Origin of the sequence: Pseudomonas sp. IT-P260, assembly GCF_949768395.1 — a bacterium.
In the GTDB taxonomy this organism is placed as follows: Bacteria; Pseudomonadota; Gammaproteobacteria; order Pseudomonadales; family Pseudomonadaceae; genus Aquipseudomonas; species Aquipseudomonas parakoreensis.
In genome coordinates this window covers 1-55,339 of sequence record NZ_CATKPO010000009.1, presented here as the reverse complement: position 1 = coordinate 55,339, position 55,339 = coordinate 1, and the positions used below count along the sequence as shown (strand labels likewise).

Below are 55,339 nucleotides of genomic sequence, written 5' to 3'. Positions count from 1 at the left end.
CGTCTTTGTCGCGGGTCTGGCTGGCGGCCAGCACGTAGAGGTTTTCCAGGCGCTTGTCTTTGATCAGGGCCTGCTGCAGGTTGGCTTCGCCGTTGACCACGTTGACGAAGTCATACACCACGCGACGCTCGCAACCCATGATCAGGTCGAGGTTACGCAGGCCCACGTCGAAGTCGACGATCACTGTTTTGTGGCCGCGCAGAGCGAGGCCGGTACCGATAGCGGCGCTGGTGGTGGTCTTACCCACACCACCCTTGCCGGATGTAACCACGAGAATCTTGGCCAAGGTGTTTCACCCCTAAGGAAGAAGGACTGTTTAGCCCCTGAAAAACATCTCTTGAAAACTACTGCAGTCGGACAGCCTTGGCTGGAATTCGGCGCAAGTCGCACTTGCCGGGGGCAAACGCTCCTTGATCCTTTTTCCTACTTCGTTTGAGCCGTTTTCGCTACGTTTTAGAGATGCTTGGAAAATGCGGCAGTATCCGTTAAAGCCGAATGATGTTCAACACGTCGGCCGACAGGCTGACCTGTACACCGGAGCCCCACAGTGGATCGCGGCGCAAATCTTCGGAAACCTTGTAATGCCCGGCGATGGAGATCAGTTCAGCGCTCAATTGCTGACAGAAAATCCGCGCCTTGGTGTCGCCTTTGACGCCGGCCAGGGCGCGACCGCGCATCGGGCCGTATACATGGATGTTGCCATCGGCCAGAAGTTCCGCCCCCGGACTGACCGAGGAAACCACCACCAGATCGCCACCCTGGGCGTATATCTGTTGGCCACCACGTACTGGCGTGGTGATGACGCGGGTCGGTTTGACCGTCGGCTCCGGCGGCTTTTCCGGCTTCTTTTTGACTTCCGGTTCCGGCGCTTCCAGCGGTCGCTCACGGGCGCCGGACGGCGGCAGCACCGGGATGTCGATGGCGATGGCGGCAGCGATATCTTCGATACGGCTGGCGCGGATCGCCAGGGTGCGCAGACCATGCTGGCGGCATACGCGCATCAGACCGGGCAGATCGACCGCGCCTTCGCCGGGCGGCAGTTTGTCCAGCGCCAGGACCAGCGGCGCATTGCTGAAGAAGTTCGGCGCCTGGGCGACTTTGGCGGCCAGTTGCCGATCAAGGCTGTCGAGGTCGTTGCGGGACAGTTCCAGCACCGTAATGGCCAGCATGCTGCCCTTCAACTGGAACACGGGATCTCGGTCTGGCGATTCGTTTTGGCTCATATCGGCATACAACGGCTTGTCACTAAAAGTGCCGAGACTTATAACGAGAACGCCCGCGAGCCGCAAGCCGGGTCGAACGATGTAGAATGCGCGGCCACTGAATTTACGGAAGCTTTAATGGATCGCCCGCGTTTTCGAAGAGCCTTTCTTTCTCCCCGCTTCTGGCCGCTCTGGTGCGGTCTGGGGCTGTTGTGGCTGGTCGTGCAGTTGCCCTATGCGGTTTTACTGACGATCGGTCGTGTTTTGGGCGCATTGATGTATCGCGTGGCCGGCGACCGGCGGCGCATCGCCAAGCGCAATCTCGAGCTGTGCTTCCCGGAAAAATCCGCTGCCGAGCGCAAACGCCTGCTCAAGGAAAACTTCGCCTCCACCGGCATCGCCTTCTTTGAAATGGCGATGAGCTGGTGGTGGTCCCGTGAGCGTCTGGCCAAATTGGCCCACGTCGAAGGCCTGGAGCATCTGCAAAAAGCCCAGCGCGAAGGCAAGGGCGTGATCCTCATGGCCGCGCACTTCACCACCCTGGAAATCGGCGCGGCGCTGCTCGGCCAGCAGCACACCATCGATGGCATGTACCGCGAGCACAAAAACCCGTTATTCGACTTCGTCCAGCGTCGGGGCCGCGAGCGGCACAACCTCGATTCGCTGGCGGTGGAGCGTGACGACGTGCGCGGCATGCTCAAGCTGCTGCGTTCAGGCCGGGCGATCTGGTACGCACCAGATCAGGACTACGGCGCCAAGCAAAGCATCTTCGTGCCGCTGTTCGGCATTCAGGCTGCGACCGTGACCGCGACCACCAAATTCGCCCGCTTGGGTAAAGCGCTGGTGGTGCCGTTTACTCAGGAGCGTCTAGCGGATGGCAGCGGTTACAAACTGGTGATCCACCCGCCGCTGGAAGACTTCCCGGGTGAAACCGAAGAGGCCGACTGCATCCGCATCAACCAGTGGGTGGAAAGTGCGCTGCGCGCCTGCCCTGAGCAATACTTGTGGGCGCACCGCCGCTTCAAGAGCCGTCCACCGGGCGAGCCGAAGCTTTACCCGAAACGGCGCGGCTGATTCACTCACCCTTTCAAGCACCACGGAGCGTTGCGATGAGCCCAGCTGAACCGGTCACAGGTTTGATTCTTTCCGGCGGCGGGGCTCGGGCGGCGTATCAGGTGGGGGTGCTGGCGGCGATTGCCGAATTGCTGCCGCTGGGCGCGGACAATCCGTTTCCGGTGATCGTCGGCACTTCGGCCGGGGCGATCAATGCGGTCAGCCTGGCCAGCGGCGCCACCGATTTTCGCGCGGCCATCGAACGCCTCACACTGTTCTGGCAGGGCTTTCGCAGCCATCGGGTGCTGCGCAGCGACTGGCCCGGGGTGATTCGTCAGGCCAGCCGCTTTGTCAGTCACAGCCTGCTCGGCATCGGTCGGCAACTGCCGGTGGCGCTGCTCAACAGTTCGCCGCTGCGCGACCTGCTCAATGAAAAACTGCACATGCCCGGCATCGCCGAATCCATCGCCCGCAAGCAATTGCATGCGGTGGCGGTGACCGCGTTCGGCTACGAGTCGGGGCAGGCGGTGACCTTTTATCAGGGCGGCGGCAAGATCGATGCGTGGTTGCGCCATCGGCGGATCGGCGTGCCGGCGCAATTGTCGGTGGACCATTTACTGGCCAGTTCGGCGATCCCGTTGCTGTTTGCCCCGGTAAAAATCGGTGAGGAATATTTCGGTGACGGCGCAGTGCGCCAATCGGCACCGATCAGTCCGGCGCTGCACCTAGGCGCGAGTCGGGTGCTGGTGGTGGGTGTGAGTGGCAACCCGCGCGGTTTTGATCCGCAGCAGCCGCTGGAGCGCGCCTACACCGGGCAGCAGCCGACGCTGGCGCAGATCGGCGGGCACATGCTCAACAGCACGTTCATTGACAGTCTGGAAAGCGACATCGAGTTGCTCCAGCGTCTGAACCAGTTCAGTCGACTGATGCCCGATGGCGTGCCGACTCGCGAACTGGGGGTAGCGCCAGTGGACGTGCTGGTGATTGCGCCGAGTCAGCCGATCGACGAGATCGCCGCGCGGCATCGCCAGGAATTGCCGGCGGCGTTGCGCCTGTTCCTGCGCGGCCCGGGGGCGACGAAAACGAGTGGGGCAGGGGTGCTGAGTTATCTGCTGTTCGAGGCGGGGTATTGCAGCGAGCTGATCGACCTGGGACGGCGCGATGCGTTGGCCAAGCGTGAGGAGTTGTGCCGGTTTCTGGGGATCACCGAGGCGGTGGTTTCGGCCTGAGAGGTGTGCTGAAGCCATTCGCGAGCAAGCTCGCTCCCACAGGAAATGTGTCGTTCACAAAATCCATGTGGGAGCGAGCTTGCTCGCGAAGGCGTCCTTGCGGACGCCGCTGGATCAGAAGTGGAACTTCACCAGGAAGCTTGTGGTGCTCTGATTGGTCTTGAACGCACCGGTGTCGTCGATCCCGTACTTGTCTTTCCAGTAGTCGTATTCAACACCGACATACAACTGCTTCTCGCCAAAACTCAACGCCTTGCCCAGGTCGTATTTGATCTGCGGGTTGAAGTGCAGGTTGGCGTGGTACTCGCCCTTCTTGTTGACGTCGTTGTCGGTGACCCAGTCCATGAAGCCGTCGATCAGGATGTCCGACTTGCCGACCGGGATGGTGTAAGACCAGACCGGGGTGATCTGCCAGACGTTGTCACCGGCGCGAGCGCCTTGGGTGTGGCGCTGGTAGAAGTTCAACTGGAAGTAGTCGAAGCCCGGGATCGCGAGGTCGAAGCCTGGGCCGATCAGGTACGACTCGGTGTCACCTTCGCCGAACTCGTAAGTCATCGCCAACAGCACGTCTTTGATCGGGCCGAACTCAATCTTCTGGTCGAGCACCTTGCCCAGCGAGATGCGCGGGCTGAACTCACCGTAGTAGGTGTTCGGGCCGTTGCTGAAGTCCTTGCCACCGTTGTAGAAGATCTTGTCGAGGAAGAAGAAGTTATCCCCGTACTTCCACGCATCGGCGTGCTCGAAGGTGACGGTCTGCTGAATGCGCGGGTTGACCTGGAAGTCCTTGCCATACAGGTAGGTCAGGCTGTTGTTCTGCCATTGCAGCAGGCCGTCGGCCATGGCCTGGCCGCCGGCCAGCATCGATCCCGCGAGCATCAGGCTGGTGCACATACGTTTCATTCGGTTGCTCCCAAAGTAGGTGTTCCACGTTTATTTTTTTAAGATCGGCGCTCTGGTGTGGCGCCTTTTTTCGTTGCTGCAAAAGTCATCCGATCGGTCAGCTTCGCTGGTGATAGCAAGAGCCGGGCCAAGGCTTTCGAAAAGCAAAAAAACGCCCGTTCGGCTGCTGAAAAACAGTCGATTGCGCGTGTTTTCGGGATGCCTCGGTACTGACCGGGGCCGGGATAAGTTGGCCCGTCGGTCAGGAATTAAATCCGGGCTTTTTTTTAGACCGAATTCAAGAGGCCGCGGAGAATACTGACTCCTCGGCCAGCTCTCAAGTGCCCCGCAACAGAGCACCGACGACAGGTATGGGGCACGGTTGCGGGCCATCTCAGAAGTGCACCTTCACCAGCAGGCTGGCGGTGTTCTGGTTGGTGTCGAGGTTGTGGCTGCTTTCGACGCCATATTTGTTCTTCCAGTAGCTGTATTCGGTGCCGACGTACAGCTGCTTCTGGCTCCAGCCCAAGGCTTTGCCGAGGTCGTATTTGATCTGCGGATTGATGTGCAGATTGGCGTGGTAAGTGCCGCGCGAGTTCTGATCGTTGTCGACCACCCAGTCCAGATAGCCATCGATCAGCAGGTCGGAATTGCCCAGCGGCACGCTGTACGACCAGCCCGGAGTGATCTGCCACACGCCGTCGCCGGGGCGCGGGCCTTCGGTCTGGCGGCGGAAAATGTTCAGGGTCACGTAGTTGAAGCCGGGCACTTTCAGGTCGAAGCCGGGGCCGATCAGGTAGGCCTCGCTGTCGCCTTCGCCGTACTCGTAGGTCATCGCCAGCAGCACGTCCTTGATCGGCCCGAACTCGATTTTCTGGTCGAAGATCTTGCCAAACGAGAAGCGCGGGGTGAATTCGCCGTAGAAGGTGTGCGGGCCTTTGTTGCGGTCTTCCTGGCCGTTGTAGAAGATCTTGTCGACGAACAGGAAGTTGTCGCCGTACTTCCACTTGTCGGCGTGCTCGAACGTCACCGTCTGCTGGATCGACGGGTTGATCGCGAAGTTCTTGCCGTACAGGTAGCTCAGGCTGTTGGTCTGCCACAGCAGTAAATCGCCGGCCATGGCCTGACTCGCGGCCAGCAGGCCGCCACTCAACAGAACGTTGGTTTGCGTGCGAATCATCGGTTGCTCCCTCTTGTTTTTATTGTTGAGGCAGGGTGTTGCACGTCCCCTGTGGGAGCGAGCCTGCTCGCGAAGAGGGCGTGTCAGTCGCCATCACTGTTGAATGACACAACGCTTTCGCGAGCAGGCTCGCTCCCACAAGGTTTTGTGGTGACTTGGTTAATGCTGATGTGCGTGGCAGTCGTTGATCGCCGCGCGTTCGGCGCCGCCGAGGATGTTGAACAGCAGGTTCAGGGTCAGCGCGCTGAGCGTGGCCATGGCGATGCCACTGTGGGTGATCGGGCTCATCCACAGCGGCAGATGCGCGAAGAACTCCGGACGCACCACCGGGATCAGGCCCATGCCGATGCTCACTGCCACCAGCAGTTGATTACGCCGGTCGCCGATGTCGGCTTCTTGCAGGATCTTGATCCCGGTGGCAGCAACCATGCCGAACATCGCGATCGCCGCACCGCCCAACACCGCCGGCGGAATCGACGCCACCAGGAATGCGGCTTTCGGCAGCAGGCTCAGCACGATCAGCAGGCCACCGGCGACGATGGTCACCGAACGGCAGCGCACGCCGGTCATCTGCACCAGGCCGATGTTCTGCGCGAACGAGGAGTGGGTGAAGGTGTTGAAGAAACCGGCGACGAACGAGGCGCCGGCATCGCACAGCAGGCCGCGACGCAGCATGCGTGGGCAGACTTCCTGACCGGTGATCTTGCCCAGCGCGAGGAACATCCCGGTGGACTCGACGAAGATGATCACCACCACCAGACACATCGACAGGATCGGCGCCAGTTCGAATTTCGGCATGCCGAAGTGCAGCGGGGTGACGAACTGAACCCATGGCGCGTTGGCCATGCCGCTCAGGTCGACCATGCCGATGGCGCCGCAGAGCACGTAGCCCAGGCACATGCCGATCAGCACGGAAATATTGACCCAGAAGCCGCGCATGAAGCGGTGGATCAGCAAAATGGTCGCCAGCACCAGCGCGGCGATGGCCAGATAAATCGGTGAACCGAATTGCGCCGCGGCGGCTCCGCCACCGGCCCAATTCACGGCCACGGGGAACAGCGACAGACCGATCGAAGTGATGACCGTGCCAGTCACCAGCGGCGGGAAGAAACGTACGACCTTGGACATGAACGGTGCGATGAGCATGCCGAAGAATCCGGCGGCGATGGTCGCGCCGAAGATCCCTTGCAGACCGATACCGGGCATGCCGGCCATGGCGACCATGCTGCCGACGGCCGCGAAACTGGCGCCCATCATCACCGGCATGCGGATGCCCATCGGGCCGATGCCGAGCGACTGGACGATGGTGGCGATACCGGCGACCAGCAGGTCGGCGTTGATCAGGAAGGCGATTTCTTCACGACTCAGGCCAGCGGCCTGTCCGATGATCAACGGCACCGCGATGGCACCGCCGTACATCAGCAGAACATGTTGCAAACCGACCAGGATCAGTTGCAAAAGGGGCAAACGCTGAATGGCGGGTGCGTCGGGGATGCGCGCTTTGGACAGCTCGGACATGCAACACCTCGGATCTTTTTATTCTTGTGATTAACAGCTGCCGGGTTGCTCACAGCTGTTTCTTTGCATCATTCATATGCCTGGCTGGAGGCATTTTGTGGCGAGGGGATTTATCCCCGATGGGCTACGAAGTAGCCCCAAAACCTGCAACCGCGTACATCAGGCAGATTGCGATTGCCAGGTTTGCGACGGCTGCGCCGCCGATCGGGGATAAATCCCCTCACCACAGGTAAATCCATCCACCTGAAAAGCCTGCTTTTACACAGACTTTTGTCTGGCTCAGTTGGTCTGGGCTCCCTGGGCGATCCATGCACCGATCAGGTCACGTTCCTGCTGGGTCATCTGCGTGATGTTGCCCAGTGGCATGATCTGCGTGGTGATGGCTTGCGCCTGGATCCGTGCCGCGTTCTGGCGGATCTGCTCGGGGGTGTCGAACATCACACCGGCCGGTGCCGCGCTGAACAACGGGCTGGTCGGTTTGGCCGAGTGGCAAACCGCGCAGCGTTCCTGGATCACGTTGTGCACCTTGTCGAAGGCAGGACCTGCGTTGGACGCTTGCGCCGGTGCCGCAGCCGGGGCTGCTGCTGGCGCTGCAGGTGCTGCCGCTTCAGTCGGTTTCGCGCCGCCGCCCAGTGCCGTTTCCGGCAGCGGTTGGTACTCGATTTTCGCGGGTGCCTTGGCCACGTCCGGTGCGGTCGGCATCGGCGCCGGGCCGGTGACGTACGCCAGGGTGATCATGCCCACCGCTGCCACGGGCAGGGTCCAGGCAAACTTGTGGCTGTCGTGACGGGTGTTGAAGTAGTGACGTACCAACACCGCCAACACCGCGATCCCGGCCAGGATCAACCAGTTGTACTGGCTGCCATAAGTGCTCGGGAAGTGGTTGCTGATCATGATGAACAGCACCGGCAGGGTGAAGTAGTTGTTGTGACGCGAACGCAGCAGGCCTTTGGCGGGTAGCGCCGGGTCCGGCGTGCGGTTCTCGGCAATCGCCGCCACCAGTGCACGCTGCGCCGGCATGATGATGCGGAACACGTTGCCGACCATGATGGTGCCGATGATCGCGCCGACGTGCAGATACGCACCACGACCGCTGAACACCTTGCTGAAGCCATACGCCGCGCCGATGATCAGCACGAACAGGATGAAGCCGAGCAGGGCCGGTTTCTTGCCAAGGGCCGAATCGCAGAGGAAGTCGTAGATGAACCAGCCGGCGATCAGCGAACCGATGCCGATGGCCACGCCTTCAGGGCCGGTCAGGCCGCTGCCGGGTGCCACGAGGTAGAGCACGGGGTTGGAGTAGAACACCACGCACAGCAGCGCGATCCCCGACATCCAGGTGAAGTAGGCTTCCCATTTGAACCAGTGCAGGTTCTCCGGCATCGACGGAGGGGCCAGTTTGTATTTTTCCAGGTGATAGATACCGCCGCCGTGGATCGCCCACAGATCGCCGGCCAGACCGGTTTTCGGGTTGACGCGGTTGAGGTTGTTCTCCAGCCAGACGAAGTAGAACGACGCGCCGATCCAGGCCACGCCAGTGATCATGTGAACCCAGCGCACGCTCAGGTTCAGCCATTCCAACAGATGTGCTTCCACAGTCTTTACCTCTCGCCTGTCACTCTTGTTGTCGAGTGATCAGACCTTCTCTTATTGGTGGGGGGCGAGGATCAACCGCTCATCCTCTTTGAAAAAATGCTCATCGCAGTTATTGCCTGTGCCACTGCGATCAACCACCAGGAAGTCATCCCGCTTTTCGATCGTCAGCACCGGGTGGTGCCAGACGCCGCGATGGTAATTGATGCCCTGCCTGCCGTTGGTGACGAAGGCGCGGACCAAGCCTGATACAGGTACATCGCCAAGTGGCGCGACCACGATCAGAAAGGGGTTGCCGAGCAGCGGAATGAAAGCCTGGCTGCCCAGCGGATGGCGTTCCAGCATGCTCACGGTCAACGGCATGTCCTGCGCGTCGGCGCGGAAGATGCTGATGATCGCGTTGTCCTCAGGCGTAGCGGTTTCGACCGTCGCCAGTTTGTGGAAGCGCATGGTCGAACCGTTGTTGATCATGAAGTGGTCACTGCCGTCGGTTTCGATCACGTCACCGAAGGGGGCGAAGGCTTCTTTGGTCAGCGGTTCAATCTGTAGTGTGCGCATGCTGTTCTTTTCCGAATTCTGTGTTGACTGTTCTGACGCCTTCGCGAGCAGGCTCGCTCCCACATTTGGAGTGCATCCCTTGTGGGAGCGAGCCTGCTCGCGAATGGCTTCACTGCTTATTTAGCGACCTTGCCGAGCACGCGCAGGCGGCTCACACCACCATCCGGGAACACATTGAGGCGGATGTGGGTGATCGGGCCCAGCGCCTTGATCTGCTCGACGAAGGTGTGTTCGGCGTGCATTTCCAGCTTCTGGCTCGGCAGCAGTTCGCGCCAGAACAGCGACTGGGTTTCGATCTGGCTGTCAGTGCCGCCCTTGACGAACGCGCCCTGGATCGAGCAGGTGTCCGGGTAGTTGCCCTTGAAGTGCAGGGTGTCGACGATGATTTTTTCGATCTCGCCCGGATGGCCCAGCGCGACGATCACCCAGTCATTGCCCGGCGTGCGACGACGTGCGGTTTCCCAGCCGTCGCCCATGTTGATGCCACGGCCCGGGTTGAGGATGTTGCTCATGCGGCCGAAGTGTTCGTCGGAGCAGGCGAGGGCGCGGCCACCGTTAAGGGCTGCGGCCAGATCGACTTGCTCGTTGTCGCCAACCGCGGACCAGTCGCGGAACGGAATGCCGTACACGCGCAGACGGGCGACACCGCCGTCCGGGTAGATGTTGAAGCGCAGGTGGCTGAACGCTTGGTCATTGCTGATTTCGTGGTAGTGGTGGCTGTTGCCCTGCAGCTCGACGGCCGACAGGACTTCAGTCCACTGGGTGTTTTCGTCCGGTTCGCCCGAGGCCAGGAAGCATGCTTCCAGCGAGGCCGATGGCGGGAAATTGCCGGTGAAGAATGAAGTGTCGATGTCCACGCCTTTGATCGAGCCCGGTACGCCCAGGCGGATTACCGCGCTGTCGTAGCCTTCGAAGCGCTTGCGACGCGATTCCCAGCCGTCCATCCACTTGCCGTTGTCGTCGAACACACCCTCCTTCCACACGGCCGGGGTCGGCTGAAACAGACGATTGGCGTCTGCGAACCAGTCATCGGTGACCGAGATGATTTTGGTGCCCAGACGGGCATCGGCCAGGTTGACGAACTTCTCGAAAGGTACGGCGTAAGCTTTCATTCTTCTTGTCTGCCTTTAATAAGTTGGCTGGGGATGCTTGCAAGGCCCTGGGTGCTCTCCGCGTTTGACGCACTCGGGCCAGGCTTCGCTAGAGAGTCAGTAAACGGAACAGGGCGATCTTGTTGATCTCCGCCAGCGCGCATTTGAATTCGGTGTCGACCGAGTTGTGAATGCGCGTTTCGAACGCCGCGAGGATCTTATGCCGGTTGCTGCCTTTTACCGCCATGATGAAGGGAAACTTGAACTTGGCCTTGTAGGCGTCGTTCAGCTCGGTGAAGCGCTGGAACTCTTCGGCCGTGCATTGGTGAATACCGGCGCCAGCCTGTTCATTGGTGCTGGCTTCGGTCAGTTGGCCCTGGACGGCGGCTTTGCCGGCCAGGTCCGGGTGAGCGTTGATCAGCGCAAGCTGGCTGGCGTGATCGGCGCTCAACAGGATGTCGCTCATGCGCTGGTGCAGGGTTTCGATCTCGTCGATCGAAGCGTCCACGCCCAGGTCGTAGGCCTTCTCGGCCACCCATGGCGAATGTTCGTAGATGTCGGCGAAGGCTTTGACGAAAGCGTCGCGGCTCAGGGTCGACGGTTGCAGGGTTTGAAAGCGGCTCATTTGGCGGCCCCTTGATACGGATGGGTTTCGTGCCAGTGGCGCGCGATATCGACGCGACGGCTGAACCACACCTGTTCATGACTTTTGGCGTATTCGATGAAGCGCTTGAGCGACGCCAGACGCGCTGGACGGCCGATCAGGCGGCAGTGCAGACCGATCGAAAGCATCTTCGGCGCTTCGGCACCCTCGGCGTAGAGCACGTCGAACGCGTCTTTGAGGTATTCGAAGAAATCGTCGCCCTTGTTGAAACCCTGTACCTGAGTGAAGCGCATGTCATTGGTGTCGAGGGTGTACGGGATCACCAGGTGCGGCTTGCCGGTCGGGTTATTCGGTTCCCAGTAGGGCAGGTCGTCGTCGTAGGTGTCGCAGTCGTAAAGGAAACCGCCTTCTTCCATCACCAGGCGCCGGGTGTTCGGGCCGGTGCGGCCGGTGTACCAGCCCAGTGGGCGTTCGCCGGTGAGTTCGGTGAGGATGCGGATCGCTTCGAGCATGTGCTCGCGCTCCTGCGCCTCATCCATGTACTGATAGTCGATCCAGCGGTAGCCGTGGCTGCAGATCTCGTGGCCGGCTTCGACCATCGCGCGGATCACATCCGGGTGGCGCTGGGCAGCCATGGCGACGGCGAAGATGGTCAGCGGAATGTCGAATTCCTTGAACAGTTTCAGGATCCGCCAGACGCCGGCGCGGCTGCCATACTCGTAAAGCGATTCCATGCTCATGTTGCGCGCGCCTTGCAGCGGCTGGGCAGCAACCATTTCCGAGAGGAAGGCTTCGGATTCTTTGTCGCCGTGCAGGATGTTGCGCTCGCCGCCTTCTTCGTAGTTGAGTACGAAGGACAGCGCGATGCGCGCGTTGCCCGGCCAGTGTGGGTGAGGAGGGTTACTGCCGTAACCGATCAGGTCGCGTGGGTAGTCAGCGCTCACTGCAGTCTTCCTTCTTATTCGTTGACAGGTTTGTGTAACGGCCTGCGCAGGCTGGCGTCACAGCGATGGGCTGATTGTATACAACTTTATTCGCAATTTGTAAGCCTGAATTTTTGCATTTTTCACCGACTGTCATCTTTTGCTGCTAATGGCGTAAGCCTGCAAGAAACCTGCCTGATCAGTCAGCTAATGGCTGTGAGGTTCAATACTCAGGCGCTTGAGGGGCAGATCAAGGTGAAACACCCGAATGGCGGGGGTGGTGCGAAAAATGTCGTTTTTATTGTGTACAATTTTTTTGAAAAGTGTCTTAATCAGTCGCTCGCCGCAGCTTTTCGTGCTCCGAATCGGTGCGGTCTCCTTTTACCTGACTTCGGGAGGCGCGAAGTCTGACTGCTCTTTGCGGCCAGGCGCGCAGAATCAATGGGACGTTTGACAACACACGTTTTGGACGCTGCACACGGTTGCCCGGGCAGCTCGATCAAGGTCGAGCTGTACCGCGTTGAAGGTTCGCACCTGGAATTGGTCGCCAGTGCGATAACCAACAGCGATGGTCGGGTCGATGCGCCGCTGCTGCAAGGCGATGACTACCGCACCGGGGTCTATCAGGTGCAGTTCCACGCCGGCGATTACTACCGCGCCCGTGGCGTGCAACTGCCGGAACCGGCGTTCCTCGACGTGGTGGTGCTGCGTTTCGGCATCTCCGCCGAGCAGGATCACTACCACGTGCCACTGCTGATCTCGCCTTACAGCTATTCCACCTACCGGGGCAGTTGACCCCCAAGCAGCTGCCCCCACCGGGAAGCGACTGCGCATATAGCTTCTTTGGTCTTTCGCCCGCTCACACTGCGGGCTTTTTTTCGCCTGCCTTAAAGTCAAAAGATCGCAGCCTGCGGCAGCTCCTACAGTTTGGAATGCAATCCCCTGTAGGAGCTGCCGCAGGCTGCGATCTTTTGCTCTTTAACGGCTCAACAGCGACGCAGCGCCCGCACCACTGAACAACCCGGCACTCACCCGGTTGAACCAGCTCTGCCCCTTGCCGCTACGCAGATAGCGCGCCGCGCCATGTGCACCCAGCCCGTAAGCCAGTTTGCAGCACAGATCCAGCACCACCCAGGTCGCGATCATGATCAGCAATTGCGGCAGGAACGGTTGTTGCGCGCTGAGGAACTGCGGCAGAAACGCGGCGAAAAACAGAATGTCCTTCGGATTGCTGGCGCCCAAGACGAAGGCCCGGCCAAACAGGGTGCGGAAACGTGGCACCGGTGCGGCCTGCGGCACTTCGGCGCCCACCGCTGGCTGACGCGATTGCTGCCAGCTCTGCCAGGCGAGGTAGAACAGGTACAGCGCGCCGACGATTTTCAGGGCGCTGAACAACTGTTCTGACGCCAGCAACAGGGCGCCCAACCCCAGCGCCGACGCACTGAGCAGGCATATCGAGGCGATCACACCACCCAAAAACGCCGGGTAAGAGCGGCGCAAGCCGTAGTTCAGACTGTTGCTGATCATCAGCAAAGACAGCGGCCCCGGAATCAGGATCACCACCAATGCAGCGCCGCTGAACAGCAGCCAGGTTTCCAGACTCATCACTTTGCTCCTTTTATTGTTGTACTCAAGAATGTGCAAAAGCCCCACCCGCGAGGGTGAGGCTGGTTTGACGCTTGAACCGCGTGACGCTTACAAGAAGATGAACTTGGCGATGAAGATCGCGCAGAGCACCCACAGGCTGACGGAAATTTCCTTGTACTTGCCGGTGCCGGCCTTCAACGCCACGTAGGTGATGAAGCCCAGCGCAATGCCGTCGGCAACCGAGAAGGTCAGCGGCATCATGATTGCGGTGACGATCGCCGGGATGGCGTCAGTGGCTTCATCCCATTCGATGTGGGCCATGCCGCCCATCATCAGCATCGCGACATAAATCAGCGCGCCGGCGGTGGCGTAAGCCGGAATCATCCCGGCCAGCGGTGCGAAAAACATCGCGGCTATAAATAGCACACCTACGGTGACTGCGGTAAGACCAGTCCGACCACCAGCCGCTACGCCAGCGGCACTTTCCACATAGCTGGTGACAGGAGGAACACCGACCACCGCGCCGAAAACACTGGAGGCACTGTCGGCTTTCATCGCGCGGGAGAGGTTTTCGATACGGCCGTCAGCGTTGACCAGATTGGCGCGTTGGGCGACGCCCATCAGCGTGCCGGCGGTGTCGAACATGTGTACGAAGAGGAAGGCCAGGACCACGCTGATCATGCTGACGTTGAACACGCCCGCGACGTTCATCGCCATGAAGGTCGGCGCCAGGCTTGGCGGGGTCGACATGATTCCTTCGTAGTGCACTATGCCCAGGCCCCAACCGGCCAGGGTCACGGTGATGATGCTGATGAGGATCGCGCCGAACACCTTGTGGTAGCTGAGGATCGCGATCATCAGGAAGCAGATCGCCGCCAGCAGCGGGGCGGGTTCACGCAGGGAGCCGAGCTTGATCAGCGTCGCCGGGCTGTCGACGACGATACCGGCGGTTTTCAGACCGATCAGCCCGAGGAACAGACCGACACCGGCGCCCATCGCAAAACGCAGGCTGACCGGGATGCTGTTGAGCAGCCATTCGCGAATCCGCGAGAAGGTCAGGATCATGAACAGCACACCGGAAACGAATACCGCACCGAGCGCGGTTTCCCAGTTGTAGCCCATGGTGCCGACGACGGTGTAAGTGAAGAAAGCGTTGAGGCCCATGCCCGGCGCCAGACCCACCGGCCAGTTGGCGTACAGGCCCATCAGCAGGCAGCCGAGTGCGGCGGCGATGCAGGTGGCGACGAAGGCTGCACCGTGATCGATCCCGGCATCGGCCATGATGTTCGGGTTGACGAAGATGATGTAAGCCATGGTGATGAAGGTTGTCAGACCGGCAATCAGCTCGGTCTTCACCGTGGTGCCATGCAAGCTGAGTTTGAAGATGCGCTCCAGCACGCCTGTGCGTAAGGGCGGCGAGAGTTCCAGCGTCGATGCTTCGGATTTGCGGCTTTCCACAGCGAGTACTCCTCAAGAGTTTTATTGTTATTTCCAGGGCCGGACCCATGAGGGGTGGCAGCAGCCCTTTGAGGCATACGCGAATTTGTTGACCATGCGGTCAGGAACTCGCACGCAGTGGATTATGCTTTTGTGTACAAATAAAGCAAATATTGTTTTTGGTTTTGTTTACGAAAGGTCAGGCGATAGGGATATATCGCCCTTGCGGGCCCCTTCGCGAGCAAGCTCGCTCCCACATTTGAAATGCGTTCCATTGTGGGAGCGAGCTTGCTCGCGAAGAGGCCGGTCCAGTCAATCGACGTGTGACTGAGTGCTCCCAAGCGCCATATTCACCGCCAACCACCCATTCACCGCCGCCTCCCCAGCCTCAGCAAACACCCGCTCGAGCAACTTCACCTGCTCACGCCGCAACGCCTGCTCAAACTTCTCACCTTCAGCAGTCAGCTCCAGCAAGCGCTTACGCTTGTCCGCCTCCGACGCCACGCTGTCCACCAAGTGCATTTCCTGCAGCTGGCGCAACGGCATGTTCAGCGCCTGTTTGCTCACGCCGAGCAATCCCAGCAATTCCTTCACACTCAAATTCGGATAACGCGCGATGAAAAACACAATCCGCTGATGCACCCGGGACAGGCCGCGACGTTCGAGCATTTCGTCGGCCTTGGCGGTGAACGCCTGATAGCCGAAGAAAAACGCTTCCATCGCCTGCTGCTGGCTGGCGGGGTCTTTAAGGTCAAGCATGTTGACGTACTCGCTCAAGCTGTCGTAGTTTCAGTCAACCAGTTTGACTCATTTTCTCCAGCCCTCGCTACCGGTGACTCCCATGGCTTTTTCCGAACGTGTTTCGCGCCTTAAAAGTTCTCTGATCCGTGAAATCCTCGCCGCCGCTCAGCGCCCGGAGGTGATGTCGTTTGCCGGTGGCCTGCCCGCCGAAGCCATGCTGCCGAAAGTCGAATGGGCCGACATGCCGCTGTCCCTCGGCCAATACGGCATGAGCGAAGGCGAGCCGGCGCTGCGTGAAGCGCTGGCGACGCAGGCGCGAGCGCTGGGTCTGGCGTGCACCGCGAGTCAGGTGCTGGTGGTCAGCGGTTCCCAACAGACCCTCGATCTGGCAGCCAAGTTGTACATCGACAAGGGCACCGAAATTCTTCTGGAAGCCCCGACCTACCTGGCCGCGTTGCAGATCTTCCAGCTGTTCGGCGCCGATTGCCTGACCGTGCCACAAGAGTCCGACGGCCCGAACCTGGCGCAGCTACGCAGTCGTCTTGAGCAACACCGCCCGGCATTCATCTACCTGATCCCGACGTTCCAGAATCCGTCCGCCGTGCGTTACAGCGAAGCCAAGCGCGCTGCGGTCGCCGCGCTGCTGGATGAATTCGGCGTGACCCTGATCGAAGACGAGCCGTATCGCGAACTGACTTTCGATGGCGGCAGCGCCAAACCGATTGCCGGGCGTTTGAAGAAAGCCAGCTGGATCTATACCGGCACCGTGTCGAAAACCTTGCTGCCGGGTTTGCGCGTCGGCTACCTGATCGCCAGCCCGGACCTGTTTCCGCACCTGCTCAAACTCAAGCAATCGGCGGATCTGCACACCAACCGCATCGGCCAGTGGCAGGCGCTTCAGTGGATCGGCAGTGAAAAATATCAGCAGCACCTGGGTGAGTTGCGCGGCTTCTACCGGCAGCGCCGCGATGCGTTTCAAGCGGCGCTGGAAACGCATTTCTCTGATCTGGCGGACTGGAACATGCCGCAGGGCGGGCTGTTTTTCTGGCTGACGCTCAAGCAACCGCTGGATACGCGAACGCTGCTCAACGAGGCGCTGGCCAATGACGTGGCGTTCATGCCGGGCGAGCCGTTTTTTCCCGAGCCGGATAAAAACCTCGGGCACCTGCGTTTGAATTTCAGCCACATCGACCCGGCGCGACTGGATGAAGGGCTCAAGCGACTGGCGGCGGTGGTGAAGCAGGCGCAACTAGACAAAGCAGCCTGAAAAAAATAAACCGGCTCGAGGGCCGGTTTATTTTTGACTGGAATTTGGGGTGGCTGAGTAGGCCTCTTCGCGAGCAGGCTCGCTCCCACAGTGGAAATGCATTTCAAAGGGTGGGAGCGAGCCTGCTCGCGAAGGCGTCAATCAACCCACCACATAATCATCAGACCGCAGCAAACCGCTTATCCAGATAATCAATAATCACCTTGGACTCATACATCCAGGTCGTCTGCCCATTCTCTTCAATGCGCAGGCACGGCACCTTGATCTTGCCGCCCTGGTCCAGCAGGGTCTGGCGATCCTGTGCGTTGTTCTTCGCGTCCTTCAGTGCGACCGGCACATTCAGGCGACGCAGGGTGCGGCGGGTTTTCACGCAGAACGGGCAGGCGTGGAACTGATACAGGGTCAGGCCTTTGGCGGCGGCGTTGACTTGCGCCTGTGCCTCGGCGGGGCGCTGTTTCTTGCCCGGGCGGGTGATGAAGTCAATGAAGATAATCAGTTGGCCAAGGCCGACACGAAGCGCTTTTACGAACACGTTGAAAGCCTCACGGTGCAAAGAGAGAAGGGCGCGCAGCTTACCCGATTTTTCACGGACGAAAAAAACCGGCGATCAACGCCGGTTTTTTTCTGCAGCCGATTACTTGATCAGGCTGAGGAACTCGCTGCGAGTCGCCGCGTTTTCGCGGAACTCACCGAGCATCACCGAAGTGATCATCGACGAATTCTGTTTCTCGACACCGCGCATCATCATGCACATGTGCTTGGCCTCGATCACCACGGCCACGCCCAGCGCACCGGTGACTTGCTGCACCGCGTCGGCGATCTGGCGGCTGAGGTTTTCCTGGATCTGCAGGCGGCGGGCGTACATGTCGACGATCCGCGCGACCTTCGACAGGCCCAGCACTTTGCCGCTCGGGATGTACGCGACGTGCGCCTTGCCGATGAACGGCAGCAGGTGGTGTTCGCACAACGAGTACAGCTCGATGTCCTTGACCAGCACCATTTCGCTGTTGTCGGAGCTGAACAGGGCACCGTTGGTGACCTCTTCGAGCGTCTGTTCATAACCGCGGCAGAGGTACTGCATGGCTTTGGCGGCACGCTTTGGCGTGTCGAGCAGGCCCTCGCGGGAGACGTCCTCGCCCAATTGGCCGAGAATCGCGGTGTAATTCTGTTCCAGTGTCACAGGGGCTGATTCCATAAGGGTTTCAGAGGGGGTACTGTTTCTGTCTGTACCAATTTTGTACCAATCAAGCTGTTTTCGAGCTTACCGAGTTTACCCCAGTCAGTGCTGGTGCTTTACCCATCACTGCCATTCATCAGTAGTGTGAGTGAGATTGGTAATAAATGCAGGAATTATACCCGACTCCTGTACATGGTAGCGTAAGTGTGTTGGGAGTTATATTGCTGACTTGTCTCCGTCCGTAATTTAATCAGTCAGGTTACAAGTTTTTTGATGAGTGGTGCTTGATGCCTGGTTGTATTTATGGTATGCAAGGTTCTCTGGTTTAAGCTAAGTCGTTCCAACTCCCCGCCCCCCCCCCCTCGTTTGCTGTGCAATTCTCAACGTTCGAATTACCTCTTTGAGTAATGCGTGATTACAAAAAAATAATTCTCCATAGTTGTGTTCGGAGGAGCGTAGTTCAATTAAGGCGATTATTATGTAGGTGGAGGTTTGCTGGAACTGCTTGTCAATATTGTTGGGTATAGGAAGGGTCTTGCTTGTTGCGAATTGTGAAGCGGTTCTCTCTCTGACGCAGAAAGTTCTTAAAAGTTTTCTGGCAGAGAGAGTGTTGTAAATTAGTGATGTAGAGGGTTAGGGTGAAAAGTGCTAGATGCTGAAATCGTATTTATTGCTTATTGCTATGACCCAGTGGGGAAATACACCATTTGTTTTTTTAAGATAAGTTTTTAATATGTCATGAAGTTGTTGGGGTGGCTCATTTTTTCTAGATAGGCTCATATATAATTTGACGAGTATGAAAAGCTTCGAAATTGCTGCTCGTTGTTGGCTGCTATTTAGTGAAGTGAAGAATTTTAGTGTACTCAGAATTGATTCTGTATCTTTCTTAAGGCAGGCGGCTAACCACATCTGATGAAACTCGACACTCTTTCGGCTGTTGATATTCTTGATATTTTGTAAATTAGATTGGATGTCTTCTACCTGGTAATCACGAGTGCTCAGCCAGCGCCAGAATAGCTTGTCCAAGCAGCGGTGTTCTAACTCAGCTAAGTAATAGCCTGGGTTTATTTTTACTAGCTCATCTAGTGAATCGATGGCTTCCTCTATATTGTAAATTGCTTCATTGTAAGTCCCGATATTAGCTAGGCCTTGAGCGTGCCAAATTAATGAGAATGTTAATTCCGCCTTCGATCTTATGGGGTTTGCATCCGCCAGATTACGACAAATATTAAGAGACTTTTTGAATTCGGCTAAGCTATCTTGAAATCGGCCGGCATCGTAAAGACGTTCACCATAGCCTCTAATTACTCTAGCTAAATTGGATTCAAAGCGATCTGGTCTTGCTTCTGCCAGGTCTCGATAAATCCTCAGCGCTTGCTCACAAGAGCTTATTGCTTCAGTGATTTTTCCTTGTGCTGATAAGTACTCTGAGTGGTTATAAAGTGTCATGGCATATTTGGCTTGAAAGCGATTTGGACTTGATGTTGCTAATTCCAAAGAGAGGTCCATGGTTTTTTTTGCTGTCTCGGCGGCTTCGTCAGTTCTTCCTTCGGAGTCTAAGTATGTGGCATAGTTGTTAAGTGCTGTTGCTATTCTATCCGTCAAGCCGTCATGCGATTCGTGATTTAATGATTGATAAATATCCAAAGATTCTTTGGCGGCAATGATGGCCTCATCATTTCTGCCTAAGCTACTGAGCGATTTGGCAAAACTAATTATGGCTGAGGCCAATTCAAAATTGTAAGGTTGAACTGGGGCTTTATTTAAATGTCGATAGATTTCAATGGATTCAGTTGCTGCCGTCAGAGCATCATCGCTTTGTCCTAGCTCTTCAAGTCGAATCGCAAAAGTAAGTAATGAGCTGGCGAGGCAGGATTTGAATGATAGTGTTTTTGGGTTTTTGAATTTTCGGTGAATTTCCACGGCTTGTCGAGCAGAGGCTAGCGCTTGATCACTTTTTCCATCTCGATATAAGGCGACCGATAGGTTATTTAGCGCGGTGGCGTAATTTACAATATCTTCTTCTCTATTTCGCTTTGCTTGATCTGATCTTTTGTCTGCTATTGTCTTTGATACAAGTACGTCCAAGCTGGTAAGCTGTAATACCTCGTGATGAAGTCTCTTGTCTAGAATTCCAGCAGCCTGAAGCTTTTCCGGTTTTTTTAGATTTTCATAGGCGCTTTGAAATAGCTCAGGCAAGGGGCTAGGTGTTTCAATGCAAACAGCAATAACTTCGTCAATGCAAATAACGAAGCGTCGGCTCAGCGCATCTTCGACTAGTGAAGCTAGATCTGCTCGGTTGCGTAATAGCCTTGCGAGAATTGTCAAGCTTGATCTTCGGAGTCGTTTGTCTCCGCTTAAAACGATATCTAAGATTCTTGGGCCGTTGCTCGTAAGCAAGCTTTGAGCAACCAAGGCCTCACCGATCAAGTCGGGGCGTAATCCTTGAAGACCTTGTCGGTCGGGATAAAGTGATGACAGGGACGTAAAAATTCTACGAAGTTGCGATTTGTTTTCTCCGGCAGCTTTCCATGCGTTTTCAATACTACGTTCAGTAGTGACACCATTAGCAAATGTCGCGAAAGTCATTAATAGGGCTGCTTGATGCTCATATTCAATGCTATCACTTGGATTGATTGATAGTATCTTCCCCCAGTAACGTTTTTCGTGATTTACAACTGCACGTTGAAGAGATTCTGCTGATCTTGGCCTTTCACCACGAAGAGCCATTAAGGCCGCCATTTGCACGTATAGAGGACGGGAAAAATATGCGTCGGCCATATTCGGTATATGCTGGTCTGGTGCTATTTTCAGCAAGTCTGAAAACGTATGTAAGGCTGTAAAGTAAGCCAGCTCTCGTTCTATTAGACTATCATGCAATTGCGGTAATATATAAGGACCGCTGCATGCATCTCCTTCTAGGAGGGCTTCACAACTTGCTTCTTTAGAGGGTAATGCTGTCCACCACTCCCCACCATCTCGCGCCAATAAAAGTATGCGTACGGGATTCGTAATGTTCGCTTTTAGTAATGCTGAAAGTATAACGAGCAAAACGGCTTGGCGAGTTTCTGCATAGTCAATTACTACGCAGCAGGGGCGGTTGACCGTTACTAGTTGTTGGGCAAATTGCTCGCCCTGCTCTATTCCACAATCGCTAAGTAAAAAACCCGCATGCCAGCCTTGACTAGTGAGTTGTAAACACATTTCCAACGCTAGTCGAGTTTTGCCAACGCCACCTGCACCAGTCAAAAGTCGTACTGCAATCGGATAGGCGGAAGCGGTCCAGTCGAGTTGGAGTTTTAAGAAGGGGGAGCGTTTTTGATCGAAAGGAATTATCGCTTCCTCCGGGCGTAGAAGTTGACTAATGCTCAGCCCAGCCGTTGCACTCCAGCGTGGAACAGGAAGGTCGAGAAAAATTATATTTGGTTCTTCAATCGACGGTCTTGAGTTGATGGTTGCTTCACTTGGATTTGTCAAGTGCTCAATGGTTTGCCATCCAAAATGATTTGCCATCTGTCTTGCACAATCTGCCCATGTAAATTTGCTGATAAAAGCTTCGCGTAAACGCGCCGCTTTTTGGCGTGCGGTTTGAGGGTCTTTTGCAACGCTAATCAGGGCTTGGGCTAATTCTGTTACATCTCTGGCTAGAAAGTACGGAGGACTACTACTTCCTGCTACATCTATCGGAATTACGCAGCTTGTGTAAAGGCCGTCATTGAAATTGCTCAATAGACGAAATACGCCGCTTTTTTTGCTAACAATAAGCGGTACGCCGGCAGCAATTGCTTCCCATGCAACTAATCCGAAGCCTTCGTGCCAAGAAGGCATCATGGCTACACTGGCTCTACTAAGATCCTCAAACAATTCCTTGCGATCGGTAGTAAAAGGGAGTGCTTGTAAATTGAACATGCGGCCAGCATATTCTTCGGCAAAGATTTTTAATTCATGCTCGACGTCTGAAAGGTTCTCAATATGGGTCTTTTCGAAATCTACCCCTCGCAGAATTAACGCCGGTTCATTTTCTCCTCGTAGAGAGCTTGGCAGGCCAGAGTTTTCATCCGATTGCCGTATTGAGTCAGCGAAGGATGCAACTCCAAGGTGAGCTTGCTTTATTTTGCTTGCATCTTCACTCAGTCTTCCACTGAGAAAACCCTTAAAGATTTTTGGTGAGTTTCTAACGGTTATATCTGGAAGTCCAGGTATTAATGTAATAATGTCCTGATTGTTTCGCATATCGGATAGCGAGTCACTTAGCAACGGACCAATAGCCATGACTAAATCTGCTGTATTGAATAGTTTGCGTTGTTCGTTTTCCTTATCTTTTGATGTCTTACTATTTTCAGCGAAAGACTCATAGCGGCTATAGCTCATGTGGTGAATTAAAGCTGATCGGCCTCCACGTTTTTTTGCGGACTCAATCGCGATTTCACCAGTGATTCTGTCGTGGCCCAACCAAACGGCATGATCACAATTTAAGTGCAGATCCAACTCTTGCAGCTTGCGCCAGACTAAGTCTTCTAATTCCTTCGAAAAGTTTTTTTGACTTGGAATATTTAGTGATACTAAATGAACTTGCTCGTTTAATGCGCTTTCATACTCATGTCTTTCCGCATTCAGTACTACGCATATTGTTTTAACCTTTTCATAACAAGCAGCGGCAAAAGCACTAATCATGTCAAGGTTGAAGCTATTTATACCGCCGAACTGGGCTCCCCATCGAGTAGCAAATGCGATCAGAGTTCTAGTGTTGGGCCTGATGCTGACTGCTCTGCTTTCGGTGCTCATAGAGAGTTTTCCTTATTTAATCTGTGCCCAAATGGAGCTTTTTAAGGTGCAGGTAGGCAATCTGCTGGCGTCTAATTTTGATTAGAGAGCAGCATAGCAAGCGAAAATACCGATTGGATGATGCCATCTTAGTAGTGAAAATACACTAAAGCACTAATATTTTGAATATTCCCATCACAACTTAAAAACTCGACAAAAAAGGCTAATCCACGTTGAAAAAGAATTGTGGCCGCAGGCGTGTGGTCAATCTGTATGACTCCAGTTGGTGCAGGGTAACGATAAAGCAGCCTTTTCTATAAGTTTTGCGTAGCGATCAGGTGATTACGAAGCTTTGGATGAGAGTGGCACCCGCACATCAGTTATTTCAACTCGATTAGCTACCTTACTCGTCGCGGCCTTCCATCATGGTGCGTTTGAGCATCACGTACACCGCACCGGCACCGCCGTGTTTTGCCTGACATGAGCAGAAACCGAGCACTTGCGGATGCTGGCGCAGCCACGTGTTGACGTGGCTTTTGATCATCGGCCGCTTGCCGTCCAGGCGCACGGCCTTGCCGTGGGTGACGCGCACGCAGCGGATTTCGAATTTGGTCGCTTCGGCGAGAAAGGCCCAGAGGGTCTCGCGGGCTTTTTCGACGTTCATGCCGTGCAGGTCGAGGCTGCCTTCGAACGGGATCTGCCCGATCTTGAGCTTGCGCATCTGGCTTTCCTGCACCCCGTCGCGGGCCCACATCAACTCGTCTTCGGGGCCGACGTCGATCACGAACTGATCGGACAGGCCATCCACGGTGGTGTTGTCGGTGCGCACAGTGGCGGACTGGCGCAGCTTGGCAATTTGCGCGCGGTCAGCCTTGGGTTTGCCGGTGTCGGCGCGGTCGTGCTTGATCGGCTTGACGCCTTGGATCGCACTTTTGAACAGGGAAAAATCGTCGTCTTGCATGTCAGCCTCCGCGAAGGGCGGCCAGTTTACCCAAGTCGAAACAAAACGGCCCGGCAAAAAGCCAGGCCGTGGAGTCAGTCGTGTTTTTTCATCAGGTGCGGGGACATGTTCAGTTCCCGCGATTGCCGGGCGCGACGCCGGCATCGACGCCACAGGGCCACGCCGAAGTACAGGAACAACAAGCCGACCGCGAGAATGATCGCCGAACCCATCGGCGTGGCATTCAAGTCGCCGAGCGCCGGCGGGCGTCCCAGCAGGCTGGCGGCACCGGCCATCGCCAGCAGCACACCGAACGTCGCCAGAATGGCGGCGATCGCTGCGCCGAATCGAAAACGCCAGTTACTTTGGCCTTTGGGCCGCAAGCGGCGTGCGTCAAATCCATCGGATAACTTCATTCCGACCTTCCTCAATGGGTATCGGCCCTTCGACCGGGAGTTGACCGGGTTGTTCCTGAGGCTAAGGCAATTGAAGCAAATGCGAGGCTTTTGCGGATGAGCGGCGTGCTGAGCCGCTCATCAGAGCAGATCAGATCAGATCCTGAGTCAGGGCGAGGGTGGCGAAGTTGTCGGCCATGATCGCCATTTCTGCTTCCTGTACCACGGCGGCGCTGAGCACGCGGCCCTTGAACGGCAGGTCGCGGGTGGCGCAGGCGTCTTCGACCAGCGTGCAACGGAAACCCAGGTTCTTCGCCGCACGCACGGTGGTGCTGACGCTGGAGTGGCTCATGAAGCCGCAGACGATCAGGTCCAGCGAGCCGAGGTTCTGCAGACGGTCCAGCAGTTCGGTGCCGTGAAACGCACTCGGCAGCAGTTTGCCGATGATGGTTTCGTCACCTTGTGGCTCAAGGCCGGGGATGAATTCGCCGCGTTCGCCCTGCGGGTCGAACAGGCCACCGACGGTGCCGAGATGACGCACGTGCACGATCGGCCGACCGGCTGCACGGGCCGCGGCGACCAGTTGTTTGATGTTCGCGACGGCCGCGTCCATGCCGCTCAGGGCCAGCGGGCCACTGAGGTACTCTTTCTGGGCATCGATGATGACCACGGTGGCATGGCTCAGTGTGGCCGCTGCGTAACCGCGGCCGCTGAGTTGAAACATCGTTTTTGGAACGGACATTCTGGGGCTCCTTGGGGTGGGGCTTTTGCGGCATTGTCCTCTGGCTGAGCGCTTCTGTGAACCGCTACCATCGTAGGCGCCGTCGTTATTGGCCTGCAGCCTTGTCAAGTTACACGTTCTGTTCAATAGCTGATGCAAAAATCAGAAAGGTCCTACAGTCGCTCCGCTGATTTTCCTGCGTCGTCGGCGCGCGTTTTGGCTGGTAGAATCGCCAGTCGTTTTTTCTGGAGTTCTGCCCCGTGATCACTTCCCGACTTCGTACCCTGCGCGACCACATCCGTTGGGCCGTCAGCCGCTTCCATGGGGAGGATCTGTTTTTCGGCCATGGCACCGACAATGCCTGGGATGAAGCCCGGCAGTTGGTCCTCGGTGCCTTGCACCTGCCGTGGGAGATCGCCGACAGCTACCTCGACTGCGCGCTGGAAGACGACGAGCTGGTCAACCTGCAACGCCTGCTCAAGCGGCGCATCGAAGAGCGCATTCCGACCGCTTACCTGCTGGGCGAAGCTTGGTTCTGTGGCATGTCGTTCATCGTCGATGAGCGCGTGCTGATCCCGCGTTCACCGATTGGCGAGCTGATCGAAAACCGTTTTGCCCCATGGATCGGTGACGAACCTGCGCGGATTCTCGACCTGTGCACCGGCTCCGGTTGCATCGGCATCGCCTGCGCCTACGAGTTCCAGAACGCTGAAGTGGTGCTGGCCGATCTGTCGTTCGAAGCGCTGGAGGTGGCCAACCAGAACATCGAGCGCCATGGCGTCGATGAGCGTGTGTACACCGTGCAGGGCGATGGGTTTGACGGGTTGCCAGGTCAGCGTTTCGATCTGATCGTCTCGAACCCGCCGTACGTTGATGCTGAAGATTTCGCCGACATGCCGGACGAATACCAGCACGAACCGGAGCTGGGTCTGGCCTGCGGAGATGACGGTCTGAACCTGGTACGTCGGATGCTCGCCGAAGCGGCGGATCATCTGACCGAGAAGGGTTTGCTGATCGTGGAAGTGGGCAACAGCCAGGTGCACGTCGAAGCGCTGTACCCGGAAGTCGACTTCGCCTGGCTCGATTTCGAGCGCGGCGGGCATGGCGTGTTCATGCTGACCGCAGAGCAGTGCCGCGCTCATCAGGCCTTGTTCGCTTCCCGCGTCTGACCTGACTGACTTCTGTGGCGAGGGAGCTTGCTCCCGCTGGTCTGCGAAGCAGACCCAAAATATGCAATGACGGTGCACCAGACATACCGCATGTGCATGTTTTACGACTGCTTCGCAGCCGAGCGGGAGCAAGCTCCCTCGCCACAGGTCATCGCTGATTTCAGCGGTGTGTGGCAATCCAGATCAACAACCCCGCCTGAAACACCGCAAATGCCACCAGGCAAGTAATGGTAAAACGCAAACCAGCATCTTCACGCTTGAACTTGCTGACCTTCTCTTCCTGCTTCTTCAGCTTCACTTCCTGCTCGGCCAGGTTCTGCTCGGCCTGCTGCAGCATCTGCGCCGCTTCGAGAATCTCGACGATCTGCAGCTTCTCGCTGTTCCAGTCGCCCAGCAAGTCACCGACCTGCACCTCTTTGACGCTGCCCTTCAAATGCTGGGCATCGGCGTAAACCACGTCAAAACCATGCACGCGCAAGAAGTGATCGCGACGCAGGCGGGTGTCTTCGTTCAGCGCGTCCTTGTTGTTCAAGTCCATGCCGTCGACGGTGTAGGCGGGCCAGCGTTTTTTCGCCCAATTGATGCCTTGCGCGGCCAGGAAGCGACCGATGCCACGGTTCAGCGGTTCGATCTGCAAGCCGCTGTCGGGGCCGAAATGCACACGCTTGCTGGTGTGATTGACCCACACATCGAGATGGTTCTGCTCTTTGCGCACGCGCTGGCCGGGCAGTTTGATCGCCATGCGCATCAGGCTGTGCTCTTTGCTGTTGCGCTCGGCATAGCCGAATTCGACAAAACGCAACGGCCGGCCACCGGTGTGACGGTCAGTCTGCAGCGGGGCCAGGCGGAGCATCTTGTGGTGCTCGACGCTGACGTCCGCCCATGGCAGCTCGACCGCTGGCGGTGCGTCTTTTTCAGCGGTGGTGTCGGGTGAAGTCGGGGTATCAGTCATAACGGCGAGATCCTGTCCAAGCCCTGCTTGTCGCCAGCCGGTTCGCTGGCGACAAAGGCTTATCGGCCGTTTTTTTCAGGACTGGAGGGTAAACACCGTTTAACGGCTGCGAAGTCCGTCAATAAATTCGATGAGTTTGCCGCCCAGCTCCGCCGCCAGTGGCAAATTCGGGTCCTTGTAGGAGGCCAATTGCCGCTTCACATCGGCAGCGACGATGCGCATGACGTGGTTCATGCCGTCGATCACCACCAATTCGGCATTGGGATTGGCCGCTTTGAGCGCCTGTGCATCGCCGACGCCGACCTGCATGTCGTTGCTGCCCTGAACGATCAGCGCCGGCATCTTCAACTGTGCAAACGCCTTGGCGGGATCCTGACGGAACAGCGAAATCAGGTACGGCTGCACGCTCGGGCGGAAAATCGGCTGTAGCGGCGCCGGCACGTTGGCGTCGGTGTGGCCGGCCTTGAGGCTGTCGAGCAGCTGATTGCTGCGCAGCATCAACGGTGGCGGCAGGTTGCGCGCCAGTTGTTCGCGAATCACTTGATCCACTGGCCTTGCGCTGCCGGACAGGGAAATCAGCGCAGCAGCCTCCGTGCGCGGGGCGGCGAGGGTGGCGATGAGGGCGCCTTCGCTGTGACCGAGCAGAATCAACGGGCCGAAACGCGGATCGCTTTTCAGCTTCTGGCTCCAGGCCACAGCATCGTTGACGTAGGCCTCCACCGACAGATTGCGCTCGTCAGGCGTGGCCGCGAAGCTCGCAGCGACACCGCGCTTGTCGTAGCGCACGCTGGCAATGTTGTGTTTGGCCAGCACCCAGGCCAGCCGTTTCAGGCTGTCATTACGCCCGCCATCGGGGTTGTTGCCGTCACGATCTGTAGGACCGGAGCCGGCAAGGATCAGGACAACCGGCACCGGGCTGTCGGATTTTGGCAGCAACAGCGAGCCGAAAAGTTCACCGTTGCCGGTGTCCAGAGAGATCGGGCGCTGCAGGACAGTCGCGTGGGCAAAGCCGGTAAACAGGGTAAGACTCAAGATCAGAACTCGCAGCATCATCACGCCATCATTCGCCAAGGTGCCGGTTGGACTCACCAACACCACTAAGGTTCGAGGATGAACTACTCGGTTAGCCTGCGTATACTGGCGCGCATCACGAATTCGGGTTTGATTTCACGGAGCGTCCTGCATGTCCGGCAATACCTACGGCAAGTTGTTCACTGTCACCACCGCTGGCGAGAGCCATGGTCCGGCGTTGGTCGCCATTGTCGACGGCTGCCCGCCGGGCCTGGAGATCTCCCTCGAAGACCTGCAGCGCGACCTCGATCGGCGCAAGCCGGGCACCAGCCGCCACACCACCCAGCGTCAGGAAGCCGACGAAGTCGAAATCCTCTCCGGCGTGTTCGAGGGCCGCACCACCGGTTGCTCGATCGGCCTGCTGATCCGCAACACCGACCAGAAGTCGAAGGACTACTCGGCGATCAAGGATCTGTTCCGCCCGGCGCACGCCGACTACACCTACCACCACAAATACGGTGAGCGCGATTATCGCGGCGGCGGTCGCAGCTCGGCCCGGGAAACCGCCATGCGTGTAGCGGCAGGGGCCATCGCGAAGAAATTCCTCGCCACCCAGGGCATCGTCATTCGCGGCTACATGAGCCAGCTCGGCCCGATTGAAATTCCGTTCAAGACCTGGGAATCGGTGGAACAGAACGCGTTCTTCAGCCCGGACCCGGACAAGGTCCCGGAGCTGGAAGCGTACATGGACCAGTTGCGCCGCGATCAGGACTCGGTCGGAGCGAAGATCACCGTGGTCGCCGAAGGGGTGATGCCGGGCCTGGGCGAGCCGATTTTCGATCGCCTCGACGCTGAACTGGCGCACGCGTTGATGAGCATCAACGCGGTGAAAGGCGTGGAAATCGGCGCCGGTTTCGCCTGCGTCGCTCAGCGCGGCACCGAGCATCGTGATGAACTGACCCCGGAAGGTTTCCTCAGCAACAACGCTGGCGGCATTCTTGGCGGGATCTCGTCCGGTCAGCCGATTGTTGCGCACCTGGCGTTGAAGCCAACGTCGAGCATCACCACCCCGGGCCGTTCGATCGACATTCACGGCAACCCGGTGGACGTGATCACCAAGGGCCGCCATGACCCGTGCGTCGGCATCCGCGCCACGCCGATTGCCGAAGCGATGATGGCGATCGTGCTGATGGACCACCTGCTGCGTCACCGTGGGCAGAACGCCGACGTGCGCGTCAGCACCCCGGTGCTGGGTCAGCTTTGATGGTTGATCGCCAAGCCGTCGCGGCCTGACCGTGGCGGCGCTCCCGTACTGGCGGCTGTCCAGTTTCTATCTGTTCTATTTCGCCTTGCTCGGTTCGACAGCGCCGTTTCTGGCGCTGTACTTCAATCACCTCGGCTTCAGCCCCGCGCGCATCGGCGAACTGGTGGCGATCCCGATGCTGATGCGCTGTGTGGCGCCGAACATCTGGGGCTGGCTCGGTGACTACACCGGCAAACGCCTGGCCATCGTACGCTTCGGCGCAGTGTGCACGCTGCTGACGTTCTCGCTGATTTTCGTCAGCAAGACCTACGCCTGGCTGGCGATGGTCATGGCGCTGCATGCGTTCTTCTGGCATGCGGTATTGCCGCAATTCGAAGTCATCACCCTCGCGCATTTGCAGGGACAAACCTCGCGCTACAGCCAGATTCGCCTGTGGGGTTCGATCGGTTTCATCATCACCGTGGTCGCGCTGGGGCGCTTGTTTGAATGGCTCAGTCTCGATATCTACCCGGCGGCGCTGGTGCTGATCATGGCCGGCATCGTCCTCAGCAGCCTGTGGGTGCCGAACGCGCAACCCCCGCAAGGTAACCGGCCAAGCGGCGAAGGTTTCCTCAAGCAGCTGCGCAGCCCCGGTGTGCTGGCGTTTTACGCTTGCGTTGCGCTGATGCAGATGAGCCACGGCCCGTATTACACGTTTCTGACTTTGCACCTTGAGCGACTCGGTTATAGCCGTGGTGTGATCGGCATGCTGTGGGCCGTCGGTGTAGTAGCGGAAGTGCTGATGTTCATGGCGATGAGCCGGATTCTCGTGCGCTTTTCATTGCGTCGGGTGCTGATGGCGAGTTTTCTGCTGGCGGCGCTGCGCTGGTTGCTGCTAGGTTCGTTCGCCGAATTCCTCTGGGTACTGTTGTTGGCCCAGGTGCTGCACGCGGCGACCTTCGGCAGCTTTCACGCGGCTGCCATCGCTTTCGTGCAACGTAGTTTCGGCGCGCGCCAGCAAGGTCAGGGCCAGGCGCTGTACGCGGCGCTGGCCGGCACCGGTGGCGCGCTGGGCGCGTTGTATTCCGGTTACAGCTGGAATGCCCTCGGCGCGACATTGACCTTTAGTATTGCCAGTCTCGCGGCGCTCGCTGCTGCCGTTATCATTGCCACACGTATGCAAGAGGACAGGCCATGAGCCTTACGCGTGAACAGCTCGCCCAGCAAATCGTCGACGCCGGGCGTTTTCTTTATGGTCGCGGCTGGTCGCCGGCCACCAGCAGCAATTACTCGACGCGCCTGTCGCCGAGCCAAGCGCTGCTGACCGTGTCCGGTAAACACAAGGGCCAGTTGGGTCTGGACGATGTGCTCGCCACGGATCTGTCCGGCAACAGCCTGGAACCGGGCAAAAAGCCCTCGGCCGAAACCCTGCTCCACACTCAGCTCTACAGCTGGCGCGCGGAAATCGGTGCGGTGCTGCACACCCACTCGGTGAACGCCACGGTGCTGTCGCGGCTGACACCGCAAGACTTTATCGAGTTCGAAGACTACGAACTGCAAAAAGCCTTCAGCGGCATCTCCACCCACGAATCGCGGGTGCGCGTGCCGATCTTCGACAACGATCAGGACATTGCGCGCCTCGCCGCCAAGGTGCAGCCTTGGCTCGACGCCCATCCCGATTGCGTCGGTTACCTGATTCGCGGCCACGGCCTCTACACTTGGGGTGCGCAGATGAGCGATGCCCTGCGGCAGATCGAGGCTTTTGAATTTCTGTTTGAATGCGAGTTGAAAACCCGCAGCGTCATGAACCGCCAAGGCTGACTTCACCCGAAGCCGCCCATTTGCCTGATGAAATGCACTGCCCGACCGGTCTGCAAGAACCGGAGGGCAAGGCCGTTACCGAGGAATTGCCCATGAGCAGCCTGTCCGTTTATCACGTATCCAGCCCCGAGATTCCGAACAAGGTGCTGACCCATTTCGAAGACATCGCCTCGACGCTCGCCGAGCAGGGCGTGCGCTTCGACCGCTGGCAAGCCGCGACGAAGATCCAGCCCGGCGCCAGCCAGGAGGAGGTGATCAGCGCCTATCAGGAGCAGATCGACAAACTGATGACCGAGCGCGGTTACATCACCGTCGATGTGATCAGCCTCAACAGCGACCACCCGCAAAAAGCCGAACTGCGCGCCAAGTTCCTTGAAGAACACCGCCATGGCGAAGACGAAGTACGCTTTTTCGTCGCCGGTCGTGGCCTGTTCACCCTGCACATCGACGATTACGTCTACGCGGTGTTGTGCGAGAAGAACGACCTGATCTCGGTGCCAGCCGGCACCAAGCACTGGTTCGACATGGGCGAGCACCCGCACTTCGTGGCGATCCGCCTGTTCAACAACCCGGAAGGCTGGGTTGCCAACTTCACCGGCGAAGACATCGCCGGGCGCTTCCCGCGTCTGGAGGACTGAGCCGATGTCGATCAAAGTCATCCTCACCGACATTGAAGGCACCACCAGCGCGGTGAGTTTCGTCTTCGACGTGCTGTTCCCGTATGCCGCCAAACACCTGCCGGACTTCGTGCGGCAGAATGCCGAGCGCGCCGATGTCGCCGAGCAGATCGCCGCCGTACGTCGCGACAGCAATGCACCGCAGGCCGATGTTGAACGGGTTGTTGAAATTCTCTTGAGCTGGATCGAGGAAGATCGCAAAGCCACGCCGCTCAAAGCGCTGCAAGGCATGGTCTGGGCGCAGGGCTATCAAGCCGGGCAGTTGAAAGGCCACGTTTACCCGGATGCCGTTGAAGCGCTCAAGCGCTGGCACCAGGCCGGTTATCAACTGTTTGTGTATTCGTCCGGTTCGATCCAGGCGCAGAAGCTGATCTTCGGCTGCTCCGAGGCGGGGGATCTGACACCGCTGTTCAGCGGGTATTTCGACACCACGTCGGGGCCTAAACGCGAAGAACAGTCCTATCGCAACATCCAACAGGCAATTGGCGTCGAGCCGGGGGAGATTCTGTTTCTGTCGGATATCGTCGAGGAACTGGATGCCGCGCAGGCTGCCGGTTTGCAGACCTGTGGCCTGGCCCGCGAGGGTGGAGAACTGGGAAGCCATATCACCGTCGACAGCTTCACCGGCATCGAACCCGAAGCCTTCTAACCACGCACAACCCCTGTAGGAGCTGCCGAAGGCTGCGATCTTTTGATCTTGATTTGGTATTAAAGATCAAGATCAAAAGATCGCAGCGTTCCGCAGCTCCTACATAAAAGCCGCGCACAAACAAAAGGCCGTAGAGCAGATGCTCCACGGCCTTTTTTGTTTAATGCGTTTACATTTTTACAGCGAGTGATACGTCGGCAGGGCAAAACGCTGCTGGCTTTGCAGCATTGCAATCTGCGGCAATTCACTGGCTTCTTCTGCCAGGTCACGACGGATGGCGCTGATTGCCCACGACAGTTGGTCGGCGTTGTGCATTTGCTGGTAGGTCAAGGCGCGCTTGAACACTTTGCCTTCGCTGCTGCGCAAGGTCAGCAAAATTCCGCCATCAGGACGCGGTGCAGTGGTGACGTTGAAGTTGGAGAACAGGGAGGTAAATTTTTCTTGAATCAGGCTCATGTCTTTCAGCTCCGTATGCACTTGAAGGGCAAGCATGCAGAGGAGGTTGCAGCGATTGTGCCAGCATTTGAAAAATAAAAAATCCTTTTAAATCAATTGGTTAATAATCATGAAATTTGCACGGGTCGTGCAAACTGCATGAATGGCCATCGTGCATCCTGCATTTTGCGGGATTCTCTTCACTTGAACGGAACCAAATCGCAAAGGCGCAATCTCCGCTGCCAGGCATGAGCGGGCGGATACAAAACATTGCAAAAACCGCGTGTACAGCTTGAGAAGCGCTGTCGTATTTTCGATCCCGACCTTGCCCGCAACGCAGGTCATGCCACGGCCCGAACAATAAGAAACCGGCCAGTCAGGTCGAACGGGGAACTGCCATGAGTCACGCGCCGAGCGACACGATTACCTGGAGCATGATGCTCCGCAAACTGCCGACAATCGCCAAAGCCATCCCGCGGGTGGTCAAGGGCATGAAAGTCGCCAACGTCACGGATCCGACCCAAACGTGTGGCCTCGGCTGGACCTTCGAGCAGGCAACCCTGCGTAACCCTGAAGGCCTGGCGATCCTGCAGGACAACGTCTTGCTGACTTACGCGCAGGTCAACCAATGGGCCAATCGCATCGCCCACTATTTGAGTGCGCAGGGCATCGGCAAGGGCGATGTGGTCGCGGTGTTCATTGAAAACCGCCCGGAACTGCTGGTGACCATTCTGGCGCTGGCCAAGCTCGGTGCCGTTAGCGCATTGCTCAACACCTCGCAGACTCGCGATACGCTGATTCACAGCATCAATCTGGTGGCGCCAGTGGCGATCGTGCTCGGTGAAGAACTGCAGCCGGCGTTTGCCGCGATCCGCGAGCAGGTATCGATCCCGGCGCAGCGCACCTGGTTTATCGCTGACCGCGACACCTACAGCCACCCGGGCATTGCGCCCGATGGCTACATCAACCTGATCAGTGCCAGTGCCGATGCGTCCGGTGACAACCCGCCCAGCAGCGGCGAAGTATTCTTCAACGATCCGTGTTTTTACATCTACACCTCCGGCACCACCGGCCTGCCCAAGGCCGGGGTGTTCAAGCACGGCCGCTGGATGCGCAGCTCGGCCAGCTTCGGCATGATCGCCCTGAACATGACGCCCGACGACGTCGTCTATTGCACCTTGCCGCTGTACCACGCCACCGGCCTCTGCGTGTGCTGGGGCTCGGCGATCAACGGTGCTTCCGGGTTCGCCATCCGCCGCAAGTTCAGCGCCAGCCAGTTCTGGCCGGACGTGCGTCGCTATAACGCGACCACCCTCGGGTATGTCGGCGAATTGTGCCGCTATCTGGTCGATCAACCGCCCAGCGCCGATGACAGCCGTCACGCCGTGCGCAAGATGATCGGTAACGGCTTGCGTCCCGGCGCCTGGGCCGAGTTCAAGACCCGGTTTGCCGTCGAGCACATCTGCGAGCTGTACGCGGCGAGTGACGGCAATATCGGCTTCAGCAACATTCTCAACTTCGACAACACCATTGGTTTCTCGCTGATGGCCTGGGAACTGGTGGCTTACGACTACGACAGCGGGCAGCCGTTGCGCAGCGCCGACGGCTTCATGCGCAAGGTCGGCAAGGGCGAGCAGGGCTTGCTGCTGGCACGGATCGACGAAAAGGCCCCGCTGGACGGCTACACCGACCCAGAGAAAACCGCCAAAGTGGTGCTGCACGATGTGTTCAGCAAGGGCGACCGCTTCTTCAATACCGGCGACTTGCTGCGCAATATCGGTTTCGGCCATGCGCAGTTTGTCGATCGCCTCGGCGATACCTACCGCTGGAAGGGCGAAAACGTCTCGACCACGGAAGTGGAAAACCTGTTGTTGCAGCATCCGCACATTTCCGAGGCGGTGGCCTACGGTGTGGAAGTGCGCAACACCAACGGTCGCGCCGGGATGGCCGCCATTACGCCCGCCGAGTCACTGGCGACCCTGGATTTCACTGAATTGCTCGCATTCGCCCGTCAGCGTATGCCGGCGTATGCGGTGCCGCTGTTCCTGCGGGTGAAGGTGAAAATGGAAACCACCGGGACGTTCAAATACCAGAAGACCCGTTTGAAAAATGAGGGCTTCGACCCCGCCCAGACGGGGGATGACCCAATCTATGCCTGGTTGCCCGGCACTCAGACTTACGTGCAGGTGACGGATCAGGTGCTGACCGATATTCATCAGGGCAAGTACCGCTATTGAGATTGGCTATGGCAGGACTTGAGAAAAAGGGGGTGACAGCTATCGTCGCGCTCGGGAAACTGTCGGCTTTGCGAATAACCGAAAGTGGAGTTGCCCAATGTCTGACCAAAGCCGCCAGATGACCCCTGAAGAAGCTGCCGAATTCACCGAGCAGGTTTTCAACAAGGCGCGCGAAGGTGATGCGCTGATGCTTGATCGGCTGATCAGCGCCGGTTTACCGGTGAACCTGAAAAACAGCAAGGGCGACACGCTCTTGATGCTCGCCAGTTACTACGGCCACGTCGACGCGGTGCAGGTGCTGCTCAAGCACAAGGCCGACCCGGAAATGCGTAACGGCAACGGCCAGAGCCCGATCGCCGGTGCCGCGTTCAAAGGCGATCTGGCGGTGGTCAAGGCGCTGGTGGAAGCGGGGGCCGAGATCGAAGGTTCGTCCTTTGACGGGCGCACGGCGTTGATGATGGCGGCGATGTTCAACCGCGTTGAAATCGTCGATTACCTGATCGGCAAAGGTGCGGATCCGCAAGCCAAAGATGCCAATGGCATCACCGCGCTGGACGCGGCGCGGACCATGGGGGCGGTCGATACCACGGCGCAGCTGGAAAAGCTGCAGGCCTGATAAGGTCAAAAGATCGCAGCCTGCGGCAGCTCCTACAGGTCTCACATTCGTTCGCCAAATGGGTGCGGAACTTGTAGGAGCTGCCGCAGGCTGCGATCTTTTGCTTTGTGCGCTATCCTCCGCGCCCTCAAATTCAACCTTCCACAGGATCCGCCCTCATGAAAGCCGCACTCGTCGAACTCATCAGCAAAATCAGCTCCGGCTGCATGGGCGAGGACGAGATCCTGAACGTGGCGGACGAAGCGGCGCAGGCCTACGTCGATGCCGATGCCTTTCTGGCAGCCAACCCGGACATCAACTACGACGACTCTTTCCCGATTCCGCTGGGTGAGTGGGTGGTGGTCGGCAGCCTGCCGGACACCGTGCTGTTTCAGGCTGACACCTACGTTGACCTGTTCGCGCAGATCGTCGCCTCGTTTGGCCCGGGCGTCGAATTCAACCTCAAGCCCAAGCAACTGGCCAAGACCGAGGCACTGACCGCACTCAACCGCATTCAGGTGCAGATGAGCAGCCTGAACAAGGAAAACGGCGGTTACACGCTGATGAACTTCAGTCAGTTGCTCGATGACGAGCTGCAAGTGGTGCTGGTCTACGGCAACGACGTGCCACGAGTGCTGGAGCTGTGTGCCGAAGTCGGCATCGCGGCGGCGCCGTCGCTGGAAGCGCTGAAAGTCGCCGTTCACGTCTGAGCGCAATAAAAGGGAACCCTGCGCGCGACCGTCTATCCTAAAAGTGCATGCCACTAATCTGGAGTGACACCATGGGTTCCACGTTCAACGGGCTGATTGGCCTGATCATTCTTGCCCTCGACATCTGGGCCATTATCAACGTACTGAAAAGCGGTGCCGAGACCGGGATGAAAATCCTCTGGGTCCTGCTGATCATCCTCCTGCCAGTGCTGGGCCTGATCATCTGGGCGATTGCCGGGCCGCGGGGCAATGTGCGGGTCTGAAGAACACTGTAATACCCCTGTAGGAGCTGCCGAAGGCTGCGATCTTTTGACTTTGTTTTTTTTAAAACAGAGATCAAAAGATCGCAGCCTTCGGCAGCTCCTACATGGATTGTGGATTGTCGATGAACAGAGGTTCGACCTGTCATCTTCGGCAACGTAGAATGCGCGCCTTTCCCGGGCAATCATCCCCACGATCGACGCCCGCGCATTCATCGGAGCACTTGACCATGACCGTCACCAAGACCAGCGAGTACCTGGAAACCCTCTACGAAGGCTACGGCCAGCGTTTTCGCATGGAAAAACTGCTGCACGAAGTGCGCACCGAACATCAACACCTGGTGATCTTCCAGAACCCGCGCATGGGTCGGGTGATGGCGCTGGACGGCGTGATCCAGACCACCGAAGCCGACGAATTCATCTACCACGAAATGCTCACCCACGTGCCGATCCTCGCCCACGGCACCGCCAAGCGCGTGCTGATCATCGGCGGCGGTGACGGTGGCATGCTGCGCGAAGTGACCAAACACGCCAGCGTCGAGCACATCACCATGGTCGAGATCGACGGCACCGTGGTCGACATGTGCAAGGAATTTCTGCCGAACCACTCCAAGGGCGCCTATGACGATCCACGCCTGAATCTGGTGATCGACGACGGCATGCGTTTCGTCGCCACCACCACAGAAAAATTCGACGTGATCATCTCCGACTCCACCGACCCGATCGGTCCGGGCGAAGTGCTGTTCTCGGAGAACTTCTACCAGGCCTGTCACCGTTGCCTGAACGAAGGCGGGATCCTCGTGACCCAGAACGGCACGCCGTTCATGCAGATCGACGAAGTCAAAACCACCGCCGGTCGCCTGCGCAGCCTGTTCCCGGACTGGCACTTCTATCAAGCGGCCGTGCCGACCTACATTGGCGGTTCGATGACCTTCGCCTGGGGCTCGACCAACCCGGCCTATCGCAAGCTGAGCCGTGAAACCCTGCAGCAGCGCTTCATCGGCAGCGGCATCGTCACCCGCTACTACAACCCGGAAATCCACATCGGCGCGTTCGCGCTGCCACAGTACGTGCTGCAGGCGATCAACAAGCCAAGCAACGACTAAAAGCCCTGCAAAACCCCTGTAGGAGCTGCCGCAGGCTGCGATCTTTTGATCTTGCTTTTTAAACAATCAAAGTCAAAAGATCGCAGCCTGCGGCAGCTCCTACAGTGGATGTATTTTTTTTCATGTTCGTGCGCTGCAAACCTTTTGAACGATCAATCTCGCCAAAAGTCGAGATAGTAGTAAGCCCATTTGCGGGTTTGATCGAGGAGGCACCGATGCAAAAGTGGAAAGTCACTTTCGTGGACGATCATGGTGAAATTGTCGATGAGGTGTTCGAGCGCGCGGAATGCCCCAGTGATGACGAGGCTGCACGCCTGATCAAGGAACGGCTCCTGCCGGTGGCCGCCAAACTGGATCTGAACGATCTGGAAGGGCGAACCCCTGATGCTGGCGTCAAAAGCCTCGAAACCCAGAACAGCATCAAGATCCGCAGCATCACTCCAATCTGAAAATCTTCCTTTCATCCGCAACAACCAGGCCTTGGCAGCAGCTCTATCTTGGGGCTACTCTGCAAGCGAGATCAGCGAACGAATCGCTAAGGTCTGGTCTTGTCAGCTACATGCTTGTTTCCCGCCGGCAACCGGTTTGCCGATGTACTTCTGGCCTGTAAGGCCCGGGGCGGGAATACGGAAAGTCTATCCATCTATCCGAGGGGGACGTTTCATGAGCACAGCCTATCAAGAAGACATCAGCAGCAATGTACTGCGCCGCATGAAAGAAGGCGGTTTCGACTTTTCCCGGTTCCATCCCATCGAGTTCTACGCCATTTTCCCGGACGAGGAGCGGGCGCGCAGGGCGGCGGGCAAATTTCGTGGTGAATCCATCAATGCCCAGGTCAGTGCGCGCGAAGATGGCGCCTGGTCACTGGAACTGAGCAAAGTGATGCACGCGACCTATGACGACATTGGCGATTTCGAGCAGGGCTTTTCTGCCGTGGTCGAGCCGCTGGGCGGCATCATCGAAGGCTGGGGCGTCAAGCAGGAGGTGCGCAACCGCCATCGTCTGAACTGATCTCTGGTTTCAGGTATTGAGCAACGGCTGACCTTCGGGTTGGCCGTTGTCGTTTTCAAAGATCAAAAGATCGCAACCTCCGGCAGCTCCTGCACCAATCACCTGCAGGAGCTGCCGGAGGTTGCGATCTTTTGCTTTTTACTTTCAAAACATTTCAGAAAGGCAAAAAAAAGCCACCGGAGAGGGTGGCTAAAAGGGAAGACCGATAAGGAGAGGAAACCGGTCAGGGTTACGGCCTGCGGGGACTGCGCGGGCAGTCCGGATCAGTGGAGCTGAAGTCTTCAGTGGGGAAGTTTTCAGCGAATGCGCCGATTATCCGCAGCCCGGCGCAAGCAGTGAAATCAACTCTGACTATGCTGGTGATAGGCGATGCAGTGCGTCGCAATGAAGCGGGGGCAATCCTGTTGGAGCATTTGCCGCACAGGAATGGTGCGGTGTTTGCGGCTTGATTATCCAACCGATTGAAATCAAAGCGTTTATGCCGATGGCACGGGCCTTGCGAAGGCCTGTAGGTCCGGGTGACAAGGAGTACGGCATGATCCGCACCTATTTTGATGAAATGTACGATGCCGGCGGCCAGGTCCGCCCGCATTACCGGGAGTTCGCCCGCTGGCTTGCCGACACGCCTGACGAGTTGCTGGCGCAACGGCGGCGCGAGGCCGACCTGCTGTTCCACCGGGCCGGGATCACCTTCACGCTCTATGGCGACGAGCAGGGCACCGAGCGCCTGATTCCGTTCGACACCATTCCGCGCAGTATTCCCGCCAGCGAATGGCGGATCGTCGAGCGCGGCTGCATCCAGCGGGTCAAGGCGCTGAACATGTTCCTCGCCGACCTCTATCACGAGCAGCGCATCATCAAGGCCGGGATCATTCCCGCCGAACAGGTGCTGGCCAACGAGCAGTACCAGTTGGCGATGCAGGGCCTGGACCTGCACCGCGATATCTATTCGCATATTTCCGGCGTTGATCTGGTGCGCGACGGCGACGGCACCTACTACGTGCTCGAAGACAACCTGCGTACCCCGAGCGGCGTCAGCTACATGCTTGAAGACCGCAAGATGATGATGCGCCTGTTTCCGGAGCTGTTCGCCGCCCAGCGCATCGCGCCCATCGATCACTACCCGAACCTGTTGCTCGACACCCTGAAAAGCTCCAGCCCGATCGACGACCCGAGCGTGGTGGTACTGACGCCGGGGCGCTTCAACAGTGCGTTCTTCGAACACGCCTTTCTGGCCCGGGAAATGGGCGTCGAGCTGGTGGAGGGCGCGGATCTGTTCGTGCGTGACGACAAGGTCTTCATGCGCACCACCGACGGGCCGAAAGCGGTGGACGTGATCTACCGGCGTCTCGACGACGCTTTCCTCGACCCGCTGGCGTTCCGCCCGGACTCAATGCTCGGCGTGCCGGGACTGTTGTCTTCCTATCGCTCGGGCAACGTGGTGCTGGCCAACGCCATTGGCACCGGCGTGGCGGACGACAAGTCGGTGTACCCGTTTGTCACCGACATGATCCGCTTTTACCTCGACGAAGAGCCGATCCTGAAGAACGTTCCGACCTGGCAGTGCCGCAACCCCTCGGAACTTTCCCACGTCCTGGCCAATCTGCCGGATCTGGTGGTCAAGGAAACCCAAGGCTCCGGCGGGTACGGGATGCTGGTGGGGCCGGCGGCGACGGCGGCGGAAATCGATGCATTCCGCGAGCGGATCAAAGCCAAACCCCACGCGTACATCGCGCAGCCGACGTTGTCACTGTCGACCTGTCCGACCTTTGTCGAAAACGGCATTGCACCACGCCATATCGACCTGCGTCCGTTTGTACTGTCTGGCCGCGAAACCCGGGTCGTGCCCGGAGGTTTGACCCGTGTCGCCCTGCGTGAAGGCTCCCTGGTGGTGAATTCCTCCCAGGGTGGCGGAACCAAGGACACCTGGGTGGTCGAGGATTGAAGGAAGCTTGCCATGTTAAGTAGAACTGCCTCGGATCTGTACTGGATGTCGCGTTACCTGGAGCGGGCGGAAAACCTCGCGCGGATGCTCGATGTCAGTTATTCGCTGTCGCTGATGCCGCAGGACGGTCGCGGCGACGGTCTGCACGAGCTGGCCATGCCGCTGCTGATTACCGGCACCCTCGACGATTACCTTGAGCGTCACGGCGAACTCCATGCCGAACGCTTGCTGCATTTTTTCGCCCTCGATGCGGCCAACCCGGCGAGCATCTACAGCTGTCTCGGCGCGGCGCGGGCCAGTGCGCACGCGGTGCGTGGACGAATCACCGCAGACATGTGGGAGAACATCAACGCCACCTGGCTGGAGATTCGCGGCATTGCCGAGCAGGGCCTCAGCCGTTACGGCATGAGCCGTTTCTGCGAGTGGATCAAGGAGCGCTCGCACCTGTTCCGTGGCGCGTCCTACGGCACGATCATGCGCAACGATGCGTTCCGCTTCATTCGTCTGGGGACGTTCATCGAGCGTGCGGACAACACGCTGCGCCTGCTTGATGCGCGCTATGAAATGGCCGGCGATCAGGCCGAGGCCGTCAGTGACGGCACCGCCCACGCTTACTATCAATGGAGTGCGCTGCTGCGGGCGCTGTCGTCCTTCGAGGCCTACACCGAGATCTACCGCGACGCCCCCGGCGCCCGGCATGTCGCCGAGCTGCTGCTGTTGCGCGCCGACGTGCCGCGCTCGCTGCGTGCCTGCACCGAGGAAATCGACCAGATCCTCGCCCAGTTGCCAGGCGCCAACGGCCGTCCGGCGCAACGTCTGGCCGCTGAGATGGACGCGCGTCTGCGCTACACCGGCATCAACGAAATCCTTGCCGAAGGCCTGCACGCCTGGCTCACCGAATTCATCCCGCTGGTGCGCCAGTTGGGCAACGCGATTCACAGTTCATACCTGGAGGCTGCATGAGACTTTCCATTAGCCACGAGACCACCTATCACTATGAAGATCAGGTGCGGGCGAGCATCCAGTATCTGCGCCTGACCCCGCACGACAGCGAGCGTCAGCACGTATTGAGCTGGCAGCTTGACCTGCCGCGTCCGGTGCGCGCCCAGCTCGATCCGTTCGGCAATATCCTGCACGTGCTGACCATGGATGAGCCGCACGAAGCGATCATCATCGGCGCCCGTGGCCAGGTCGATATCGACGAATTGCGCGAGGCTGAGCATGAGAGCCAGTCGGCGCTGCCGTTCCTGCGCTTCACTCGCCTGACCGAGGCGGACGAAGCGTTGCGTACGTTTGCCGAAAAATCCTGCAAGCAGCGACGTGATCGCACCGCCCTGATCGATCTGATGCACGGCTTGAATCAGCACATGACCTACACGCCGGGCTCCACCGAAGTCGACACCAGTGCCGCCGAAGCCTTTGCCGGGCGCGCCGGGGTTTGCCAGGATCACACTCATGCCTTTCTCGCCTGTGCACGCAGCCTGGGGATCCCGTCACGCTACGTTTCCGGCTATCTGTACAGCGAGGACGCCGAGCATCTGGCCAGCCATGCCTGGGCCGAAGCATGGCTGGACGACGCCTGGTACAGCTTTGATGTGACCAACCAATTGGCCCGCCCGGAGCGCCATCTGAAACTGGCGGTGGGCCTGGATTATCTGGATGCCTGCCCGGTGCGCGGCATGCGCCGGGGCGGGGGGAGCGAGCAGATGCATGCGAAGGTGTTGGTGTCGCCGACGCCGACGCCGGTTATCTCCGTCCAGCAACAGTAATTGGCTGCACACAAAACCCTGTGGGAGCGAGCCTGCTCGCGAAAGCGGTTTATCAGTCAGCAATGAGATGTCTGAAACTCCGCTTTCGCGAGCAGGCTCGCTCCCACATACGGAGTGGCGTCAGGGGTTCACCTTGCGCCCAGCCATGTGCTGCAAATAGCCAATCAACAACTGCAAATCCCCCTCCGGCAACACCTCCGCCGAAAACCCCGGCATCTTCGCCTGCGGCCACTGGCGCAAACTCTGTGGATCACGAATGTAGCGCTTGAGGAAATCCGCGCCGAAATACTCGGTCGGGTTGTACGGAATGTTCAGGTCCGGCCCGAACTGCGCATCGCCCGCACCGTTCAAGCGGTGGCAGGCCAGGCAGTTCTTCTGGAACAGCGCAAAACCCTGATTCACCGGGTCATTCGCCTTCAGCGCGGGATCCGGCAACAGGGCAGGGAAGCGCTCGGCCACTGGCGCCATGCGCTTGATGCTTGCCACCTGGAACGGCCATTGTTCCGGGCTGATATTGCCGACTTGCGGGTCGGTCCATACCAGATAGAACGGCCCTGCGCTGTGCTTGCCTTCGGACAGCGGCGGCCACGGCTGCGCCGGGTCTTCGATCGCCAGCCAGGCCCGTGCGCCTTTGGTATTGAGCAACGGTGCAGCGCTCAGCTCGGCGGCAAAGCCGTCCAGCGCCACCGCTTGCAGATGATCGTCCGGTTTGATGCCCGTGAGCAGCGCCGCGACCGGGACGGCACGATAAGTCATGTCCTTCTTGTAAGACACATCATTTTTGATGGTCAGGGTTTGTACCTGAGGGTGCTTGAGCAATTCCTCGGTCTGCCAGGTGTGACGAGTTGCGCCCAGCTGCAGATCCAGCTGTGCCGCAGACAAGGGCATGCTCAGCAGCAAGGCCCAGAACACAATGAGCGTTTTCAAATGATCGCCGTCCATGTCGTGGAAGTGCGCAAAGGTTGGCACAGCCACGCTGGCCCGGGAAGCGGGCCAGTCACATTGTTGATGGCAATGAAATGCAACCCGCCGGCGAGTCAGCCGATGACCTTGGTCAGGTTCGGCAAAATCAGCAACAGCGTGGTGGCGAAAAGAATGAGCCCGGCTTGACGAACTTTCGGTTGTTTGAACATGGCTTGACCGCCTTTATTGTTATTTCCTGATGTTTGCCTGCATATCCATGACGGCAAACGCTGCACTTCCTGTAGAAGAACGTCGGCCCCGGCAAAACCCGACGACCCTGACGTACATGTACTACCTTAGAGCCCGCGTCACGCGCGGCTTAGATCCATTTCGTATGTATTTGCTGCTGCTGGCAATAAAAAAGACATGAGGCGTATTGCCAGCTTCTTCGCCGCCCGCTTGCTAGACAACTCGCTGACCTGAACCGGTTCACCTGAGGGTGGATGACCGTCCGTCTGAGCGTGCGCGTCAACATCATTGAGCGCTGTGGTCATTGAATCCTCGACGGCGCGGGACAACAGTGAGACCACGAAATTCACTCACCGCACAGGTTCGAGGACGTCATGACCCAAGCTTTGATTTTCGATGCGCTACGTACGCCCCGCGGCAAAGGCAAGGCCGATGGCGCGCTGCACAGCGTCAAACCGGTGAATCTGGTCGCGGGGCTGTTGACCGCGCTGCAGAGCCGTACCGCGCTGGACACCAGCCAGGTCGATGACGTGGTACTCGGTTGCGTCACGCCGATTGGCGATCAAGGTTCCGATATCGCCAAAACCTCGGTGCAGGTGGCGGATTGGGACGTCAGCGTCGCCGGTGTGCAGATCAACCGCTTCTGCGCCTCCGGTCTGGAAGCGGTAAATCTCGGCGCGATGAAAGTCCGCTCCGGTTTCGAAGACCTGGTGGTGGTCGGTGGCGTCGAGTCGATGTCGCGGGTACCGATGGGCAGTGACGGCGGCGCCTGGGCGCTGGACCCGCAGACCAATCTGCACAGCCACTTCACCCCGCAGGGCGTTGGCGCGGATCTGATCGCTACCCTTGAGGGCTTCAGCCGTGAGGATGTCGATGCCTATGCGTTGCACTCGCAGCAAAAAGCTGCGCGGGCACGGGCCGACGGTTCGTTCAACAAGTCGTTGGTGCCGGTGCAGGACCAGAACGGCATTATCCTGCTCGACCACGACGAATTCATTCGCGCCGAATCGACGATGGAAGGCCTGGGCAAACTCAAGCCGAGTTTCGAAATGATCGGCCAGATGGGGTTTGATGCCACGGCGCTGCGGGTTTACAGCCACGTCGAGCGAATCAACCACGTACACACGCCGGGCAACAGCTCCGGGATCGTCGACGGTGCGGCGCTGATGTTGATCGGCTCCGAAGCCAAGGGCCGTGCGCTGGGTTTGCAGCCTCGGGCGCGCATTGTCGCCACGGCGGTGACCAGTACTGACCCGACGATCATGCTCACCGGCCCGGCGCCGGCCACCCGCAAGGCGCTGGCCAAGGCCGGTTTGCGCGTGGAAGACATCGACCTGTTCGAGGTCAACGAGGCGTTTGCTTCGGTGGTGCTCAAGTTCATCAAGGACATGGCGGTCGACCCGGACAAGGTCAACGTCAACGGCGGCTCGATCGCCATGGGCCATCCGCTGGGCGCCACCGGATGCGCGATCCTCGGCACCTTGCTCGATGAGCTGGAAACCCGGCGCCTGCGTTATGGCCTGGCGACGCTGTGCGTCGGCGGCGGCATGGGCATTGCCACCATCATCGAACGCCTTTGAGCCCCGAATTCAAGGAATCTTGTTATGAGCGAAGCCATTCGTTACGAAAAGGGTCAGGACGCCATCGTCGTGCTGACCATCGACATGCCGGGCCAGAGCGCCAACACCATGAACGCCGTGTACCGCCAGGCCATGGGCGCCTGCGTTGCGCGGCTGGTGGCGGAAAAAGACAGCATCGCCGGGGTCATCATCACCTCGGCGAAGAAAACCTTCTTTGCCGGCGGCGACCTCAATGAGCTGATCAAGGTCGGCAAACCCGAAGCCAAAGCCTTCTATGACATGGTGCTGAGCCTCAAGGGGCAATTGCGCACCCTGGAAACCCTCGGCAAGCCGGTGGTCGCAGCGATCAACGGTGCCGCACTCGGCGGAGGCTGGGAAATCTGCCTGGCGTGCCATCACCGGGTGGCGCTGGACGATGCGGCGGTGCAACTCGGTCTGCCGGAAGTGACCCTCGGTCTGTTGCCGGGCGGCGGCGGGGTGGTGCGTATGGTGCGCATGCTCGGTATCGAAAAAGCCCTGCCGTATCTGCTCGAAGGCAAGAAGATCCGCCCACAGCAGGCGTTGCAGGCCGGTCTGATTGATGAGTTGGCGGCGGATCGTGACGAGTTGCTGGCCAAGGCGCGCGCCTGGATTGTCGCCAACCCGAGCGCAGTGCAGCGCTGGGATGTGAAGGGCTACCAGATTCCCGGCGGCACGCCGTCGAATCCGAAGGTCGCGCAGATGCTGGCGATTGCGCCGTCAATCCTGCGCAGCAAGACTCAGGGCACGCTGCCCGCGCCGGAGAAAATCCTCTGCGCGGCGGTGGAGGGCGCGCAGGTCGACTTCGACACCGCGCACCTGATCGAAACCCGTTACTTCACCGAACTGACCACCGGGCAGATCTCGAAAAACCTGATCGGCACCTTCTGGTTCCAGCTCAACGAAATCAACGCCGGTGGCTCGCGGCCGCAGGGTGTAGCGCCATATGTCACGCGCAAGGTCGGTGTGCTGGGCGCGGGGATGATGGGCGCCGGGATCGCCTTCGTCAGTGCTTCGGCCGGTATCGACGTGGTACTCAAGGACATCAACCTGGCGGCGGCCGAGAAGGGCAAGGCCCACTCGGCGGCATTGCTGGACAAGAAAGTCGCCCGTGGGCAGATGACGGCTGAAAAACGCGAGGCGGTGCTGGCGCGGATCCAGGCCAGCGAGACCGATGCCGATCTGGCGGGTTGTGATCTGATCATCGAGGCGGTGTTCGAAGACCGTGAACTGAAGGCCAACGTCTCCTCTGCAGCGCAAAAGATTGTCGGTCCTGACGCGGTGATTGCCTCCAACACGTCAACGTTGCCGATCACCGGGCTGGCGACGGCAGTACCCGATCAGAGCAAGTTCATCGGTCTGCATTTCTTCAGCCCGGTGGACAAAATGCCGCTGGTGGAAATCATCAAGGGTGCGCAGACCAGTGCTGAAACCCTGGCGCGTGGTTTCGACTTCGTCCTGCAGATCAAGAAAACCCCGATCGTGGTCAACGACAGCCGTGGCTTCTTTACCTCGCGGGTGTTCGGCACCTTCACCAACGAAGGCATCGCCATGCTCGGCGAGGGTGTGAGCGCGCCGATGATCGAGACCGAAGCGCGCAAGGCCGGGATGCCGGTCGGGCCGCTGGCGATCTCCGACGAAGTTTCCCTCAGCCTGATGAGCCATATCCGTCAGCAAACGGCCAAAGACCTGCAAGCGGAAGGGAAACCGCTGACAGATCATCCGGCATTCGCTGTGATTGACTTGCTGCTCAACGAATACAAGCGTCCGGGCAAAGCCGCCGGCGGTGGTTTTTACGATTACCCGGCCGGCGCTCAGAAGCATCTGTGGCCCGAATTGAAGACGTGTTTCGAGAAGGCCGACGGGCAGATTTCGCCGAAGGATGTGCGTGACCGGCTGTTGTTCGTCCAGACCCTGGAAACCGTGCGCTGCTTGGAGGAGGGCGTGCTCACCTCAACGGCGGATGCCAACGTCGGCTCGATCTTCGGCATCGGTTTTGCGCCGTGGACCGGTGGTGCGTTGCAGTTCATCAATCAGTACGGGGTGCAGGACTTCGTCGCACGCGCGCAGTATCTGGCCGAGCAGTACGGCGAGCGTTTTGCGCCACCGGCGCTGCTGCTGGAAAAAGCCGCGAAAGGCGAGCTGTTTTAAGTGATCGGCTGAACGCTGCGGGGCTTGCCTTGCCGGGGTGTTTCAAGGCAGGCTCTGGGGTGTTCATTATTCCCATCACGTGTCAGGTATTTTTTATGTCGCTACGCATCTGCATTCTGGAAACCGACATCCTGCGTCCGGAACTGGTCGATCAATATCAGGGTTACGGGCAGATGTTCCAGCGCCTGTTCTCACAGCAACCGATTGCCGCCGAGTTCACCGTGTACAACGTGATGCAGGGCGAATACCCAAGCGACGATCTGACCTTCGATGCGTACCTGATCACTGGCAGCAAGGCCGATTCGTTCGGCACCGACCCGTGGATCCAGACTCTCAAGCAATACCTGCTGACTCGCTACGAGCGTGGCGACAAGCTGCTCGGCGTGTGCTTCGGCCATCAACTGCTGGCGCTGTTGCTGGGCGGCAAGAGTGAGCGCGCCACTCAGGGCTGGGGCGTCGGCACCCACAACTACAAACTGGCGGCCAAGGCACCGTGGATGAGCCCGGTGCGGGAAGAGCTGACGTTGCTGATCAGCCACCAGGATCAGGTCACGGCGTTGCCGGAAAACGCCACGGTCATTGCCTCCAGCGATTTCTGCCCGTTTGCCGCTTACCACATCAACGATCAGGTGCTGTGCTTCCAGGGCCACCCGGAATTCATCCACGACTATTCGCGGGCACTGCTGGATCTGCGCCAGGACGCGCTGGGGTCACAGATCTATTCCAAAGGCGTGGCCAGCCTGGAGCAGGAGCACCATGGCACCACGGTGGCGGAATGGATGATGCGGTTTGTGGCGCACAAGCCAGAAGCTGCTTGATAGCAGATCAAAAGATCGCAGCCTGCGGCAGCTCCTACAGGGTGTACACCATCCCAATGTAGGAGCTGCCGCAGGCTGCGATCTTTTGCTTTTGCTTCCCTACAACCACCCCGACCTCTTGAAACTCGCCCACAAACTCACGCACCCCACCGTGATAAACCCCAGCACGGCGAAATAGCCGTAATGCCAGCTCAGCTCCGGCATGTTCTGGAAGTTCATCCCGTAAATCCCCGCGACCGCCGTCGGGAACGCCAGAATCGCCGCCCACGCGGCAAACTTGCGTTGCACCACACTTTGCCGTGACGCCTCCAGCAACACGCCGATCTCGATGGTCTGACTGGCAATGTCTGCCAGCGTCGTCAGGTCTTCCATCTGCCGCGTGACGTGAATCTGCACGTCGCGGAAGTACGGGCGCATGTTCTTGTCGATGAACGGGAAACTCAGTTTCTGCAGCTCCTCGCCAATCTCCACCATCGGCGCTGCATAACGGCGCAGGCGCAACACATCGCGGCGCAGGCCGTGAAGTTTCTGGATGTCATGCTCGTTCAACGCACTGCACAGCACGTTGCGCTCCAGTTCATCTATCTCGGCATGAATTGCTTCGCCGACTGGCTGGTAGTTTTCGATCACGAAATCCAGCAGTGCATAGAGGACGAAATCTTCGCCGTGCTCGAGCAACAGCGGCCGCGCCTCACAGCGCTGGCGGACATGCGCATAGGACGCCGAGTGGCCGTTGCGGGCGGTGATGATGTAGCCCTTGCCGGCGAAGATATGCGTTTCGATGAACTGCAAAATCCCATGCTCGCGGATCGGCGAGTAGGTGACGATAAACAAGGCGTCACCAAAGGTTTCCAGCTTTGGCCGGCTGTGTTTTTCCAGGGCATCTTCGATGGCCAGTTCGTGCAGGTTGAACTGGCGTTGCAGATTGGCCAGCTCCTGAGCGTCCGGCTCTTCCAGGCCGATCCAGACAAAATGCCCGGTTTTTGCGGCCCAGGCGGCGCCTTCGTCAAGCGTGATATTGGTGACTTTCTTACCGGCGCTGTAAACCGCAGCAGCAACAACTCGACCCATGGTGGTGGTTCACTTCTTCTTGGCAGATGGCAGGGAATACAAGGCTTCAGCTTAGCCGTGTCGCTGCTTGAGAGTCAGTGAAATCTGCACAGTTCACCCGGCAAAAGAAAACCCGCACGAGGCGGGTTGGTTTTTCACGCAGCTTGCAGCTGCTGATCCATCGCGGCGATGCATTCGCGCATCTGTTCGCGGCACTGGGACATGAGCATGGGCATGTCATCCATGGTCAGCCCGGCTGTAGGAATCGCCGGCAGCGAGCGTATGAGAATTTTCCCGCTGCGCCAGCGGTTCAGGCGCATGTGCTTGATGTAGCTGCTGACGCATACCGGCACAATCGGCACACCGGCGGCGATCGCCATCTGGAACGCGCCTTTCTTGAATGGCAGCAGTTCTTCACCGAGGTTGCGCGTGCCTTCCGGGAACACCCAGATCGACGTATCTTCGTGCTGCAAAGTGTGGGTGGTGGTGAGCATCGACTTGCGTGCCTTGTGCGCGTTCCCACGATCGATCAACACGTTGCCCGCCAGCCAGAACAGTTGCCCGAACAGCGGCACCCATTTCAGGCTCTTCTTGCCGATGCACACAGTCCGGCGGGGTACCACGTTGCCGAACACGAACAGGTCGTAGTTGGACTGATGGTTGGCCACGATCACGCAGCTGTCGGGCTTGTTCATCAACGGGCCGACTTCAGCTTTCACACGCAAACGCAAAATACACATGGCCGGTAGCGCGTAGAGGCGGGCGCACAGTCGGCTGTTGTCCGGGTTGAACGGACGGCACAGCCCGAGGATCACGCCCAGCACGCCGGCCAGAATAAAGTGCAGGCCCATCAATAACATACGAAACACAAACAGCATTTTCAGGCCCCACCGGGACAAAAGGTGGCGCAGTGTACGGATGTGCACTGTTTTCGGCAATTGCTGCTATAGAGTGCGGAGATAGGCGATGTTTAAGCGCATGTTTCCGAGTCGATCGTCAGACCCGTCCTAGAGCCGTTGATGCTTGATTAACCAAACGCGCAGGAAAAAGCCCGACACGACGGTCGGGCTTTTCTTCGGCTCGGGAAGCGTGGGTTTAACCCAGATGCTCCTGATCCTGAATGATCGCGTTGTCGAGGGCTTCGAGCAGTGCCTTGCGCACTTTGAGCTTGGTGTTCTTGTGCGCGTTCATGTTGATCTTCTTCAGCTGACGCGCTGCTGCCAGGGCTGCACCTTGCAGCTCTTCGGCAGCCACCACCTTGTCGAGGAAACCGGCATCCACCGCGCTTTTCGGATCAAACATCTCGCCGTTGATCACCGAACGGTGGAACGCCGAGCGACGCAGGCGATCACGGGCCAGCTCGATGCCGGCGTGGTGCATGGTCATGCCGATCTGCACTTCGTTCAGGCCGATGCTGAACGGGCCATCGACGCCGATGCGGTAATCGGCAGACAACAGCAGGAACGCGCCTTTGGCCACAGCGTGACCAGGGCAGGCGACAATCACCGGGAACGGATGAGAGAGCAGGCGGCGGGCGAGGGTCGAGCCAGCAGTGACCAGTGCCACGGCTTCTTTAGGCCCGGCGGTCATCACCTTCAAGTCGTAGCCGCCCGACAGAATTCCCGGCTGACCGGTAATGATCACGATGGCACGATCAGTCTTCGCCTGATCCAGCGCCGCGTTGAACGCCGCAATCACGTCCGGGGAAATGGCATTGACCTTGCCGTTGTTCAAGGTCAGGGTCGCGATACCGTCTTCGAGGTGGTAGGCAATCAACTCACTCATGACGCTATTCCTTGTAAGAAAGATGGGCAGACGTTACCCACCACCGCAGGCCAGGTAAAGCGCCGTGACTGACCCGCCAGTCACCGTTTCCGGCCGCGCCCGGCGTAGCACACCGTTCTGCTTCTATATAGAAGGGTGGCCGTCACCAGAGATTGTCCGGTTTGCCATCGCCCAAGGCGGGTCGAAACGCCTTTATGCCTTAAGCGCATGAAAATTCTGAAAAAAAGTTTGCCATCAGAAAAGCTTTCGACTACATTAGCGCGCCTCGACAGACAGAACATGTTTGAAGAGATACGGTGAAGTGTCCGAGTGGCTTAAGGAGCACGCCTGGAAAGTGTGTATACAGGAAACTGTATCGAGAGTTCGAATCTCTCCTTCACCGCCACATTCAATACACAAAACCCCTGATTTCGAAAGAGATCAGGGGTTTTGTGGTTTCTGGCGTCTGGATTTTAATCCGTCACGGAAGTCATGTGCGCAAGTGCCCGGTCTGATTTCCCATCGCACATTACAATCGCCACTTTATCCGCAGAAAAAGGACGGTTCCCATGATCATCTCCACCACCCACGCCATCGAAGGCCGCCAGATCACCGCGTACCTGGACATTGTCAGCGCGGAGTCGGTGCAGGGCGTCAATGTGATTCGTGACCTGTTTGCCGGCATGCGCGACTTTTTCGGTGGGCGCTCGCAGACGCTGGAGCGTGCGTTGAAAGAGGCGCGGGTTCAGGCGACGGACGAGATCAAGGAGCGGGCTCGAGCGTTGCAGGCGGATGCGGTGGTCGGGCTGGATTTCGAGATCAGCATGCAGGCGGGCAAGGGCGGCATGGTCGTGGTGTTCGCGACCGGCACAGCGGTCAAGTTGCGTTGAGGTTGTGCAGGTCAGCGCCATAGCTTGGATCCCACAAGCTTCAGGGCGTCTTCGGGTAATGGGATGTTGAAGAGGTGTAGGCCATTCGTCGGGCATCGGTCGAACTGAACCGCAAGTCCGGTAATGACCGGCTAGTCTCAAAAGCCTTGGAGGTCGATATTTTTTCAGGCAAAAGGGCTTTGCCGGTGTCGATCTATTGCAAAGGGGAGAGGCTATGACTGATCCGTATATCGAAGACGATGGAGCCGAGTTTTCATTCAATAACTGCGTCCGTTGCGGCCAGACGGAGTATCAATCGGGCTTTGGCGAGGACCCGGTGCAGACTGGCAAGATCAAGTCCGCGGTGCCCAAAGGTCCTAAAGCCAAATTCCTTCCGAAGGTTTCGGCCCGGTCAAGAAAGTAAGGTGAGACCAAACAACCCCGTCTATGAACGGGGTTTTTTATGCCTGATGTTTATGAAAGGAAATCTCCTACAAGTGATCGGGCAGATTCGGTTTTTTTTTCACAAACTTTTCACGTCCACGGACGTAGGGTGAAGCCATCCGTTAGAAAGCAAGTCTCCAGCCCGTCTCCCCAGCGGGCTTTTTTTTGCCTGCGATAAAACCTTTTGCCAAATCGCTGTCCAATCGGCGCCAAGTGCTCGGCGGAAGCTGATTTTTCTGGACTTCAGCGCGTCGGCAGCTTTCAATCTCGGCCCCTTTCGATCTCCCTATTTTTGAGGTTTTTGTCATGCGTCTAACATTGCCCGCTCTGGTTCTGGGGCTTCTGGTTGCTCAAGGTGCGGTGGCTGGTGAAGGCACTGCGGCACTCGGCGGCGGTCTGGGTGGTGCGCTGGGTAATGTGGTCGGCCAGAAAATGGGCGGCAGCACCGGCGCGGCGATTGGTGCCGGTGTTGCAGGCGCGGCCGGCAGTGCGATGGCCGCCGGTAAAGGTAACCGCACCAAGGCGGCTATCGGCGGTGGTGTCGGCGCGGCCGGTGGTTCGGTGATCGGCAACAGCCTGGGCGGCCGAAATGGCGCGACCATTGGCGCCGGCCTGGGTGGCGCTGCGGGTGGTGCCGTCGGCGCCAACCTGTCCAAAGGTCACAAGCGTCACTGATTGCGAATGTTTGTCAGAAAAAGCCCGGCTCGACGCCGGGCTTTTTCATGGCTGAACGTTTTTCCGAAAAATGTCTCCAATCTGACATAGGCCCTGTGGGCATACCGTCCCGATTCGGGAACTGTGAGGTTCAAATGCGTTTGTCATTATCTGCACTGTTTTTCGGATTACTGGTCGCCCAAGGTGCGATGGCCGCCGGCGATGGTAGCGCCGCCGTCGGTGGCGGACTGGGCGGTGTGCTCGGTAACGTGGTCGGTGGCCAGCTCGGCGGCAGCACCGGTGCTGCAGTGGGCGCAGGCGTCGGTGGCGCAGCAGGCAGCGCGGTCGGAGCGAATAAACACAATCGCACCGAAGCCGCCATCGGCGGTGGTCTCGGCGCTGCCGGCGGCTCGGTGGTTGGTAATAGCCTGGGCGGCTCCACCGGCTCCGCCATCGGTGCCGGTTTGGGCGGCGCAGCGGGTGGTGCGGTGGGCAATAACCTGGGTGACGACGGTGGAAGCGGGCATTCCGGCGGTGGTCACAAGCACAACAAGTACAAACACAAAAACCGCCATCATTGATTGAATATTCGAAAGGAAACCCGGCCTGGTGCCGGGTTTTTCGTGTCTGGCGGTCGGACACTGGAACGATTGGCTGTAGGGCTTTTCGAACGTTATACAACCCACCAGACGTAGAGGTTTGCCATGACGCCCGAAACCGAAGGCAAGGAAGAAAAAGGTCCGAGCGGTTTGCCGTTTATCAATGATCCGGGCAACGAGGATCCGGGGTCGCTGATGGATGATGCGACGGTGCCGTTGAATGATGCGGATGAGGCTTTGGATGATTATGAAGAGGAGGAGGATGAGCAGTGATTGTTTGTTCTTTTGATCCTGCTTGGTAGTGATACTTCAGAATGTTAGGGCCTGGGTTCGGTCAGGCCCTTTGTGAGATGAGTGGTGAGCAGAAGGATGACGATGTCGATCAAACGCCGGAGTATCCGCTGTCTTCCCCTACGGATCCTTTGGGGCGGGGTGAGTTGCCGTTGGAGGATTAGAACGCGGAGGAGTAGTGGTCATCGTTTGATTCTTAGAGGGCTTGCAAGCGCAAGTGCCACCCCAAGCATCGTTTAATTGGCTATTGAACAGAAAAAGAGACATCAATCCTGTCTGCGCTGACTTTAACGAAGCGCCCATTCAGTTGGGGATATTCGTAGTGGATATCCTGGTCCGAAAAATCTACAAACGATCGGAAGGTGTCTCCATCCAAGTAGCCATAAATGTCACAAGAGAACCCGCCGTCAAGCATCTCAATCTGCTGTTTTTCGCGTTCGGTCGCTATCACGCACTCTTCATCAGGCAACAGCATTTCGAACTCCACGTCGTAAGTATTTCCCACCACTATTTTTGACGGGCTGTAGCTGACGAAACACTTCAGCGAAAAGCCCTCAACTACCAAGTCAACAGCGTCTTCTACGAATTGATCTATTCCGACTACTAATGCTTTGTATGTCTTAGTCATGAGCAGGTCTCACGGTTTTATCTTGTGCGTTGCCATTGATTGTTCGCCAAAATTCCTTTCCACTTTTGGTGTGTAACGTCGTAATTTCATCATTCGTGTTGGTGCCCACGAAAGCAAATTTTGCTTCACCTTTCCGATTATTTCCCATCAATAGCAAGTACCCTGATCGCACCTCGCCTTTGTATAAATACTCCACACGAGTACCTTGATTCACTACTTCTCGTGCGACGAGTAAATATTCCTCCTTGTTCATCGCCTTGAATTCTGCGCCATGCTTTTCAAAATGGCCTAAGAGCTTTTCGTCACTTCCAAAATCTTGAGGGCGGGAATTTGGTTTTGGGAGCGTAGGGTTAGCCTCATCAACAATCGAACCATCAACCCTGTCCGGTGATGAACAACCTGGCTTATTCGGCGGTGGACAATTGGAGTTCAACCCCAACGGATCCACCCACCCCGTCGGATTCGGCACATACCGGTACTGATTCAACCCACCGGCCAACTTGATCGGATCCGGCGTCAAATACCGCCCCAACCTCGGGTCGTAATACCGATGCCGGTTGTAATGCAGCCCGCTCTCCGCATCGAAATACTGCCCCTGAAACCGCAGCGGCTGGTCGAGGTAGTCCTCGCCGGCCAGGGTGATCGCCGCGACCTTGCCGTAGGCGTCGTATTGGGCTGACCAGACGATTTCGCCGCTGTAATCGGTGAGTTCCTGCGGGGTGCCGAGGTGGTCGAGCTGGTAGTAGAACGGGCAGGCCTTTCTCGGGCCTTTGCCGTCGAGCAGCGCCAGCGGGCGGAAGGTGCCGGGTTCGTAGACGTAGCTGCGGTGGTGGGTTTTGCTGGTTTCGGCGACGAGGTGGTCGCCTTGCCAG

At 58.2% G+C, this 55,339-nt stretch carries 56 protein-coding genes and 1 tRNA gene (1 of these 57 cut by a window edge); 29 read left to right on the top strand and 28 right to left on the bottom strand.

Going from position 1 to position 55,339, the window contains the following annotated elements:
• A protein-coding gene (gene minD / locus ACM6HV_RS06475) for a septum site-determining protein MinD (RefSeq protein ID WP_007960626.1) crosses the window boundary here: on the bottom strand, window positions 1-286 show its start. It extends 527 nt beyond the left edge of the window; the window shows 286 of its 813 coding nt (coding positions 1-286); it begins with the start codon at window positions 284-286; its stop codon lies beyond the left edge, outside the window.
• A 199-nt stretch (window positions 287-485) separates the two neighbouring features.
• Complete coding sequence (gene minC, locus ACM6HV_RS06470; protein ID WP_027613349.1) at window positions 486-1,223, bottom strand: septum site-determining protein MinC; 738 nt, start codon at window positions 1,221-1,223, stop codon at window positions 486-488.
• 117 nt (window positions 1,224-1,340) lie between these two features.
• On the opposite strand from minC, the gene ACM6HV_RS06465 reads away from it, so the two are divergent.
• Window positions 1,341-2,276 (top strand): lipid A biosynthesis lauroyl acyltransferase, encoded by a 936-nt coding sequence (locus ACM6HV_RS06465; protein ID WP_096797021.1) that lies wholly within the window; start codon window positions 1,341-1,343, stop codon window positions 2,274-2,276.
• A gap of 35 nt (window positions 2,277-2,311) precedes the next feature.
• Window positions 2,312-3,484, top strand: a complete 1,173-nt coding sequence (locus ACM6HV_RS06460) for a patatin-like phospholipase family protein (RefSeq protein ID WP_414903788.1) — start codon at window positions 2,312-2,314, stop codon at window positions 3,482-3,484.
• A gap of 114 nt (window positions 3,485-3,598) precedes the next feature.
• On the opposite strand, the gene ACM6HV_RS06455 is transcribed toward ACM6HV_RS06460, so the two are convergent.
• The 8 genes from ACM6HV_RS06455 to puuE form a co-directional block, all read right to left on the bottom strand.
• Complete coding sequence (locus ACM6HV_RS06455) at window positions 3,599-4,384, bottom strand: outer membrane protein OmpK (RefSeq protein WP_047598973.1); 786 nt, start codon at window positions 4,382-4,384, stop codon at window positions 3,599-3,601.
• A 373-nt stretch (window positions 4,385-4,757) separates the two neighbouring features.
• On the bottom strand, window positions 4,758-5,543 hold the full coding sequence (locus ACM6HV_RS06450) for an outer membrane protein OmpK (protein WP_041068820.1): 786 nt from the start codon (window positions 5,541-5,543) through the stop codon (window positions 4,758-4,760).
• 159 nt (window positions 5,544-5,702) lie between these two features.
• The gene (locus tag ACM6HV_RS06445; RefSeq protein ID WP_047292943.1) at window positions 5,703-7,061 is read right to left on the bottom strand and encodes a nucleobase:cation symporter-2 family protein; all 1,359 of its coding nucleotides are present in this window, start codon (window positions 7,059-7,061) and stop codon (window positions 5,703-5,705) included.
• 279 nt (window positions 7,062-7,340) lie between these two features.
• Window positions 7,341-8,657 (bottom strand): urate hydroxylase PuuD, encoded by a 1,317-nt coding sequence (locus ACM6HV_RS06440; protein ID WP_414903787.1) that lies wholly within the window; start codon window positions 8,655-8,657, stop codon window positions 7,341-7,343.
• A 51-nt stretch (window positions 8,658-8,708) separates the two neighbouring features.
• Entirely contained in the window at window positions 8,709-9,212 is a 504-nt protein-coding gene (locus ACM6HV_RS06435) for an ureidoglycolate lyase (RefSeq protein ID WP_041068829.1), read from the bottom strand.
• 116 nt (window positions 9,213-9,328) lie between these two features.
• Complete coding sequence (alc, locus tag ACM6HV_RS06430) at window positions 9,329-10,324, bottom strand: allantoicase (RefSeq protein WP_003223166.1); 996 nt, start codon at window positions 10,322-10,324, stop codon at window positions 9,329-9,331.
• A gap of 88 nt (window positions 10,325-10,412) precedes the next feature.
• Entirely contained in the window at window positions 10,413-10,928 is a 516-nt protein-coding gene (gene uraD / locus ACM6HV_RS06425; protein ID WP_414903786.1) for a 2-oxo-4-hydroxy-4-carboxy-5-ureidoimidazoline decarboxylase, read from the bottom strand.
• Entirely contained in the window at window positions 10,925-11,851 is a 927-nt protein-coding gene (gene puuE / locus ACM6HV_RS06420) for an allantoinase PuuE (RefSeq protein WP_039769896.1), read from the bottom strand. The genes uraD and puuE overlap by 4 nt, the downstream gene beginning before the upstream one ends.
• 420 nt (window positions 11,852-12,271) lie before the next feature.
• Between puuE and uraH the strand changes: the two genes are divergently transcribed.
• Complete coding sequence (gene uraH / locus ACM6HV_RS06415; protein WP_003223171.1) at window positions 12,272-12,625, top strand: hydroxyisourate hydrolase; 354 nt, start codon at window positions 12,272-12,274, stop codon at window positions 12,623-12,625.
• A 183-nt stretch (window positions 12,626-12,808) separates the two neighbouring features.
• Here the strand turns inward: uraH and ACM6HV_RS06410 are convergent, their stop codons facing one another.
• The 3 genes from ACM6HV_RS06410 to ACM6HV_RS06400 all read right to left on the bottom strand — a co-directional run bounded on the left by ACM6HV_RS06410 (window position 12,809) and on the right by ACM6HV_RS06400 (window position 15,613).
• Window positions 12,809-13,435, bottom strand: a complete 627-nt coding sequence (locus ACM6HV_RS06410) for a LysE family translocator (protein ID WP_003223174.1) — start codon at window positions 13,433-13,435, stop codon at window positions 12,809-12,811.
• Between the two features lie 90 nt (window positions 13,436-13,525).
• Entirely contained in the window at window positions 13,526-14,875 is a 1,350-nt protein-coding gene (locus ACM6HV_RS06405) for an NCS2 family permease (RefSeq protein ID WP_414903785.1), read from the bottom strand.
• A gap of 291 nt (window positions 14,876-15,166) precedes the next feature.
• Entirely contained in the window at window positions 15,167-15,613 is a 447-nt protein-coding gene (locus tag ACM6HV_RS06400) for a MarR family winged helix-turn-helix transcriptional regulator (protein ID WP_414903784.1), read from the bottom strand.
• Window positions 15,614-15,695: 82 nt separating this feature from the next.
• Between ACM6HV_RS06400 and ACM6HV_RS06395 the strand changes: the two genes are divergently transcribed.
• Window positions 15,696-16,862, top strand: a complete 1,167-nt coding sequence (locus ACM6HV_RS06395) for a PLP-dependent aminotransferase family protein (RefSeq protein ID WP_414903783.1) — start codon at window positions 15,696-15,698, stop codon at window positions 16,860-16,862.
• 160 nt (window positions 16,863-17,022) lie between these two features.
• Here the strand turns inward: ACM6HV_RS06395 and ACM6HV_RS06390 are convergent, their stop codons facing one another.
• From ACM6HV_RS06390 to ACM6HV_RS06365, 6 genes are all read right to left on the bottom strand, one after another.
• Window positions 17,023-17,394, bottom strand: a complete 372-nt coding sequence (locus ACM6HV_RS06390) for a glutathione S-transferase N-terminal domain-containing protein (protein ID WP_414903782.1) — start codon at window positions 17,392-17,394, stop codon at window positions 17,023-17,025.
• 102 nt (window positions 17,395-17,496) lie between these two features.
• Window positions 17,497-18,042, bottom strand: a complete 546-nt coding sequence (folE, locus tag ACM6HV_RS06385; protein WP_010456659.1) for a GTP cyclohydrolase I FolE — start codon at window positions 18,040-18,042, stop codon at window positions 17,497-17,499.
• Between the two features lie 645 nt (window positions 18,043-18,687).
• Window positions 18,688-22,824 carry a tetratricopeptide repeat protein gene (locus tag ACM6HV_RS06380; RefSeq protein WP_414903781.1) on the bottom strand — a complete coding sequence of 1,379 codons (4,137 nt, stop codon included), beginning with the start codon at window positions 22,822-22,824 and terminating at the stop codon, window positions 18,688-18,690.
• 382 nt (window positions 22,825-23,206) lie between these two features.
• Entirely contained in the window at window positions 23,207-23,764 is a 558-nt protein-coding gene (locus ACM6HV_RS06375; RefSeq protein WP_095667111.1) for a Smr/MutS family protein, read from the bottom strand.
• A 74-nt stretch (window positions 23,765-23,838) separates the two neighbouring features.
• Complete coding sequence (locus ACM6HV_RS06370) at window positions 23,839-24,159, bottom strand: hypothetical protein (RefSeq protein WP_007914024.1); 321 nt, start codon at window positions 24,157-24,159, stop codon at window positions 23,839-23,841.
• Between the two features lie 130 nt (window positions 24,160-24,289).
• Window positions 24,290-24,880: a cysteine hydrolase family protein gene (locus ACM6HV_RS06365; RefSeq protein ID WP_003223193.1), complete on the bottom strand. Its 591-nt coding sequence runs from the start codon at window positions 24,878-24,880 to the stop codon at window positions 24,290-24,292.
• A 239-nt stretch (window positions 24,881-25,119) separates the two neighbouring features.
• Here ACM6HV_RS06365 and prmB point away from each other — a divergent pair, with 239 nt between their 5' ends.
• Entirely contained in the window at window positions 25,120-26,028 is a 909-nt protein-coding gene (gene prmB, locus ACM6HV_RS06360; protein ID WP_047292951.1) for a 50S ribosomal protein L3 N(5)-glutamine methyltransferase, read from the top strand.
• Between the two features lie 160 nt (window positions 26,029-26,188).
• Here the strand turns inward: prmB and ACM6HV_RS06355 are convergent, their stop codons facing one another.
• Entirely contained in the window at window positions 26,189-26,980 is a 792-nt protein-coding gene (locus ACM6HV_RS06355; protein WP_145593227.1) for a hypothetical protein, read from the bottom strand.
• Between the two features lie 99 nt (window positions 26,981-27,079).
• Window positions 27,080-28,033 carry an alpha/beta hydrolase gene (locus ACM6HV_RS06350; protein ID WP_414903780.1) on the bottom strand — a complete coding sequence of 318 codons (954 nt, stop codon included), beginning with the start codon at window positions 28,031-28,033 and terminating at the stop codon, window positions 27,080-27,082.
• 130 nt (window positions 28,034-28,163) lie between these two features.
• Between ACM6HV_RS06350 and aroC the strand changes: the two genes are divergently transcribed.
• From aroC to mtnC, 5 genes are all read left to right on the top strand, one after another.
• Window positions 28,164-29,255 (top strand): chorismate synthase, encoded by a 1,092-nt coding sequence (aroC, locus tag ACM6HV_RS06345; RefSeq protein ID WP_414903779.1) that lies wholly within the window; start codon window positions 28,164-28,166, stop codon window positions 29,253-29,255.
• A 31-nt stretch (window positions 29,256-29,286) separates the two neighbouring features.
• Window positions 29,287-30,432, top strand: coding sequence for an MFS transporter (locus tag ACM6HV_RS06340; protein ID WP_414903778.1), 1,146 nt, complete (start codon window positions 29,287-29,289; stop codon window positions 30,430-30,432).
• Entirely contained in the window at window positions 30,429-31,055 is a 627-nt protein-coding gene (locus tag ACM6HV_RS06335) for a methylthioribulose 1-phosphate dehydratase (RefSeq protein ID WP_223008195.1), read from the top strand. The genes ACM6HV_RS06340 and ACM6HV_RS06335 overlap by 4 nt, the downstream gene beginning before the upstream one ends.
• Window positions 31,056-31,147: 92 nt before the next feature.
• Window positions 31,148-31,693 (top strand): 1,2-dihydroxy-3-keto-5-methylthiopentene dioxygenase, encoded by a 546-nt coding sequence (locus ACM6HV_RS06330; RefSeq protein ID WP_047293056.1) that lies wholly within the window; start codon window positions 31,148-31,150, stop codon window positions 31,691-31,693.
• 4 nt (window positions 31,694-31,697) lie between these two features.
• A complete protein-coding gene (mtnC, locus tag ACM6HV_RS06325; protein WP_145593232.1) occupies window positions 31,698-32,381 on the top strand; it encodes an acireductone synthase in 684 nt (227 codons plus the stop codon).
• Between the two features lie 177 nt (window positions 32,382-32,558).
• Here mtnC and ACM6HV_RS06320 read toward each other — a convergent pair whose 3' ends face one another.
• On the bottom strand, window positions 32,559-32,837 hold the full coding sequence (locus ACM6HV_RS06320; protein WP_027613327.1) for a DUF3509 domain-containing protein: 279 nt from the start codon (window positions 32,835-32,837) through the stop codon (window positions 32,559-32,561).
• Between the two features lie 377 nt (window positions 32,838-33,214).
• Here ACM6HV_RS06320 and ACM6HV_RS06315 point away from each other — a divergent pair, with 377 nt between their 5' ends.
• The 10 genes from ACM6HV_RS06315 to ACM6HV_RS06270 all read left to right on the top strand — a co-directional run bounded on the left by ACM6HV_RS06315 (window position 33,215) and on the right by ACM6HV_RS06270 (window position 42,449).
• The gene (locus ACM6HV_RS06315; RefSeq protein ID WP_414903777.1) at window positions 33,215-35,053 is read left to right on the top strand and encodes a long-chain-acyl-CoA synthetase; all 1,839 of its coding nucleotides are present in this window, start codon (window positions 33,215-33,217) and stop codon (window positions 35,051-35,053) included.
• A 97-nt stretch (window positions 35,054-35,150) separates the two neighbouring features.
• Window positions 35,151-35,669 (top strand): ankyrin repeat domain-containing protein, encoded by a 519-nt coding sequence (locus tag ACM6HV_RS06310; protein ID WP_225138079.1) that lies wholly within the window; start codon window positions 35,151-35,153, stop codon window positions 35,667-35,669.
• 158 nt (window positions 35,670-35,827) lie between these two features.
• On the top strand, window positions 35,828-36,358 hold the full coding sequence (locus tag ACM6HV_RS06305; protein WP_414903776.1) for a hypothetical protein: 531 nt from the start codon (window positions 35,828-35,830) through the stop codon (window positions 36,356-36,358).
• A 71-nt stretch (window positions 36,359-36,429) separates the two neighbouring features.
• Entirely contained in the window at window positions 36,430-36,621 is a 192-nt protein-coding gene (locus ACM6HV_RS06300) for a PLDc N-terminal domain-containing protein (RefSeq protein ID WP_007960694.1), read from the top strand.
• 227 nt (window positions 36,622-36,848) lie between these two features.
• On the top strand, window positions 36,849-37,724 hold the full coding sequence (speE, locus tag ACM6HV_RS06295) for a polyamine aminopropyltransferase (RefSeq protein WP_041068886.1): 876 nt from the start codon (window positions 36,849-36,851) through the stop codon (window positions 37,722-37,724).
• 215 nt (window positions 37,725-37,939) lie between these two features.
• On the top strand, window positions 37,940-38,173 hold the full coding sequence (locus ACM6HV_RS06290; protein WP_041068889.1) for a hypothetical protein: 234 nt from the start codon (window positions 37,940-37,942) through the stop codon (window positions 38,171-38,173).
• A gap of 214 nt (window positions 38,174-38,387) precedes the next feature.
• Window positions 38,388-38,735, top strand: coding sequence for a ribonuclease E inhibitor RraB (locus ACM6HV_RS06285; RefSeq protein WP_041068892.1), 348 nt, complete (start codon window positions 38,388-38,390; stop codon window positions 38,733-38,735).
• Window positions 38,736-39,270: 535 nt separating this feature from the next.
• Entirely contained in the window at window positions 39,271-40,680 is a 1,410-nt protein-coding gene (locus ACM6HV_RS06280; RefSeq protein ID WP_041068899.1) for a circularly permuted type 2 ATP-grasp protein, read from the top strand.
• 12 nt (window positions 40,681-40,692) lie between these two features.
• The gene (locus ACM6HV_RS06275; RefSeq protein WP_007960702.1) at window positions 40,693-41,643 is read left to right on the top strand and encodes an alpha-E domain-containing protein; all 951 of its coding nucleotides are present in this window, start codon (window positions 40,693-40,695) and stop codon (window positions 41,641-41,643) included.
• Entirely contained in the window at window positions 41,640-42,449 is an 810-nt protein-coding gene (locus ACM6HV_RS06270; protein WP_145593235.1) for a transglutaminase family protein, read from the top strand. The genes ACM6HV_RS06275 and ACM6HV_RS06270 overlap by 4 nt, the downstream gene beginning before the upstream one ends.
• Before the next feature lie 120 nt (window positions 42,450-42,569).
• On the opposite strand, the gene ACM6HV_RS06265 is transcribed toward ACM6HV_RS06270, so the two are convergent.
• The gene (locus ACM6HV_RS06265) at window positions 42,570-43,391 is read right to left on the bottom strand and encodes a c-type cytochrome (RefSeq protein WP_414903798.1); all 822 of its coding nucleotides are present in this window, start codon (window positions 43,389-43,391) and stop codon (window positions 42,570-42,572) included.
• Between the two features lie 584 nt (window positions 43,392-43,975).
• Here ACM6HV_RS06265 and ACM6HV_RS06260 point away from each other — a divergent pair.
• The 3 genes from ACM6HV_RS06260 (at window position 43,976) to ACM6HV_RS06250 (ending at window position 48,168) form a co-directional block, all read left to right on the top strand.
• A complete protein-coding gene (locus tag ACM6HV_RS06260; RefSeq protein ID WP_041068910.1) occupies window positions 43,976-45,181 on the top strand; it encodes an acetyl-CoA C-acetyltransferase in 1,206 nt (401 codons plus the stop codon).
• Window positions 45,182-45,205: 24 nt separating this feature from the next.
• Window positions 45,206-47,350: a 3-hydroxyacyl-CoA dehydrogenase NAD-binding domain-containing protein gene (locus tag ACM6HV_RS06255; RefSeq protein WP_414903775.1), complete on the top strand. Its 2,145-nt coding sequence runs from the start codon at window positions 45,206-45,208 to the stop codon at window positions 47,348-47,350.
• Window positions 47,351-47,445: 95 nt separating this feature from the next.
• On the top strand, window positions 47,446-48,168 hold the full coding sequence (locus ACM6HV_RS06250) for an amidotransferase (RefSeq protein ID WP_041068915.1): 723 nt from the start codon (window positions 47,446-47,448) through the stop codon (window positions 48,166-48,168).
• 99 nt (window positions 48,169-48,267) lie between these two features.
• Here the strand turns inward: ACM6HV_RS06250 and ACM6HV_RS06245 are convergent, their stop codons facing one another.
• The 3 genes from ACM6HV_RS06245 to ACM6HV_RS06235 form a co-directional block, all read right to left on the bottom strand.
• Window positions 48,268-49,239 (bottom strand): magnesium and cobalt transport protein CorA, encoded by a 972-nt coding sequence (locus tag ACM6HV_RS06245; protein WP_027613314.1) that lies wholly within the window; start codon window positions 49,237-49,239, stop codon window positions 48,268-48,270.
• A 134-nt stretch (window positions 49,240-49,373) separates the two neighbouring features.
• Window positions 49,374-50,096, bottom strand: a complete 723-nt coding sequence (locus ACM6HV_RS06240; protein ID WP_108182139.1) for a 1-acylglycerol-3-phosphate O-acyltransferase — start codon at window positions 50,094-50,096, stop codon at window positions 49,374-49,376.
• A 217-nt stretch (window positions 50,097-50,313) separates the two neighbouring features.
• Window positions 50,314-51,003, bottom strand: coding sequence for a crotonase/enoyl-CoA hydratase family protein (locus ACM6HV_RS06235; protein ID WP_064586733.1), 690 nt, complete (start codon window positions 51,001-51,003; stop codon window positions 50,314-50,316).
• 295 nt (window positions 51,004-51,298) lie between these two features.
• Between ACM6HV_RS06235 and ACM6HV_RS06230 the strand changes: the two genes are divergently transcribed.
• The 6 genes from ACM6HV_RS06230 (at window position 51,299) to ACM6HV_RS06205 (ending at window position 53,821) form a co-directional block, all read left to right on the top strand.
• A tRNA-Ser gene (locus ACM6HV_RS06230) sits at window positions 51,299-51,388 on the top strand.
• Window positions 51,389-51,551: 163 nt separating this feature from the next.
• The gene (locus ACM6HV_RS06225; protein WP_414903774.1) at window positions 51,552-51,872 is read left to right on the top strand and encodes a YbjQ family protein; all 321 of its coding nucleotides are present in this window, start codon (window positions 51,552-51,554) and stop codon (window positions 51,870-51,872) included.
• Between the two features lie 214 nt (window positions 51,873-52,086).
• A complete protein-coding gene (locus ACM6HV_RS06220) occupies window positions 52,087-52,275 on the top strand; it encodes a hypothetical protein (protein WP_095667099.1) in 189 nt (62 codons plus the stop codon).
• A gap of 326 nt (window positions 52,276-52,601) precedes the next feature.
• Window positions 52,602-52,970: a glycine zipper domain-containing protein gene (locus ACM6HV_RS06215; RefSeq protein ID WP_145593244.1), complete on the top strand. Its 369-nt coding sequence runs from the start codon at window positions 52,602-52,604 to the stop codon at window positions 52,968-52,970.
• Between the two features lie 134 nt (window positions 52,971-53,104).
• Window positions 53,105-53,530, top strand: a complete 426-nt coding sequence (locus ACM6HV_RS06210; protein ID WP_041067599.1) for a YMGG-like glycine zipper-containing protein — start codon at window positions 53,105-53,107, stop codon at window positions 53,528-53,530.
• Between the two features lie 123 nt (window positions 53,531-53,653).
• On the top strand, window positions 53,654-53,821 hold the full coding sequence (locus ACM6HV_RS06205; protein ID WP_174377150.1) for a hypothetical protein: 168 nt from the start codon (window positions 53,654-53,656) through the stop codon (window positions 53,819-53,821).
• A gap of 262 nt (window positions 53,822-54,083) precedes the next feature.
• On the opposite strand, the gene ACM6HV_RS06200 is transcribed toward ACM6HV_RS06205, so the two are convergent.
• Window positions 54,084-54,467 carry a hypothetical protein gene (locus ACM6HV_RS06200; RefSeq protein ID WP_414903773.1) on the bottom strand — a complete coding sequence of 128 codons (384 nt, stop codon included), beginning with the start codon at window positions 54,465-54,467 and terminating at the stop codon, window positions 54,084-54,086.
• A partial coding sequence (locus tag ACM6HV_RS06195; RefSeq protein ID WP_414903772.1) for an RHS repeat domain-containing protein occupies window positions 54,460-55,339 on the bottom strand: 880 nt, incomplete at its 5' end. The genes ACM6HV_RS06200 and ACM6HV_RS06195, both read right to left, overlap by 8 nt.

Coding starts and splice junctions, on each gene's coding strand:
- ACM6HV_RS06265 (WP_414903798.1), bottom strand. CDS start 43,391: ATGGACGGCGATCATTTGAAAACGCTCATTGTGTTCTGGGCCTTGCTG.
- ACM6HV_RS06365 (WP_003223193.1), bottom strand. CDS start 24,880: ATGTCCGTTCCAAAAACGATGTTTCAACTCAGCGGCCGCGGTTACGCA.
- ACM6HV_RS06375 (WP_095667111.1), bottom strand. CDS start 23,764: ATGCAAGACGACGATTTTTCCCTGTTCAAAAGTGCGATCCAAGGCGTC.
- ACM6HV_RS06205 (WP_174377150.1), top strand. CDS start 53,654: ATGACGCCCGAAACCGAAGGCAAGGAAGAAAAAGGTCCGAGCGGTTTG.
- ACM6HV_RS06395 (WP_414903783.1), top strand. CDS start 15,696: ATGGCTTTTTCCGAACGTGTTTCGCGCCTTAAAAGTTCTCTGATCCGT.
- ACM6HV_RS06445 (WP_047292943.1), bottom strand. CDS start 7,061: ATGTCCGAGCTGTCCAAAGCGCGCATCCCCGACGCACCCGCCATTCAG.
- ACM6HV_RS06215 (WP_145593244.1), top strand. CDS start 52,602: ATGCGTCTAACATTGCCCGCTCTGGTTCTGGGGCTTCTGGTTGCTCAA.
- ACM6HV_RS06310 (WP_225138079.1), top strand. CDS start 35,151: ATGTCTGACCAAAGCCGCCAGATGACCCCTGAAGAAGCTGCCGAATTC.
- ACM6HV_RS06235 (WP_064586733.1), bottom strand. CDS start 51,003: ATGAGTGAGTTGATTGCCTACCACCTCGAAGACGGTATCGCGACCCTG.
- ACM6HV_RS06300 (WP_007960694.1), top strand. CDS start 36,430: ATGGGTTCCACGTTCAACGGGCTGATTGGCCTGATCATTCTTGCCCTC.
- mtnC (WP_145593232.1), top strand. CDS start 31,698: ATGTCGATCAAAGTCATCCTCACCGACATTGAAGGCACCACCAGCGCG.
- ACM6HV_RS06410 (WP_003223174.1), bottom strand. CDS start 13,435: ATGAGTCTGGAAACCTGGCTGCTGTTCAGCGGCGCTGCATTGGTGGTG.
- ACM6HV_RS06335 (WP_223008195.1), top strand. CDS start 30,429: ATGAGCCTTACGCGTGAACAGCTCGCCCAGCAAATCGTCGACGCCGGG.
- ACM6HV_RS06330 (WP_047293056.1), top strand. CDS start 31,148: ATGAGCAGCCTGTCCGTTTATCACGTATCCAGCCCCGAGATTCCGAAC.
- ACM6HV_RS06275 (WP_007960702.1), top strand. CDS start 40,693: ATGTTAAGTAGAACTGCCTCGGATCTGTACTGGATGTCGCGTTACCTG.
- ACM6HV_RS06285 (WP_041068892.1), top strand. CDS start 38,388: ATGAGCACAGCCTATCAAGAAGACATCAGCAGCAATGTACTGCGCCGC.
- uraD (WP_414903786.1), bottom strand. CDS start 10,928: ATGAGCCGCTTTCAAACCCTGCAACCGTCGACCCTGAGCCGCGACGCT.
- ACM6HV_RS06315 (WP_414903777.1), top strand. CDS start 33,215: ATGAGTCACGCGCCGAGCGACACGATTACCTGGAGCATGATGCTCCGC.
- ACM6HV_RS06225 (WP_414903774.1), top strand. CDS start 51,552: ATGATCATCTCCACCACCCACGCCATCGAAGGCCGCCAGATCACCGCG.
- ACM6HV_RS06245 (WP_027613314.1), bottom strand. CDS start 49,239: ATGGGTCGAGTTGTTGCTGCTGCGGTTTACAGCGCCGGTAAGAAAGTC.
- ACM6HV_RS06460 (WP_414903788.1), top strand. CDS start 2,312: ATGAGCCCAGCTGAACCGGTCACAGGTTTGATTCTTTCCGGCGGCGGG.
- ACM6HV_RS06350 (WP_414903780.1), bottom strand. CDS start 28,033: ATGATGCTGCGAGTTCTGATCTTGAGTCTTACCCTGTTTACCGGCTTT.
- minC (WP_027613349.1), bottom strand. CDS start 1,223: ATGAGCCAAAACGAATCGCCAGACCGAGATCCCGTGTTCCAGTTGAAG.
- ACM6HV_RS06370 (WP_007914024.1), bottom strand. CDS start 24,159: ATGAAGTTATCCGATGGATTTGACGCACGCCGCTTGCGGCCCAAAGGC.
- ACM6HV_RS06465 (WP_096797021.1), top strand. CDS start 1,341: ATGGATCGCCCGCGTTTTCGAAGAGCCTTTCTTTCTCCCCGCTTCTGG.
- ACM6HV_RS06260 (WP_041068910.1), top strand. CDS start 43,976: ATGACCCAAGCTTTGATTTTCGATGCGCTACGTACGCCCCGCGGCAAA.
- ACM6HV_RS06400 (WP_414903784.1), bottom strand. CDS start 15,613: ATGCTTGACCTTAAAGACCCCGCCAGCCAGCAGCAGGCGATGGAAGCG.
- aroC (WP_414903779.1), top strand. CDS start 28,164: ATGTCCGGCAATACCTACGGCAAGTTGTTCACTGTCACCACCGCTGGC.
- ACM6HV_RS06210 (WP_041067599.1), top strand. CDS start 53,105: ATGCGTTTGTCATTATCTGCACTGTTTTTCGGATTACTGGTCGCCCAA.
- ACM6HV_RS06250 (WP_041068915.1), top strand. CDS start 47,446: ATGTCGCTACGCATCTGCATTCTGGAAACCGACATCCTGCGTCCGGAA.
- ACM6HV_RS06320 (WP_027613327.1), bottom strand. CDS start 32,837: ATGAGCCTGATTCAAGAAAAATTTACCTCCCTGTTCTCCAACTTCAAC.
- ACM6HV_RS06455 (WP_047598973.1), bottom strand. CDS start 4,384: ATGAAACGTATGTGCACCAGCCTGATGCTCGCGGGATCGATGCTGGCC.
- speE (WP_041068886.1), top strand. CDS start 36,849: ATGACCGTCACCAAGACCAGCGAGTACCTGGAAACCCTCTACGAAGGC.
- alc (WP_003223166.1), bottom strand. CDS start 10,324: ATGAAAGCTTACGCCGTACCTTTCGAGAAGTTCGTCAACCTGGCCGAT.
- ACM6HV_RS06450 (WP_041068820.1), bottom strand. CDS start 5,543: ATGATTCGCACGCAAACCAACGTTCTGTTGAGTGGCGGCCTGCTGGCC.
- ACM6HV_RS06380 (WP_414903781.1), bottom strand. CDS start 22,824: ATGAGCACCGAAAGCAGAGCAGTCAGCATCAGGCCCAACACTAGAACT.
- ACM6HV_RS06305 (WP_414903776.1), top strand. CDS start 35,828: ATGAAAGCCGCACTCGTCGAACTCATCAGCAAAATCAGCTCCGGCTGC.
- ACM6HV_RS06240 (WP_108182139.1), bottom strand. CDS start 50,096: ATGCTGTTTGTGTTTCGTATGTTATTGATGGGCCTGCACTTTATTCTG.
- ACM6HV_RS06220 (WP_095667099.1), top strand. CDS start 52,087: ATGACTGATCCGTATATCGAAGACGATGGAGCCGAGTTTTCATTCAAT.
- ACM6HV_RS06355 (WP_145593227.1), bottom strand. CDS start 26,980: ATGACTGATACCCCGACTTCACCCGACACCACCGCTGAAAAAGACGCA.
- ACM6HV_RS06270 (WP_145593235.1), top strand. CDS start 41,640: ATGAGACTTTCCATTAGCCACGAGACCACCTATCACTATGAAGATCAG.
- ACM6HV_RS06290 (WP_041068889.1), top strand. CDS start 37,940: ATGCAAAAGTGGAAAGTCACTTTCGTGGACGATCATGGTGAAATTGTC.
- uraH (WP_003223171.1), top strand. CDS start 12,272: ATGGGACGTTTGACAACACACGTTTTGGACGCTGCACACGGTTGCCCG.
- ACM6HV_RS06435 (WP_041068829.1), bottom strand. CDS start 9,212: ATGCGCACACTACAGATTGAACCGCTGACCAAAGAAGCCTTCGCCCCC.
- ACM6HV_RS06280 (WP_041068899.1), top strand. CDS start 39,271: ATGATCCGCACCTATTTTGATGAAATGTACGATGCCGGCGGCCAGGTC.
- ACM6HV_RS06200 (WP_414903773.1), bottom strand. CDS start 54,467: ATGACTAAGACATACAAAGCATTAGTAGTCGGAATAGATCAATTCGTA.
- ACM6HV_RS06255 (WP_414903775.1), top strand. CDS start 45,206: ATGAGCGAAGCCATTCGTTACGAAAAGGGTCAGGACGCCATCGTCGTG.